The organism is Micromonospora sp. H61 (genome assembly GCF_018070325.1).
GTDB classification, from domain to species: domain Bacteria; phylum Actinomycetota; class Actinomycetes; order Mycobacteriales; family Micromonosporaceae; genus Micromonospora; species Micromonospora salmantinae.
In genome coordinates, this window is record NZ_JAGPXY010000038.1 from 1 (window position 1) to 57,654 (window position 57,654).

General features: G+C 71.8%; 51 protein-coding genes. 24 read left to right on the plus strand and 27 right to left on the minus strand.

Annotated elements, in window-relative coordinates; genetic code table 11:
- The coding region (locus KBX08_RS19410) for a DUF3499 domain-containing protein (protein WP_210784884.1) at positions 1-354 on the minus strand (354 nt) is incomplete at its 3' end.
- Positions 355-507: 153 nt separating this feature from the next.
- On the opposite strand from KBX08_RS19410, the gene KBX08_RS19415 reads away from it, so the two are divergent.
- Positions 508-957 (plus strand): metallopeptidase family protein, encoded by a 450-nt coding sequence (locus KBX08_RS19415; protein WP_074316962.1) that lies wholly within the window; start codon positions 508-510, stop codon positions 955-957.
- A 55-nt stretch (positions 958-1,012) separates the two neighbouring features.
- Here the strand turns inward: KBX08_RS19415 and KBX08_RS19420 are convergent, their stop codons facing one another.
- From KBX08_RS19420 to KBX08_RS19445, 6 genes are all read right to left on the minus strand, one after another.
- Complete coding sequence (locus tag KBX08_RS19420) at positions 1,013-1,270, minus strand: WhiB family transcriptional regulator (RefSeq protein WP_007455784.1); 258 nt, start codon at positions 1,268-1,270, stop codon at positions 1,013-1,015.
- A gap of 458 nt (positions 1,271-1,728) precedes the next feature.
- Complete coding sequence (locus KBX08_RS19425; protein WP_210784885.1) at positions 1,729-2,058, minus strand: phospholipase; 330 nt, start codon at positions 2,056-2,058, stop codon at positions 1,729-1,731.
- Between the two features lie 19 nt (positions 2,059-2,077).
- Positions 2,078-3,472, minus strand: coding sequence for a DUF4331 domain-containing protein (locus KBX08_RS19430; protein ID WP_210784886.1), 1,395 nt, complete (start codon positions 3,470-3,472; stop codon positions 2,078-2,080).
- 51 nt (positions 3,473-3,523) lie between these two features.
- The gene (locus KBX08_RS19435) at positions 3,524-3,802 is read right to left on the minus strand and encodes a hypothetical protein (RefSeq protein WP_210784887.1); all 279 of its coding nucleotides are present in this window, start codon (positions 3,800-3,802) and stop codon (positions 3,524-3,526) included.
- Between the two features lie 162 nt (positions 3,803-3,964).
- Positions 3,965-6,508 (minus strand): bifunctional FO biosynthesis protein CofGH, encoded by a 2,544-nt coding sequence (locus KBX08_RS19440; protein WP_210784888.1) that lies wholly within the window; start codon positions 6,506-6,508, stop codon positions 3,965-3,967.
- Positions 6,509-6,708: 200 nt separating this feature from the next.
- On the minus strand, positions 6,709-7,707 hold the full coding sequence (locus KBX08_RS19445) for a hypothetical protein (RefSeq protein ID WP_210784889.1): 999 nt from the start codon (positions 7,705-7,707) through the stop codon (positions 6,709-6,711).
- Positions 7,708-7,805: 98 nt separating this feature from the next.
- Here KBX08_RS19445 and cofD point away from each other — a divergent pair, with 98 nt between their 5' ends.
- Positions 7,806-8,753: a 2-phospho-L-lactate transferase gene (gene cofD / locus KBX08_RS19450; RefSeq protein ID WP_210784890.1), complete on the plus strand. Its 948-nt coding sequence runs from the start codon at positions 7,806-7,808 to the stop codon at positions 8,751-8,753.
- A complete protein-coding gene (locus tag KBX08_RS19455) occupies positions 8,750-9,835 on the plus strand; it encodes a coenzyme F420-0:L-glutamate ligase (RefSeq protein WP_210784891.1) in 1,086 nt (361 codons plus the stop codon). The genes cofD and KBX08_RS19455 overlap by 4 nt, the downstream gene beginning before the upstream one ends.
- A gap of 30 nt (positions 9,836-9,865) precedes the next feature.
- On the opposite strand, the gene KBX08_RS19460 is transcribed toward KBX08_RS19455, so the two are convergent.
- Together KBX08_RS19460 and KBX08_RS19465 are read right to left on the minus strand one after the other, a co-directional pair.
- The gene (locus tag KBX08_RS19460; RefSeq protein ID WP_210784892.1) at positions 9,866-10,858 is read right to left on the minus strand and encodes a helix-turn-helix transcriptional regulator; all 993 of its coding nucleotides are present in this window, start codon (positions 10,856-10,858) and stop codon (positions 9,866-9,868) included.
- Positions 10,859-11,136: 278 nt separating this feature from the next.
- On the minus strand, positions 11,137-12,183 hold the full coding sequence (locus KBX08_RS19465; RefSeq protein ID WP_210784893.1) for a hypothetical protein: 1,047 nt from the start codon (positions 12,181-12,183) through the stop codon (positions 11,137-11,139).
- A 39-nt stretch (positions 12,184-12,222) separates the two neighbouring features.
- On the opposite strand from KBX08_RS19465, the gene KBX08_RS19470 reads away from it, so the two are divergent.
- Positions 12,223-12,840 (plus strand): NUDIX hydrolase, encoded by a 618-nt coding sequence (locus tag KBX08_RS19470; protein ID WP_210784894.1) that lies wholly within the window; start codon positions 12,223-12,225, stop codon positions 12,838-12,840.
- Here the strand turns inward: KBX08_RS19470 and KBX08_RS19475 are convergent.
- On the minus strand, positions 12,809-13,900 hold the full coding sequence (locus KBX08_RS19475; protein ID WP_210784895.1) for a mannose-1-phosphate guanylyltransferase: 1,092 nt from the start codon (positions 13,898-13,900) through the stop codon (positions 12,809-12,811). The genes KBX08_RS19470 and KBX08_RS19475 overlap by 32 nt on opposite strands.
- Positions 13,901-13,963: 63 nt before the next feature.
- Positions 13,964-15,109: a glycosyltransferase family 1 protein gene (locus KBX08_RS19480; protein ID WP_112582435.1), complete on the minus strand. Its 1,146-nt coding sequence runs from the start codon at positions 15,107-15,109 to the stop codon at positions 13,964-13,966.
- Positions 15,110-15,263: 154 nt separating this feature from the next.
- On the opposite strand from KBX08_RS19480, the gene KBX08_RS19485 reads away from it, so the two are divergent.
- The gene (locus tag KBX08_RS19485) at positions 15,264-15,953 is read left to right on the plus strand and encodes a TIGR03089 family protein (RefSeq protein ID WP_210784896.1); all 690 of its coding nucleotides are present in this window, start codon (positions 15,264-15,266) and stop codon (positions 15,951-15,953) included.
- A 127-nt stretch (positions 15,954-16,080) separates the two neighbouring features.
- On the opposite strand, the gene KBX08_RS19490 is transcribed toward KBX08_RS19485, so the two are convergent.
- Together KBX08_RS19490 and KBX08_RS19495 are read right to left on the minus strand one after the other, a co-directional pair.
- The gene (locus KBX08_RS19490) at positions 16,081-18,078 is read right to left on the minus strand and encodes an acetoacetate--CoA ligase (protein WP_210784897.1); all 1,998 of its coding nucleotides are present in this window, start codon (positions 18,076-18,078) and stop codon (positions 16,081-16,083) included.
- 143 nt (positions 18,079-18,221) lie between these two features.
- Complete coding sequence (locus KBX08_RS19495) at positions 18,222-18,740, minus strand: acyl-CoA thioesterase (protein ID WP_091394150.1); 519 nt, start codon at positions 18,738-18,740, stop codon at positions 18,222-18,224.
- A gap of 23 nt (positions 18,741-18,763) precedes the next feature.
- On the opposite strand from KBX08_RS19495, the gene KBX08_RS19500 reads away from it, so the two are divergent.
- A complete protein-coding gene (locus KBX08_RS19500; RefSeq protein WP_210784898.1) occupies positions 18,764-19,435 on the plus strand; it encodes a hypothetical protein in 672 nt (223 codons plus the stop codon).
- Between the two features lie 48 nt (positions 19,436-19,483).
- Here KBX08_RS19500 and KBX08_RS19505 read toward each other — a convergent pair whose 3' ends face one another.
- Complete coding sequence (locus KBX08_RS19505) at positions 19,484-20,776, minus strand: multidrug effflux MFS transporter (protein WP_247669679.1); 1,293 nt, start codon at positions 20,774-20,776, stop codon at positions 19,484-19,486.
- A 307-nt stretch (positions 20,777-21,083) separates the two neighbouring features.
- Here KBX08_RS19505 and KBX08_RS19510 point away from each other — a divergent pair, with 307 nt between their 5' ends.
- The 6 genes from KBX08_RS19510 to KBX08_RS19535 all read left to right on the plus strand — a co-directional run bounded on the left by KBX08_RS19510 (position 21,084) and on the right by KBX08_RS19535 (position 27,143).
- Positions 21,084-21,635 carry an RNA polymerase sigma factor gene (locus tag KBX08_RS19510; RefSeq protein ID WP_210784899.1) on the plus strand — a complete coding sequence of 184 codons (552 nt, stop codon included), beginning with the start codon at positions 21,084-21,086 and terminating at the stop codon, positions 21,633-21,635.
- Positions 21,632-22,435, plus strand: coding sequence for a zf-HC2 domain-containing protein (locus KBX08_RS19515; RefSeq protein WP_210784900.1), 804 nt, complete (start codon positions 21,632-21,634; stop codon positions 22,433-22,435). The genes KBX08_RS19510 and KBX08_RS19515 overlap by 4 nt, the downstream gene beginning before the upstream one ends.
- A gap of 35 nt (positions 22,436-22,470) precedes the next feature.
- Positions 22,471-23,271, plus strand: coding sequence for an ABC transporter ATP-binding protein (locus tag KBX08_RS19520; RefSeq protein WP_210784928.1), 801 nt, complete (start codon positions 22,471-22,473; stop codon positions 23,269-23,271).
- Positions 23,268-24,656: a hypothetical protein gene (locus KBX08_RS19525; RefSeq protein ID WP_210784901.1), complete on the plus strand. Its 1,389-nt coding sequence runs from the start codon at positions 23,268-23,270 to the stop codon at positions 24,654-24,656. Before KBX08_RS19520 ends, KBX08_RS19525 begins: the two co-directional genes overlap by 4 nt.
- A complete protein-coding gene (locus tag KBX08_RS19530; protein WP_210784902.1) occupies positions 24,653-25,267 on the plus strand; it encodes a hypothetical protein in 615 nt (204 codons plus the stop codon). The genes KBX08_RS19525 and KBX08_RS19530 overlap by 4 nt, the downstream gene beginning before the upstream one ends.
- A 247-nt stretch (positions 25,268-25,514) precedes the next feature.
- Complete coding sequence (locus tag KBX08_RS19535) at positions 25,515-27,143, plus strand: GAF domain-containing sensor histidine kinase (protein ID WP_247669690.1); 1,629 nt, start codon at positions 25,515-25,517, stop codon at positions 27,141-27,143.
- Positions 27,144-27,146: 3 nt separating this feature from the next.
- On the opposite strand, the gene KBX08_RS19540 is transcribed toward KBX08_RS19535, so the two are convergent.
- The gene (locus KBX08_RS19540; protein ID WP_210784904.1) at positions 27,147-27,785 is read right to left on the minus strand and encodes a response regulator transcription factor; all 639 of its coding nucleotides are present in this window, start codon (positions 27,783-27,785) and stop codon (positions 27,147-27,149) included.
- A 200-nt stretch (positions 27,786-27,985) separates the two neighbouring features.
- Here KBX08_RS19540 and KBX08_RS19545 point away from each other — a divergent pair, with 200 nt between their 5' ends.
- Together KBX08_RS19545 and KBX08_RS19550 are read left to right on the plus strand one after the other, a co-directional pair.
- Positions 27,986-28,951, plus strand: coding sequence for a nitroreductase family protein (locus KBX08_RS19545; protein WP_247669681.1), 966 nt, complete (start codon positions 27,986-27,988; stop codon positions 28,949-28,951).
- Between the two features lie 192 nt (positions 28,952-29,143).
- Positions 29,144-29,719 (plus strand): hypothetical protein, encoded by a 576-nt coding sequence (locus KBX08_RS19550; protein WP_210784905.1) that lies wholly within the window; start codon positions 29,144-29,146, stop codon positions 29,717-29,719.
- A 123-nt stretch (positions 29,720-29,842) separates the two neighbouring features.
- On the opposite strand, the gene KBX08_RS19555 is transcribed toward KBX08_RS19550, so the two are convergent.
- Both KBX08_RS19555 and KBX08_RS19560 read right to left on the minus strand, forming a co-directional pair.
- On the minus strand, positions 29,843-30,841 hold the full coding sequence (locus KBX08_RS19555; RefSeq protein WP_372494922.1) for a nitroreductase: 999 nt from the start codon (positions 30,839-30,841) through the stop codon (positions 29,843-29,845).
- 290 nt (positions 30,842-31,131) lie between these two features.
- Positions 31,132-32,301 carry an acyl-CoA dehydrogenase family protein gene (locus KBX08_RS19560; RefSeq protein ID WP_210784907.1) on the minus strand — a complete coding sequence of 390 codons (1,170 nt, stop codon included), beginning with the start codon at positions 32,299-32,301 and terminating at the stop codon, positions 31,132-31,134.
- A gap of 250 nt (positions 32,302-32,551) precedes the next feature.
- Here KBX08_RS19560 and KBX08_RS19565 point away from each other — a divergent pair, with 250 nt between their 5' ends.
- Together KBX08_RS19565 and KBX08_RS19570 are read left to right on the plus strand one after the other, a co-directional pair.
- On the plus strand, positions 32,552-33,979 hold the full coding sequence (locus KBX08_RS19565; RefSeq protein ID WP_210784908.1) for a UDP-glucose/GDP-mannose dehydrogenase family protein: 1,428 nt from the start codon (positions 32,552-32,554) through the stop codon (positions 33,977-33,979).
- A 151-nt stretch (positions 33,980-34,130) separates the two neighbouring features.
- Positions 34,131-39,026 (plus strand): SCO7613 C-terminal domain-containing membrane protein, encoded by a 4,896-nt coding sequence (locus KBX08_RS19570; protein WP_210784909.1) that lies wholly within the window; start codon positions 34,131-34,133, stop codon positions 39,024-39,026.
- Between the two features lie 166 nt (positions 39,027-39,192).
- Here the strand turns inward: KBX08_RS19570 and purE are convergent, their stop codons facing one another.
- The 6 genes from purE to mca all read right to left on the minus strand — a co-directional run bounded on the left by purE (position 39,193) and on the right by mca (position 47,093).
- Complete coding sequence (gene purE / locus KBX08_RS19575; protein ID WP_210784910.1) at positions 39,193-39,684, minus strand: 5-(carboxyamino)imidazole ribonucleotide mutase; 492 nt, start codon at positions 39,682-39,684, stop codon at positions 39,193-39,195.
- 31 nt (positions 39,685-39,715) lie between these two features.
- Positions 39,716-40,891 (minus strand): 5-(carboxyamino)imidazole ribonucleotide synthase, encoded by a 1,176-nt coding sequence (locus tag KBX08_RS19580; protein ID WP_210784911.1) that lies wholly within the window; start codon positions 40,889-40,891, stop codon positions 39,716-39,718.
- 121 nt (positions 40,892-41,012) lie between these two features.
- On the minus strand, positions 41,013-43,106 hold the full coding sequence (locus KBX08_RS19585) for a thioredoxin domain-containing protein (RefSeq protein WP_210784912.1): 2,094 nt from the start codon (positions 43,104-43,106) through the stop codon (positions 41,013-41,015).
- 52 nt (positions 43,107-43,158) lie between these two features.
- The gene (locus KBX08_RS19590; RefSeq protein WP_210784913.1) at positions 43,159-45,690 is read right to left on the minus strand and encodes a bifunctional diguanylate cyclase/phosphodiesterase; all 2,532 of its coding nucleotides are present in this window, start codon (positions 45,688-45,690) and stop codon (positions 43,159-43,161) included.
- A 179-nt stretch (positions 45,691-45,869) separates the two neighbouring features.
- On the minus strand, positions 45,870-46,163 hold the full coding sequence (locus tag KBX08_RS19595) for a hypothetical protein (RefSeq protein WP_210784914.1): 294 nt from the start codon (positions 46,161-46,163) through the stop codon (positions 45,870-45,872).
- Positions 46,164-46,211: 48 nt separating this feature from the next.
- Positions 46,212-47,093, minus strand: coding sequence for a mycothiol conjugate amidase Mca (gene mca / locus KBX08_RS19600; RefSeq protein WP_210784915.1), 882 nt, complete (start codon positions 47,091-47,093; stop codon positions 46,212-46,214).
- A 203-nt stretch (positions 47,094-47,296) separates the two neighbouring features.
- Between mca and KBX08_RS19605 the strand changes: the two genes are divergently transcribed.
- Together KBX08_RS19605 and greA are read left to right on the plus strand one after the other, a co-directional pair.
- On the plus strand, positions 47,297-47,737 hold the full coding sequence (locus KBX08_RS19605; protein WP_210784916.1) for a DUF4307 domain-containing protein: 441 nt from the start codon (positions 47,297-47,299) through the stop codon (positions 47,735-47,737).
- Between the two features lie 156 nt (positions 47,738-47,893).
- Entirely contained in the window at positions 47,894-48,391 is a 498-nt protein-coding gene (greA, locus tag KBX08_RS19610) for a transcription elongation factor GreA (protein ID WP_091394193.1), read from the plus strand.
- A gap of 96 nt (positions 48,392-48,487) precedes the next feature.
- Here greA and ilvA read toward each other — a convergent pair whose 3' ends face one another.
- The 4 genes from ilvA to KBX08_RS19630 form a co-directional block, all read right to left on the minus strand.
- A complete protein-coding gene (gene ilvA / locus KBX08_RS19615; RefSeq protein ID WP_210784917.1) occupies positions 48,488-49,708 on the minus strand; it encodes a threonine ammonia-lyase in 1,221 nt (406 codons plus the stop codon).
- A gap of 77 nt (positions 49,709-49,785) precedes the next feature.
- The gene (locus tag KBX08_RS19620) at positions 49,786-51,195 is read right to left on the minus strand and encodes an amidase (RefSeq protein ID WP_210784918.1); all 1,410 of its coding nucleotides are present in this window, start codon (positions 51,193-51,195) and stop codon (positions 49,786-49,788) included.
- Between the two features lie 13 nt (positions 51,196-51,208).
- On the minus strand, positions 51,209-52,351 hold the full coding sequence (locus KBX08_RS19625) for a cystathionine gamma-synthase (RefSeq protein WP_210784919.1): 1,143 nt from the start codon (positions 52,349-52,351) through the stop codon (positions 51,209-51,211).
- Positions 52,352-52,452: 101 nt separating this feature from the next.
- On the minus strand, positions 52,453-53,499 hold the full coding sequence (locus KBX08_RS19630; protein WP_210784920.1) for a hypothetical protein: 1,047 nt from the start codon (positions 53,497-53,499) through the stop codon (positions 52,453-52,455).
- A 140-nt stretch (positions 53,500-53,639) separates the two neighbouring features.
- On the opposite strand from KBX08_RS19630, the gene KBX08_RS19635 reads away from it, so the two are divergent.
- The 6 genes from KBX08_RS19635 (at position 53,640) to KBX08_RS19660 (ending at position 57,652) form a co-directional block, all read left to right on the plus strand.
- The gene (locus tag KBX08_RS19635; RefSeq protein ID WP_210784921.1) at positions 53,640-54,062 is read left to right on the plus strand and encodes an HIT family protein; all 423 of its coding nucleotides are present in this window, start codon (positions 53,640-53,642) and stop codon (positions 54,060-54,062) included.
- Positions 54,063-54,137: 75 nt separating this feature from the next.
- On the plus strand, positions 54,138-54,800 hold the full coding sequence (msrA, locus tag KBX08_RS19640) for a peptide-methionine (S)-S-oxide reductase MsrA (protein WP_210784922.1): 663 nt from the start codon (positions 54,138-54,140) through the stop codon (positions 54,798-54,800).
- 40 nt (positions 54,801-54,840) lie between these two features.
- The gene (locus KBX08_RS19645; protein WP_210784923.1) at positions 54,841-55,182 is read left to right on the plus strand and encodes a hypothetical protein; all 342 of its coding nucleotides are present in this window, start codon (positions 54,841-54,843) and stop codon (positions 55,180-55,182) included.
- 3 nt (positions 55,183-55,185) lie between these two features.
- Entirely contained in the window at positions 55,186-55,839 is a 654-nt protein-coding gene (locus KBX08_RS19650; protein ID WP_210784924.1) for a nucleotidyl transferase AbiEii/AbiGii toxin family protein, read from the plus strand.
- 377 nt (positions 55,840-56,216) lie between these two features.
- Complete coding sequence (locus KBX08_RS19655; RefSeq protein WP_210784925.1) at positions 56,217-57,146, plus strand: ribonuclease Z; 930 nt, start codon at positions 56,217-56,219, stop codon at positions 57,144-57,146.
- Entirely contained in the window at positions 57,143-57,652 is a 510-nt protein-coding gene (locus tag KBX08_RS19660; RefSeq protein ID WP_210784926.1) for a GNAT family N-acetyltransferase, read from the plus strand. Before KBX08_RS19655 ends, KBX08_RS19660 begins: the two co-directional genes overlap by 4 nt.
- Positions 57,653-57,654 lie beyond the last annotated feature (2 nt).

Here is a 57,654-nt window from a genome sequence, read left to right on the forward strand (position 1 = left end):
GATTACTCGGAGGTGGCCTCGGCGGCCGGTTTGGTGGGGGTGCTCGGGACGGTTCTGGTCCGGCTCCGGGGGGCGGGGGGCCGGACGGGCGGCTTCGCGGACCGCTTCGGCCAGCGCGACCAGGTCGTCAGTCGTGGGCGGCGGCGGCTCGAACTCGCCCTCGTGTCGGACGACGTCCCAGCCCCGCGGCGCGGTCAGGCTACGGGCGTGCGGCTCGCACAGGTCGTACGTGTGCGGCTCGGCGAACGCCGCCAGCGGCCCCACCACCGCTGTCGACTCGTTGTAGACATAGGTCAATGTGGCGACCGCTTGCCGGGGGCAGCCGTTACGGGAGCAGCGCCGTGGTGACCTCACGTGCGGCAGGGTATCTCCATTACCGGGTCCGGCGCATCGCTTCGCGTTGCGACACGCCCGTCATGGTGATCACACTCGACCGTCCTGGGCGCGCCGCGCCACGGGATCGGCGCTGCCGCTGGCCAGCCCGACGCGGGCGCTACCCTTTGCCTCATGACGAGCCCGGAACACCGCCGCCCCGGCTCCGGCCGGCGTGCGCATCGTGACCGGCACGGGCGCGGCCTGCGCGGGCGGCTGGTTCCGGCCACCGTCCCGCTGGCGCGGACCAAGGCCGAGGTCTTCGACGACCTGGTCCTGGACACCGTCGAGACGCTGGAGCGTCGGTTCGCCAAGGAGCTGGCCGGGGTCGAGTTCGCGGTCGAGGACGTCCCGCCGGACCTGAACGTCTACGACTCGGACGTGCTGGAGGACGGCGAGGTCCCGTTGGCCCGGCTGCTGCCCGGCCGCCCGGGCCGGCAGGAGGTGCCGCCGCGGATCGTGCTGTACCGGCGGCCCCTGGAGTTCCGGGCGATGGACCGTGAGGACCTCGCCGATCTCGTCCACGACGTGATCATCGAACAGGTGGCGAACCTTCTCGGAGTAGACCCGGACGAGCTCGCCTGAGCCCAACCCCCGAGCGGAGAGTCGGGCGGCCCCCACCGCCTCGACCTCGCACCGCTCAGGCTGCCCGCCGCTTCAACTTGCGCCGCTCCCGCTCGGAGAGCCCACCCCAGATGCCGAACCGCTCGTCGTGACCCAGTGCGTATTCGAGGCACTCGGTCTTGACCTCGCAACGCGAGCAGATCCGCTTCGCCTCGCGGGTCGAGCCGCCCTTCTCGGGAAAGAACGCCTCGGGGTCGGTCTGCGAGCACAACGCCCGCTCCTGCCACTCCGGCGCGTTTCCGAGCAGGTCGGCCACCTCAAGCTGGCCGTCCATCAAATGCCTCCTTGTCGCGCACCGGCGTCATCGCCGCTGCAACCCCCCACGCGAAAGGCGTGCTTGTCCGTCCGGTCCCGTTTTGTTGCGTTCCGTGCGAACAACCCCATTCAAATTACACGCGTGTAATGCGTGCGCCGTCAAGCCAAACTTGATAATGGAGTCGCCCTCCCGACACCCCCGGCCGGCCACTCGGGCCGTCCAGCCTCGCAACCTGCCCTATCGATTCAGACCCCGGCCGAGTAACGCCCTCTCCGGCGAGTTGCCCGACTTTTCTGCCGTGGCGCTTCTCCGACGAGTCGCCGACCGGACGGCACCAGAGACCTCCACCCCTAAGCTGATCTTGGTGGGGGACAGGTTAACGCGGTGCGGCGCAGACTGCCCGTCGAGCTGCGGACAGCACTCGCGCCCCGTCCACATTGTGGACGGGGCGCGGTGGTGAAACCGATGCGTCGAGGTCAGCCCGCGGCCCCGAAACCGCTGCTGGGCCAGGCGAACTCGGCTATCTCTCCACCATGGACGGGAATCGTGCCGGCGGGCGTACAGTCGTCCCACCAGACGGTATAAATTCCGCTCGGCAGATCGGGATAGACCGCACTGTGGAACGAGCCGTCCCGCACCCGACGCTCACGCACCGCCGAGTGGACCCGCCGGTCGTCGTCGCGACTGATCTCGATCTCCCTGCCGTGCAGATCCGGACCCGTGTAGACGATCAGGGCGCCGGTGTCACCGCCCAGATCGAGGACGACTGTCCCGGTCTCCGACGGCCCGTACGCATGCTCGTGCATCCGCTCGCCCCCGGCCCGATCAGGACGCCGCCGGCGGGTTGTTGAACCCGTCGTACGGCGTACCCAGGTAGGGGAAGTTTCCGAGGAACGGCGCGGTCACGTCGGCGGCGCTCAGCCCCGGGGTGACCGCGGCGGCCGCCGCGTCCGGTTGGAACGTCTTGTCGACCAGCGGGACGGTGACCCCGGCGATGGCCCGCAACGCGATGCTGAACACGTCGTCGCCGACCCGCCGCCCGTTCGGGAACCCGGCCAGGTCGCCACCGAGCACCCCGAACCGGTCCGGCCGCCTGGTGGGCGGGATCGCCGTGTTCAGTCGCAGCATGTCGGCCTGCACGTCGCCGGTGGCGTTGGTGAAGCCGTCGATCAGCCCGGCCGGCACGCCGGTGAGCAGGATCGCCACCAGATCAGCTCGGGCCTTCTTCGCCTTGGTGAGCTTGTCCAGGTTAGGGAAGACGTCCGGGTAGAGCGCCGGCAGCAACGCGGCCAGCTCCGGTTGCTCGACGAACTGGGCGAAGCGCTTGTCCTCCGACGGCGGCAGCGAGTTCCACAGGTCCTTCTTGGACATCGGCACGATGACCTCGTTGAACAGTGGATTGCCCAACCGCGAGACCTGGGTGAACGGGCCGGTGCTGGTGTCCGCCCCGCCCCGGTCGCCGAGCACCCGCACCTGCCGACGCGACGCCGACGTCCACACCCCGATCACCGACGCCCGATCGGCGGCACCGTACCGGTTGGCGCGTCGACGCACCCGCTCCAGCGGCACCTGCACCGCGATGCTGTGCACGTTCATCCGGTCGGTGGCGTTTACCGGCTCCCCCTCCGCCTTGAAGATCTTCTTCCCGGCGACGTGCAGTTGCTGGAACGGCCGCAGCGTGCCGAGGTCGAAGATCGCCCCGAGGTCCACGAAGAACCCGTCGGCGCGCTGCCCCGCGAAGACCCGCTCCCCCGTGGAGAGCGAGTAGGTGGCCTGCCGCACCAGGTCGGCGTACTTCGGGGTGGACAGCGGGCCGACGTTGCACGGCGGGCAGGGCAGCCTGTGCGCCAGCCGGTGCTCGCGGCCGTCGGCCACCCGGGTCAGGCTGTAGAACTGCCGCCGGTTCCAGTTCTTGCTGTCCAGCGAATCGATCGGACCGGTGTTGTAGAGAAAGCTGTTCGGGTTGGTGATCTCGGTGGTGAATTCGAACCGGTAGGTGACATCCGGACGACCGTCACCGTCGTTGTCGATATGGATCTCGTAGCGCACGTCGTCGCCGAACTCGAAGAAGTTCGGGCCCCCGGAGGGGAGCTGCAACGGCACGTAGTTGGCGATCAACGTGACAGTGTCGCGTTTGTCGGGGCTGACGAACGCGTACAGGTCGGAGCTGTCGGCGACCGGATCCTTGGCTATCTCCGGGGCCTCGCGGTGGGAAGACATGACGGACCAACCTCACTGGGCGGGGACAGGATGGCGGGGCGGAGGGTCGGGTCAGCGCCGGGCGGCGCGCCGCAGCCGGTCCGCCAGGCCGCGGTCGCGTACCTCGATGCGCGTCTCACCGACGAAGACGTCCATCGTTCCCGAGTTGGCGTCACGCAGGTGCACGACGATCGGTTCGTCGGCTCGTCCGGCCGCGCCGGGGGCGTTCTGCGCGGCCGACAGGCCCGGCACGGTGAGGGCGGCGGCACCAAGGGTGGCGCTGGCCGCGGCGGTCAACGTCTGCCGGCGGGTCAGTCGCGGCCACTGCCGCTTCCGCTGATCACTGGTCATGGGCAACCTTTCCGGCGGTGGCGCGAGCGCGCCCGCGGAGACGGACGGGTCCGGTGCCGTCTCGCGACGCCGCCGGGCCCCTGAGGGGACACCGGTGGCGGTCCTCGCCGCGACCGCCACCGGCATCGCGTGGTACGGCCGGTGGCGGGGAAAGGTTCGACGTCAGGGCCGGGCGTGACCGTACGCAGTCGACCGCTTGCGCGCCGGACGACCGGCGGCCGTCGCGATGGCCCGCAACTGCTCCTCGGTACGCGCAGAACCATTGTCGGAGCCGGCCATCCGGGAGATGGTCTCCTCCATCAGGGTGCCGCCGAGGTCGTTGCAGCCGCCCTGGAGCATCGCGACAGTGCCCTCGTCACCGAGCTTCACCCAGGAGCACTGGATGTTGTCGATCCGGCCGTGCAGCAGCAGCCGGGACATGGCGTGCACCACCCGGTTCTCCCGCCAGGTCGGCCCGGGTCGGGCGATACCCGCCAGATAGATCGGAGCATTCGTGTGCACGAACGGCAGCGCCACGAACTCGGTGAACCCGCCGGTGCGGTCCTGCACCCCGGCCAACACCCGGAAGTGCGCCAGCCACTGCCCGGGGTGGTCGACGTGGCCGTACATCATTGTGGAGCTGGACCGGATGCCCAGCTCATGGGCGGTGCTGACCACCTCGACCCAGGCGGCGGCCGGGAGTTTGCCCTTCGTCAGCACCCAGCGCACGTCGTCGTCGAGGATCTCGGCGGCGGTGCCCGGGATGGTGTCCAGCCCGGCTTCGCGCAGCTGGAGCAGCCACTCACGGACCGGCACCCCGGCCTTCGCGGCGGCGGTGACGATCTCCATGGGCGAGAACGCGTGCACGTGCATCTCGGGCACCCGGGCCTTGATCGCGCGCACGATGTCGGCGTACCCGGTGACCGGCATCTTCGGATCGATGCCGCCCTGCAGGCACACCTCGCTGGCACCGAGGGCCCATGCCTGCTCGGCCCGGTCCGCGACCTGCTCGACAGAGAGCCGGTACGCGTCGGCGTCCCGCTCACGCTGCGCGAACGCACAGAACCGGCAGCCCACGTAGCAGACGTTGCTGAAGTTGATGTTGCGGTTGACCACGTAGGTGACGTCGTCGCCGACCGCCGCGCGGCGCACATCGTCGGCGAGGCGGCACAACTCGTCGAGCGCCGGCCCGTCCGCGCCGAACAGCGCCAGCGCGGCATCGGTGTGCGCGGGGTCGAGCAGCGCCGCCGGGTCGTCGGCGGCGAGCCGCAGCCCGGCTGCCAGGTCACGGTCCGCACCACTCCCGGCCGGTGCCAGGGGTACGCCCGTCCGGCGGGCCGTCGCCTCCGGGGTGACCTTGCCAGCGACCTCGGCCCAGTCGCCGTAGACGCTGTCGAAGTCGCCGCGCCGGTCGTCGGTGCGACCGGTGGTGTCGATGGTGGCGTGCAGGTCGACCCGACCGCCGAACACCTCCTCCGGCTCCTGCCACGGTCGTCCCTGCGGCATCGCCGACTCGACCGCCATGCCCGTCGACGGATCGGCCAGGGCGCCGACGTGCGGCAGCAACCGCGGGTCGAGCCACGGGTCACCCGCGCGCACGTACTCCGGGTAGATCGTCAACCGCTCCCGCAGCGTGAACCCGGCCAGCTCGGTGTGCCGGGCCAACTCGTCGATCTGCGGCCAGGGGCGTTCCGGGTTGACGTGGTCGGGGGTGAGCGGGGAGACGCCACCCCAGTCGTCGATGCCGGCGCGCAGCAGCAGGTCGTACTCGCCGGCGATGAGGTTCGGCGGGGCCTGGATCCGGGCCTTCGGGCCGAGCAGCAGCCGGGCCACCGCCACAGTGGCGGCCAGGTCGTGCAGCTCCGCGTCGGGCATGCCGCGCATCGCCGTGTCCGGCTTGGCGCGGAAGTTCTGCACGATCACCTCCTGGAGGTGGCCGTACTCCCGGTGGGCGCGGCGGATCGCGAAGAGCGCGTCCACCCGCTCCGCCGGGGTCTCCCCGATGCCGATCAAAATGCCGGTGGTGAACGGCACCCCGACCCGGCCCGCGTCCTCGAGCACCCGCAACCGGACCGCCGGCTCCTTGTCCGGTGAGCCGAAGTGCGGGCCACCCGGCTCGGACCAGAGCCGCGTCGCTGTCGTCTCCAGCATCATGCCCATGCTCGGCGCGACCGGCTTGAGCCGTTGCAGCTCCGACCAGGACAGCACCCCAGGATTGAGGTGCGGCAGCAGGCCGGTCTCCTCCAGCACCGCCACCGCACAGGCGCGCAGATAGTCCAGGGTCGAGTCGTAACCGCGTTCGTCCAACCAGGTCCGGGCCGCCGGCCAACGTTCCTCCGGCCGGTCACCCAGGGTGAACAGCGCCTCCTTGCAGCCCTGCGCGGCACCGGCCCGGGCGATCGCGAGGACCTCGTCACGGTCCAGGAACGGCGCCGGCAACCGGTGCGGCACTGTCGCGAAGGTGCAGTAGTGGCAGCGGTCCCGGCAGAGCCGGGTCAGCGGAATGAAGACCTTCTTGGAGTACGTGACCACACCCGGCCGCCCGGCGTCCCGCAGCCCGGCGTCGCGGATTCCTCCGGCGAGCCGCAGCAACTCGTCGAGCGCGTCGCCATGAGCGGACAGCAGCGCCGTCGCCTCGTCGACATCCAGCGCCCGCCCGTTCCCGGCCCGGCCCAGGGCCCGCCGCACGCTCGCATCGCTCGGGCCGGAGTGGGTGCGATCAACCATCCACTCACCTTATGCGCAGCCCGAGCCTGTCCCACCGCGCCCAGCCCGCACCGTGGGAAACGGCACCCCCGGCCGCCCTCCCGGTTGCCTCCCGGCCGCCCTCCCGGTTGATCATGAAGTTATTGCCGCGACACGCCGCGTGATCGGGCAATAACTTCATGATCGACGAGGGTCCGTCGGGGCCCGACGGGGTTGGGGACTCAGCGGGGCTGGTCGGGGTGGTCGTTGGGCTTGATGTGTTGGGTCCGGTCGGTGTCCGGATCGGCCGGGTGGGAAATGACCTCGGTCGGGTCCGCGGACTGGCGCGGGATCGCCTGAGTCGGGTCGGCCGACGGCGGCTGCCCGAACGGCGGCGGCGCGGCCGGGGACGGCGGCGCCGACTGGGGGGCGGGGTTCGCCGGCGGCGCGGACTGCGGTGCCTGGAACGGCGGCGCGGACTGCGGGTGCGGCGGGGCCGACTGCGGGTGCGGCGGGGCCGACTGCGGGAACGGCGGGGCCGACTGCGGGGACTGGAACGGCGGCGACTGCTGGCCGTACTGGCCGGCCTGCGGGTAACCGCCCGGCTGACCCGCCTGCGGGTAGCCGCCAGGCTGGCCGGGGGCGGGCCATCCGCCCTGCGGCTGGCCGCCGGGCTGACCCGGGGCCGGCCAACCGCCCTGCTGCTGCGGCCAGCCCGGCTGGGGCTGCCCGTAGACGCCCGGCTGCGGCTTGGGTCGCGGCACGTAGTAGTGGGCGCGCCAGATGGTGTAGACCACCCAGGCGGCGATCGCGAAGATCACCATCCAGGCGAACCGGGTGAGCACACCGAGCAGCGCGTCGAGCACCTCGGCCTCGGCCAGCCGGCCCACCGTCCAGATCAGCATGGTCAGCGTGCCGAACAGGGCGCTGACCGCGTACTCGACGACAGCTGCCTGCGTGATCAGTTTCGCCTTCGCCAACACCGGCGAGATGTGCGTGGCCAGCAGCACCGCCAGCAGCGGGAGGCCCACCGCCTCCACCCCGACGAACGCGTAGAAGGCGCTACCCGCGCGGTCGGTGAAGGAGCTGTAGTCGTTCGGGGCGATGAGCCGGAGCAGGCCCACGAAGAGGAACACGGCGTTGGCGCCAAGCAGCGCGAGCGCGGCGAGCTCCCGTAGCGGCTTGGTCAGCTGGCGGGCCTGCGTCGCGTCGGCGGACGCGGGCTCGGCGGGGCTGGTCACGAGTTCCCCCTCGGGGCATCAACGGACAGGGTGCACGTGAGCCTAGTCTCGCGGGCCACCCACGGATCGGAGGCGTCACGTGCGCGAGGATGGTCGACATGCGCATCGTGGTTCTGGCCGGCGGCATCGGCGGCGCCCGGTTCCTGCTCGGGGTCCGGGCGTACGCCCGTGACGTCGGCGCGGAGGTGACCGCCGTTGTCAACGTCGGCGACGACCTGTGGTTACACGGGTTGAAGATCTGCCCCGACCTGGACAGCGTCATGTACACCCTCGGCGGGGGCGCCGACCCGGAACGAGGCTGGGGTCGGGTCGGCGAGAGCTGGACCGTCAAACAGGAGTTGGCCGCGTACGGGGCGGAGCCGACCTGGTTCGGCCTCGGCGACAAGGACATCGCCACCCACCTGGTCCGCAGCACCATGCTCAACGGCGGTTACCCGTTGAGCGCGGTCACCGAGGCGCTGGCCAGCCGCTGGGAGCCGGGCGTACGCCTGTTGCCGGCGACTGACGACCGCCTGGAGACCCATGCCGTGGTGGAGGACGACCAGGGCCAGCGGGCGATCCACTTCCAGGAGTGGTGGGTACGGTACCGAGCGGACATTTCCACGCACCGTTTCGTGTTCGTCGGCGCGGAGACGGCGAAGCCGGCCCCCGGGGTGCTGGACGCGATCGCCTCGGCCGACCTGGTGCTGATCGCGCCGAGCAACCCGGTGGTGAGCGTCGCGCCGGTGCTGGCCGTACCGGGGCTGCGTGCGGCGGTGGCGGACGGCCCGGCGCCGGTGGTGGGTGTCTCCCCGATCATCGGCGGCGCGCCGGTGCGGGGGATGGCCGACCGTTGTCTGGCCGTGCTCGGTGTGGAGTGCAGCGCGGCGGGGGTGGGTCGGCTCTACGGCGGCCGGGCGAGCGGCGGCCTGCTCGACGGTTGGCTGGTGGCCGAGGAGGACGCGGGCACTGTGGTGCCTGAGGTGACGGTCCGCGCGGTGCCGCTGCGGATGACCGACGAGGCGGCGACGGCGGCCATGGTCCGCGCCGCGGTGGAGTTGACGTGAGGCTGGAGATTCTGCCGGTGCTCGGCATCGGTCACGTGACCGAGGGTGACGACCTGGCTGCGGTGATCGCTACCGCCGCGCCGTGGCTGCGCAACGGCGACGTGCTGGTGGTGACCAGCAAGATCGTTTCCAAGGCGGAGGGGCGGCTCGTCGACGTGCCGGCGGACGGGCCGGAACGGCTGGCCGCCCGGGACGAGGTCCTGGCCGGTGAGACCGCCCGGGTGGTGGCCAGCCGGGGGGCGACCCGGATCGTGCAGACCCACCACGGCTTCGTGATGGCCTCGGCGGGGATCGACGCGTCGAACGTGGACAAGACCCAACTGGTGCTGCTGCCGGTCGACCCGGACGCCTCGGCGCGAGCGCTGCGGGACGCGCTGCGGGAGCGCTACGACCTGGACCTGGCCGTGATCATCAGCGACACGATGGGCCGGCCCTGGCGCAACGGGCTCACCGACGTGGCGCTCGGGGTGGCCGGGATGCCGGCCATCCGCGACCACCGGGGCGAGGTCGACCCGTACGGCAACGAGTTGCAGTTGACCCAGATGGCAGTTGTGGACGAGTTGGCGGGTGCCGGCGAACTGATCAAGGGCAAGTGCGATCAGGTGCCCGTCGCTGTGGTGCGGGGCTACCTGCCGGCCACCAGTCCGGACGACGCCGGTGGCGCACGGGCGCTGATCCGCGACGCGGCACAGGACCTGTTCTCGCTCGGTACCGCCGAGGCACGCGCCGCCGGGCTCTCCGACGCCGCCACCCTGACCGACGGTCCCGGCCCGACACCGGCCGACCTGACCGCGGTGCGACGGGCGATCGACGCGGTCGCCGGGGTGGTCGCCCCCGGCACTGTCTTCACAGTGGTCGACGAGGCCGAGGTACGCGCCGGTCTGGTCGCCGAGATGCCCGGGTGGCCGGACGGCGCCGACCTGCTGCTCGGCTCGGCCCCGACGCCCATCGAGCCGATGGGTCTGGTCCGCTTCGGTGCCGACCTGCACCGGCTGCGCGTCGCCCTGGCCGCCCAGGGCGTCGGGTCGACACTGTTGCCGCCACCGCCCGGCAGCCCGGCGAACGCCGCGCTCGCCCTGTAGGACCGCTTCCGGCCGGCGCGAACGGCCGGGTCACGCGTCCAGCATGGCCCGGCCCAGCGGGGTCAACGTGTGCAGCACGCTGTTGCGTTCGCGGTGGCTGACCAGCAGACCAGCGTTGCGCAGCACCGTGGCGTGCTGGCTCGCCGCCGCCGGTGAGATGTTGAGCTGGCGGGCGACCTCGCCGGTGGTGCAGCCCTCGTCGCTGGCCTGCAACACCGCCGCCCTGGTGCGGCCCAGCAGCGCGGCGAGTGATTCGCGGGCGGCACCGGACGCGGCGCTGGCGTCGGCGGAGACCAGCGCGCCCAGCCGGTCCACCGGGTAGACCAGCACCGGTGGCAGCGCCGGGTCGAGCAGTGCGACAGGGGTGGTCGCGCAGAAGAACGACGGCACCAGAAGCAGCCCACGGCCGTCCAGGTGCAGCTCCCGGCTGTGCGGGTAGCTGTGGATCTCCAGCACCCCGCTCTCCCAGCGCATCGCCGGCCGGAGGCTGGTGAGCAGGCCCTCGACGCCGCCGTCGAGCAGCGCCCGCGCCCGCCGCGTGCGGTCCGCCGCGACCGCGGCCTGGATCCGGCTCCAGTACGGGCTGATCGCCACCGACCGGTACTGCTCCATCGACTCGGCCAGGTGGTGCAGCGCCGACACCTCACCGCGAGCGAGCGCTGCCGCCGAGGAGGGCAGCTGATTCTCCGCGGCCAGCACGCTCAGGTCCCGGTGCAGCAACTCGGCGGGGGTACGGCGGAGCGCGTCCAGCCCGGCCTCGAAGCCCTCGACGCTGGCGTACGGGGTGAGGAAGTCGGGGAAGTAGCCACGCGGTGGGTTCAACGCGAAGAGCAGGCGGAGCTGCTCGGAGGCCGAGTCCTGGCGCAGGTCCCGGGCCACGCTGCGCCGCCAGTTGGCAGTCAGCGGATCGCGGGTGCGGCCGCGCAGCACGTGCAGGCTGAGGACCAGCTCCCAGACCGGGTCCGCCGCCGGCGCCACCCGGGTCCGGAGGATGTCCTCCCCAGAAAAGTGGATCTTCAGCATGGAGCGCTCCTGTGTCGCCGGCAGGGGGATGCCGGATGACCGTTCGACTCTACCTGGCCGGCAGTAATCTCCATCTTTAAGCCTGGACTGAAAAACCTCGACGCCTCCGGGGCCGGTTCGGCATGCTTCCCATGCCCGAACACGGCGCCGCGCGTCCATGACGCCCGTGCTGCCGGGGCACCGGGACCGGGGAGGCCCCGGTGATCGGACGGCACCACGAGGGTCTGCGGCCCTTGCTCCGCAGAGGTGCCGTCCGGTCATCCCGGTCCCGCGCCGACTCAGCCGACCCAGAGCGCGACCCGATGGTCCTCGTCCGTGACGTAGAACGACCGTCCGTCCAGCTCCGCCACCCCCTCGACGTGGTGGAACGGGGCCAGGTCCGCCACCTGCTCCCCGACGAGCCGCCGCCCGTCGCCCGCCTCGCCACCGGTGAGCCGGAAGCGAACGTGTCGGGAGGTGACCTCACCCCCACCCGGGTGGTCGTCGAGCAGGACCGACCCCTTGCCCAACGCGTCGATCGAGCCGATCACGGCCGCGTACCCGCCGTCCACCGTCGGGGTGATCGCGCGGAAGCCGGTCAGCTGCCCCGGCGGAGTGACACCTGTCAACACGTACGCGCCCAAGGCCCGCGGCCACGCCCGCTCGGCAGTGAACATGCCCGGCACACCGGCCACCTCGACCAGGATCGGCTCACCGGCGTCGGTGACCGGAAAACGCAGCCCGAGCAGCACCGTCCCGGCCGGGGTGAACGCCGCCGCCTCCACGTTCAACGGCAGGTCGTCCGGGGCCAACCGGCTCACCCAGCTCTTCTCCCGGACGGTCCCCCGGGCCAGCGTCTCCACGATGAACCGCTCCCGCACCCGCTCCCCCGCCGGCAGGAGGGTCAGCGGCGCCGCGGCTAGAGCATCGTTCACCGCTCGGTGCAGTCGAAACGAGTTGCGTACCACGTGCACCGGTAGCGGCCCGGCCGCCGCGTCGTCCTCACGGAACCGGGCCACGAAGGCGCGCCGAGGTCGCAGCGGGCCAGCCTTCGAGCCGAAGTGGGAGCCGAACACGTACACCCAGCCGTCGTGGTGGGCGAGCGCCTCACCGTCCTCGGTCCGCCCGTTCTCCACACCGGCATCCGCGCGCACGTGCAGTGCCGTCCACTCCCCGTCGTCGCGCTCCAGCAGCAACGCGAGGCAGCGCTCCACCGGCCCCTCGTCCAGCACGGTCCAGAAACCCCGCCGGGCAGCGTACGCGCGCAGCAGCGCCGCCGACCGCACCGGCAGCAGATCGCTGGCCTCGTTGCCGGCCACCACGAATTCGACGAGTCGCACTGTCACCGTGCCAGCGTACGGAGCACACGCTCGTACAGTGGCGGGGTGCCCGACACCGTGATCACCGGCCCGACCGCCCAGACGACCGGCCCCGAGGCGTACGCCGCGTTGCATGCCGACGCCACCGCGTTGCTGGAGGGCTGGCAGCCCACCAGCCCGGGCGCTGCCAACGCGCGGGACCGGACCCTCACCTTGCTCGCCGCCGGTCCGATCGCGATGAGCCGGCAGCACCGACCGGGGCACGTCACCGCCAGCGCGTTGGTGCTGGACGCCACCGGCTCGCGGGTGCTGCTCTGCCTGCACGTCAAGTTCGGGTGGTGGGTGCAGCTCGGCGGGCACTGTGAGCCGGTCGACCAGACCCTGGTCGCCGCCGCCCTCCGCGAGGCCACCGAGGAGTCCGGAATCGCCGGCCTGCGCATCGACCCGGTGCCGATCGACGTGGACGTGCACCCGGTGCAGTGTCAGGGCGGGTCCGCGCACCACGACGTACGGTTCGCCGTGCTCGCCCCGCCGGCGGCGGTGGAGCATGTCAGCGACGAGGCCGAGGCGCTGGGCTGGTTCCCACCGGACCAGCTGCCCGAACCACTGGCCGGCGGGACCGCGCAACAGGTCGCGCCGGCACTGGCAGCCCTCAGACGTAGCCCTCTTCGCCTCGCTCCTTGAGCTCGTCGACCAGGGCCTTGACGTCCTGCGCCCGGTCGCGCGGGCAGACCAGCACCGCGTCCGGGGTGTCCACCACGATCAGGTCGCGCAGACCGAGCACGGCCACCAGCCGACCCGACTGCGGGACGACCACGAGGTTGCTGCTGTCCCGCAGCAGCACGCCCGGCTTGGCCTCCGTGCCGAGCACCACGTTGCCCGCGTCGTCGGCCGGCAGCACGTCGCCCAGGGTGTGGAAGTCACCGACGTCGTTCCAGCCGAAGTCGCCCGGCACCGTCGCGACCCGACCCGCCGTGGCCGCGCCCTCCATCACCGCGTAGTCGACGGAGATCTTCGGCAGGGTCGGCCAGATCGCGCCCAGGACGTCGTCCTGCTCCGGGGTGCCCCAGGCGGCGGCGATCGCGGCGACGCCGGCGTGCAGTGCCGGCTGCTGGCGGGCCAGCTCGGCGAGGAAGACGTCCACCCGCCACACGAACATGCTCGCGTTCCACAGGTGCCGGCCCGAACTGACGTACGCCTCGGCGACCTCGGCTGCCGGCTTCTCCTTGAACTCGGCCACCGGCCGCCACGGCACACCCTCGGTCGGATCGCCGGTCTCCAGGTAGCCGTAGCCGGTCTCCGCACGGGTCGGAGTGATCCCGACGGTCATCAGCATGCCCTGCTCTGCCCCGCGGACCGCCTCCTGGACCGTGCAGACCCAGCTGTCCGGGTCGCGGATCAGGTGGTCGGCCGCGAAGCTGCCCATCACCGCGTTCGGGTCACGCGTCGCGATCACCGCGGCGGCCAACGCGATCGCCGCGCAGGAATCCCGGGGAGAGGGCTCGACCAGGATGTTCTCCTCCGGCAGCACTGTCAGCTGCCGTGCCACCGCCGCGACGTGCGCGGCACCGGTGACCACAAGGGTCCGGTCCGGTGTGGTCAGCGGCGCGAGCCGTTCGACTGTCGCCTGGAGCAGTGAGGCGCTGGTGCCGGTCAGCGGGTGGAGGAACTTGGGATGACCGGCGCGGGACAACGGCCACAACCTCGTGCCACTGCCACCTGCCGGAATGACCGCATAGAGCATCCGCACATCATGCCCGACGTACCTGCCCAAAGTGGCACGGGTCACCCGCAGCGGCGCGGAGGATCAGGAACGGGCGCGACTCCACGCCGCGATGTGCACCTCGGCGCTGGACTCCCAGGTGAACTCCTTGGCCCGGTCGAACCCCGCCTTCGCCAGCGACAACCGCCGCTGCTCGTCGTCGAGCAGGGCAGCCAGGTCGGTGCCGATCTGCTCCGGGTCCTCCGAGGTGTACGCGACCGCGTCGCCGCCCACCTCGGGCAGCGAGAGCCGGGGCGTGGTCAGCACCGGGGCGGCGCACGCCATCGCCTCCAGGATCGGCAGCCCGAACCCCTCGCCGTAGGACGGGTACGCGGCGACCAGGGCACCGCCGAGGAAACCCGGCAGGTCGGCGTAGCGCAGGTAACCGGGGCGCAGCAGACGCAGGTGCGACGGCACCTCGGCCACCGCCCGGTCGATGTCTTCGTCGTGCCCCTGCCCACCGGCGATCACCAGGGCCGGCGGGTCGACCCGGTCAGCCACCGCCCGCGCCCACCCACGGATCAGGTTGGGCACGTTCTTCCGAGGCTCCTTGGCACCGAGGAAGGCGACGTAGCTGCTGTTGCCCAGCCCCAGACGCGCGCGTACCCGGGCCTTCTCCTCCTCGGTGGGAGCGTGGAAGGCAGCCTGGTCGACGCCGTGGTACGCCACGTCGATCCGCGTCGGGTCGGCGTCGAGCAGCCGGATCAGCTCGTCCCGGGTGGCCTTGCTGGGCACGATCACCCGGTCGGCGCGGCGCAGCGAGGTCTTGATGGCGCTGCGGAAGAACGTGCGGCGGGACTTGTCGTAATGCTCCGGCTCAGTGAAGAACGTCGCATCGTGCACGGTGACCGTGACCGGACACCCGGCCCGCAGCGGGCAGGTGTAGAAGGGCGAGTGCAGCACCTCTGCGCCCACCTGCTGGGCGAGCAGCGGCAGGCCGGTCTGCTCCCAGGCCAGCCGGGCCGGGCGGTGCGCCACGGCGGCCGGGGCCGGGATGATCTCCGCGCCCGGCAGCATGCGGGTGTACCGCTCGAGGTCGGTGCGGAGACTGACCACCGCCAGCTCCACCCCCGACCCGCACACCTTGCCGAGGGCACCGAGCAGACCGTCGACGTATCGACCGACACCACCACGGTCGGTGGGGACACTCGTGGCGTCGATGAGCACGCGGGGCGGGCGACCGGCGGTCACGGGGCGACTCCTTGAACTGGCGGGCCTGTGGGGAACAACACTCCGGGGGTAAAGCCTACGCCGGGGCGCGGGGCCGACGCTGACTGCGACCCGACGGTACGCCGACTTGCCATCGTCATCGAGTACGGCCCACAGGGGCGTATCGTTCGCGCCGATGGCCGACAACATTGCCCGGGTGTTCGCCGACGCGATCGCGACCGATCCGACCCGACCGCTGCTCACCTGGTACGACGACGCCACCGGCGACCGCACCGAACTCTCCGGCGTCACCTTGGCGAACTGGGTGGCGAAGACCGCCAACCTCCTCGTCGACGAGGTCGGCCTCGCGCCGGGCACCCCGGCCGGCGTGCTGCTGCCGCCACACTGGCAGACCGCTGCGGTGCTGCTGGCCTGCTGGTCGGCCAAGCTGAGCGTCGTCGACACGCCGGGCGACGTGGGGGTGCTCTTCGCCGCCGCCGACAGGTTCGACGAGGCGCAGTCCTGGTCCGCCGACGAGCGGTACGCCCTCGGATTGGCCCCGCTCGCCGCCCCGCTTCGGCAGGTGCCGCCCGGGTTCGCCGACTACGTCGTCGAGGTACGCGGACACGGTGACCACTTCACGCCGCAATCCGGCAGTGGCCCCACCGACGCGCACCTGCTGGGTCGTGCCGAGGCCCGCGCCACCGAGTTGGGCATCGAGCCCGGCGCGCGGGTCCTGGTTGATGCCGGCCGTCACCCCGACCCGGTCGACTGGCTGCTGGCCCCACTGACCCGGGCCGCCACAGTCGTCCTCTGCGCCAACCAGGACCCGGCCCGCCTGGCCAGCCGCCAAGCCACCGAAAAGGTCACCCACACCCTCCCGTAACCCGCCCCGCCCCGGCCCGCCCCGGCCCCGCCCGCCCGGCCCGGCGATCTTGCAGTTTCGGTTGTCGAGATGGGCGGGATGCCCCTTAGGTCGGGACAGCAAGTGCAAGATCGCGGGGGGATGGGGGTCAGGACGTCGTGCGGCGTTGGGCCAGGGCGGCGAAGGCGGTCAGGGACTCGGGGTTGACCAGGGCACCCTTGGCCGCCGCCTGGTCTACCGGGGTGCCGGTGAGGATCTTCTTGACTGGCACCTCCAGCTTCTTCGCCGAGAGGGTACGGGGCACCGAACGCACCTGGTGGATCTCGTCGGGCACGTGCCGGGGTGAGAGCGCCGTACGCAGTTCACGGCAGATCTTCGCGCGCATCGGGTCGTCCAGCTCCAGACCCTCGGCCAGCACCACGAAGAGCAGCAGCTCACCGGCGCCGCCCTCGTCGTCCTCCAGGTGCACGACGACCGAGTCGAGCACCTCGTCGAGCCCTTCCACCACCGAGTAGAACTCGGCGGTGCCGAGCCGCACCCCACCGCGGTTGAGGGTGGCGTCGGAGCGGCCGGTGATCACGCAGCCACCCCGCTCGTTGATGGTGATCCAGTCACCGTGCCGCCAGACGCCCGGGTAGACGCCGAAGTACGCCTCCGCGTAGCGGGTGCCGTCCCTGTCGTTCCAGAAACCCACCGGCATGCTCGGCATCGGTTCGGTGATCACCAGCTCGCCCAGCTCGCCGATGACCGGCGTGCCGTCGGCGGAACGGGCCTCGACCTTGGCGCCCAACGCCCGGCAGGCGATCTCACCGGCGTACACCGGCAGCAGCGGCACGCCGCCGACGAAACCGGTGCACACGTCGGTGCCACCGGAGAGCGACTGGAGCTGGACGTGGTCGCCGACGGTCTCGTACACCCAGCGGAAGCCCTCGGCGGGCAGCGGCGCACCGGTGGAACCGACGCCGCGCAGCGCTGACAGGTCGGCGGCCTCCCGGGGAACCAACCCGGCCTTACGGCAGGCCAGCAGGTACGGCGCTGAGGTGCCGAAGTACGTCGTCCCGGTCTCCGCCGCCAGCCGCCACAGCCCGCCGAGGTCAGGCTCGGCCGGCCGGCCGGGCTCAGCCCGGACCCCCGGGTTGCCGTCGAAGAGCACGATGGCCGCCCCCACCGCCGGGCCGGAGACCAGGAAGTTCCACATCATCCAGCCGGTGGTGGTGAACCAGAAGAACCGGTCGGCCGGGCCCAGATCGTGGTGCAGGGCGAGCATCTTCAGGTGCTCCAGCAGGATGCCGCCGTGACCGTGCACGATCGGCTTCGGCAGCCCGGTGGTGCCCGAGGAGTACAGCACGTAGAGCGGGTGGTCGAACGGCACCGGCGTGAACGTCAACGGCTCGTCGGTGGGCGCGGCCAGCTCGGCCCAGCCCAGCGCGCCCTCGGGGGCGGGGCCCGTCGGGTCGAGGTAGCTGATGCTGACGGTGTGGCGCAGCGACGGCAGGGCGGCCCGGATCGCGGCGACCTCGGCGCGCCGGTCCACCGGCTTGTCGCCGTACCGGTAGCCGTCCACGGCGACCAGCACCGTCGGTTCGATCTGCTGCCAACGGTCGGTGACGCTGCGGGTGCCGAACTCGGGCGCGCAGGACGAGAAGATCGCGCCAAGGCTGGCGGTGGCCAGCAGCAGGACGTACGTCTCGGCGATGTTCGGGGCGTACGCCGCCACCCGGTCACCGGCGGTGACGCCGAGCCGGCGCAGCCCGGCCGACACCCGGCGGACCTGCTCGCGCAGCTCACCGGCGGTCAATGTGACCGGCGGCCGGGTCTGCCCGTGGGAGATCACCACCGGGTCGTCGTCGGAGCGCCCCGGCATCCGCAGCACGTTCTCCGCGTAGTTCAGCGTGGCGTCGGGGAACCAACGGGCGCCGGGCATCCGCCGCTCGGCCAGGGTGGCGGTCGGCGGGGTGTGCGCGATCACCTCGAAGTGGTCCCAGATCGAGCGCCAGAACCCGTCCAGGTCGGTGGTGGACCAGCGCCACAGCGCGTCGTAGTCGGCGAAGTCCAACCCGCGGTGCTCCCGCAGCCAGCGCAGGTAGGCACCGATCCGGGACCGCTCACGTACGTCCGCCGGCGGCGTCCACAGCATGTCACCCACTGCTCCACCCTCCCCCTGGCCCGACACGACACTGTGACTGGGCCGTGGCGCCATCTTGCCCTACCTCGAAGCGCCATTCTGCGCACCGGGTAGGCCAACCGACGCGTGCCCGTCCCACACTCCAACCCGCCACCTCATGTGGGTCAGCCGGCGCGGTGGGCCTGGATGGCACGGCGGCGGGCCAGCCGGTGCGCGCGGCGGATCTCCGCCTCCTTGTACCGGCGCTCGTCCTCCGCCGTCTCCGGCAGCACCGGGCGGACCGCCCGCGGCGCCCCACCCACGTCCACGCCGACGAACACCAGGTACGCGGTGGCCACCCGGACCGGCGCGTCCTCGGCCGAGTCCCACCGTTCGGCCACCACCCGCACGCCCACCTCCATGGACGTCTGGCCGGTCCAGTTCACCTGGGCGTGCGCGTGCACCAGGTCGCCGACCCGGACCGCCTCGGAGAAGACGATCTCGTCGATCGCCGCGGTCACCGCGGTCCCGCCGCTGTGTCGGGCGGCAGCGGCCCCGGCCACGTCGTCGACGAACTTCATCAGAACTCCGCCGTGCACCGTGCCGTAGAGGTTGACGTCCACCGCGGTCATGATCTTGCTGAGAGTGACGCGCGAGTACGACGTCGGCTTGCCGGTTGGAGCGGCGGAGAGGTGCTCAGTCATGTCGAAAACGGTACGGTGCGCGGATGCGACATCTCTGGAGCTTCCTCGCCGGGCTGGTGGTGGCGCCCATCACCTGGGTGCTGGTCACACTGGGGCAGGACGGGTCGAGCCGGACGGTCGACCGCTGGGTGGAGATCGGCACGTTCAACACCGCCAACCTGATCGAGCCGGCCGTGTACCTCGGTGTCGGCGGTGTCCTGCTGGGCCTGCTCGGCACGCTGCGCTTCTCACCGCTGGGCCCGTTGGTGGCCGGTGCGCTGCTGGTCATCCCGTACATCGGGATGTTCGTGGCGCCCTTCTCGGTGCGGGACGCGATCCCGCACGAGTGGAAGGTGTTCGGCGATCCTCTGCCGCTGCGACTGCCCGTGGAGAACGGCACGCTCTTCCTGCTCGGCCTGCTGCTGCTGATGGCGACCTTCAGCCAACAGCGTTGGCGGCAGTGGCCGAGCCCGGCGACCGAACCGGCCGCGGCACCCACCCCCGCGTCGGACGGAGGCCCCCGCAACGACGACTTCACGTTGACCGACTGGCCGGCCCCCGCGCCCGCGGAGCGCGACACCGCGCCCCTCACTCTGGGTTACCCGGCGGACTCGACACCGACCGAGCCGCTGCCCCGCCGGGTGGGTGGCGAATCACCCTGGTCCGCCCCACCGCGCGGCCAACCGCGCCCCGAGGACACCACCGAGATCCGCTGATCGTCGGGGCGGGCCGGTGGACCGGCCCGCCCCTCCATCTCTTCCGGGCTAGTGCAGCGCGACCGCAAGATCCGGGTCGACGGTGCCGAGGCTGGCGCGGGGAACCACGAGGAGCATGACGATCAGCGCGGCGGCCATGCCGCCCGCGATGACGATCGCCATCGGTACGCTCCCGGTGCCGAACAGACCGGCCAGTGGCGCCGACACCGCGCCGATGCCGAACTGCACAGCGCCGAGCAGCGCCGCGGCGGTGCCAGCGGCCTCGCTGTGCCGGCTCATGGCCAGCGCCGGCGCGTTGGGCAGGGCCAGGCCGGCGGCGGCCAGGACCAGCCACAGTGACGCGAGCAGGGTGCCCAGGCCACCGACGCCGGTCGCCGCGAACATGACCAGCAGCAGGCCGGCCGCCGTTCCGGCGATCAGGGCGCTGACCAGGATCTGCTGCGGGGTGTAGCGGCGCAGCAGCCGAACGTTGAACTGGGTGGCCCCGATCAGGCCCACCGCGCCGGCCCCGAAGGCGATGCCGAACTGCTGCTCGTCGAGGCCGTACTCCTGCTGGAGCACGAACGACGAACCCGAGACGTACGCGAACAGGGCCGCCATCGCCAGCCCGGCGACCAGCACCAGGCCGACGAACGCCCGGTCGTTGACCAAGCCCCGGTAGTCGCGCAGCGTGGCGCGCACCCCGCCGTGCCGCCGACGCGCCACCGGAAGGGTCTCCGGGAGCCGGAGAGCGGCCACGACGATCAACAGCGCGCCCAGCACCGCCAGCGCCGCGAAGACGCCCCGCCAGTCGGTCCAGCTCAGCAGGCCGCTGCCCAGGGTCGGCGCGAGGATGGGCGCCAGGCCCATGACGAGCATCAGCCGGGAGAAGATCCGGGCGAAGGAGGCCCCGCTGAACAGGTCGCGGACCACTGCCGTCGCGACCACTGTGGCGGCGGCGACGCCGAGCCCCTGGAGTACGCGCAGCCCACCGAGCACCGCGATGTTGGGTGCGAAGACGCACAGCACGGAGGCCACGATGTGCGCGGCCAACCCGGCCAGCAGCGGCACCCGCCGCCCGACCACGTCGGAGAGCGGCCCGATCAGCAACTGGCCCAACGCGAGGCCGACCAGCGTGCCGGTCAGCGTCAACTGCACGGCGGTCTCGGTGGTCTGCAGGCCCGCCGTGATGGCGGGTAGCGCGGGCAGGTACATGTCGATGGTCAACGGCCCGATCGCGATCAACGCGCCCAGCACGAGGACGATTTGCGCCCGTTGACGGTTGGTCATCAGGTCGCCGGGCAGCACTTCCTGCGCGACGGCGGAATCGCGTCCGGTCTTCTCCACCAACTGCTTCATCATCTCGATCTCTCTGCGGGAGGCGTCGTCACGAGCGGCGGCGCGGGGCGTCACCGGGACCGCGTGGACGTGGCGGCACGGTGCGGGATGCCCGACGGCGGGCAGCGTGGACGTGACGAGGCAGGGTCGTGGCGGGGGCGGCCGGGTGGGGCGATGATCCGAGGGTGATCCTCTCGCTCGGCAACACCTCGGCCACGGGTGACGTTCCCGGTGTGTGGGGAGTCACCCCGCCTCGTCCGCCCGGATTCAATGTGACCGGGGTCACATCAGGATCAGAACCGGGGCCGGGGTACGCGTCGTCTTGCCTGGTGTGAAACGAAGTGTGGACGGGCTCGACGAGGGTGAACTCCTTCGCCGCGTCGCTCGGGGCGACCGGCGTGCGTTCGACGCGCTGTACCGGCGTACCGCCCCGTGGTTGACCGCGCGACTGCGCCGGCGCTGCGCCGACGAGGACGTGGTGGCCGAGGTGTTGCAGGAGACGTACCTGGCGGTCTGGCGTTCGGCCGGCAGCCAGGCGCAGTCCTCCACCTCCGGCAGCGCGGTGGGCTGGTTGTGGACGATCGCCGCGCACCGGCTGATCGACGCGTTCCGCCACCGGGCCCGACGGGAGCGGGTTCCGTCGGTGCAGACCTTCGAGACCGTGGCCCCGGCGGCCGAGGACGAGGCGCTGGCCGGCGGGATGGACGCCAACCTGGAGCGTGCCCTGCACGAGCTACCTGCGGAACTCCGTCAGGTGCTGCGTTCGATGGTCCTCGACGGGCTGACCGCGCGGGAGACCGCACTGCTGCTCGGCATGCCGGAGGGGACCGTGAAGACCCGGGCCCGACGAGCCCGAATCGCCCTTCGGGAGGCGCTGTCATGACCACTCACCCGACTCCCACCCTCATCTCCCAGTACGCCTCCGGTGCTGCCGGCGTCGACGACACGACCATCTGGGCGGTCGAGGCGCACCTGGAGACCTGCGCCGCCTGCCGAGCGGTGCTCACGGACGCCGTCGACCCGGGCACCCGGGACCTGCTGGACCGGGTGGCCGACGGAATCGCCACCGGAATCGCCACCGGCCCGGGCCCGGTACGCCGTCGCCGGCTGCTGCGCACGGGTGTCGCCGCCCGGGTGCTGCCCTGGCTGGTCACCGCCACCGGATTGATGCTGGCCGCGGCCCTGTTCGAGTGGACGTTCAACAGCCTGCCGTCGCTGGTGCTGCTCATCGCGCCGGTGGCGCCGCTGCTGCCGGTGGCCGCGGTCTGGAGCCGGCGCCTCGACCCGGCCTGGGAACTGACGGCCACCATGCCCCGCACCGGCCTGCCGCTGCTGATGCGCCGCACGTTGGGGGTGCTGTCGGCGGTCATACCGGTGCTGGCGGTGGCGGGCTGGGTCACCGGTCACTCCCCCGGCCTCTGGTTGCTGCCCGCCCTGGGGTTCACCGCCGGCGCGTTGGCGCTGGGCACTGTGGTGGGGGTCGACCGCGCCGCACTCGCGTTGACCGTCGCCTGGTCCGCCGGTGTGGTCGGGCCGAGCCTCGCCGACGGGCAACTTCCGACGGTCCTCACCGGCGGCAGCCTGCCGGGATGGGCGCTCGCCACAGTGGCGTTGACGGCCGTCGTACTCGTTCGGGCGTGGCGACGGCCGCACGAACCGCACCAGAACCTTCTGCACCGATGACGACATCGAGCCACTGCCGAATGGGAGAGATCATGATGCGTACGGTCAGCGTGGCCGAGACCGCCCCGTCCACCTACGCGTGGGCGGTGCACGCCGAGAAGTTGCAGGTCCGGGCCGGCCGACACCTCGCGGTCAACGAACTCGACCTGAGGCTGGGCACCGGTGTGCACGGGCTGCTCGGCCCCAACGGCGCCGGAAAGACGACGTTGATGCGAGCCCTGGCCACTGTGCTGAAGCCGGCCGGTGGGCGGCTGACCCTGCTCGGCGGCGAGGTCACCGGCAACGCCGACCTCCGCCAGGTACGCCGCGGCCTCGGCTACCTGCCGCAGCACTTCGGCTTCTACCCGCGCTTCACCGTCCGGGAGTTCGTCGAGTACATCGCCTGGCTCAAGGAGATGCCGAAGGCCGTCATCCCTGGTGCGGTGCAGCGGGCCGTCGAACGGGTGGGTCTGGCGGACCGCGCCGACTCCCGGATGAAGACGCTGTCCGGCGGGATGCTGCGCCGCGCCGGCATCGCCCAGGCGATCGTCAACGACCCGGCGGTGCTGCTGCTCGACGAGCCGACGGTCGGCCTGGACCCGGAGCAGCGCCTCGACTTCCGCGAACTGCTGCGAGAGATCGGCCTGGACAGCTGCGTACTCGTCTCCACCCACCTGGTTGAGGACGTCGCGGTGGCCTGCTCCGACGTGGTGCTGATCAGTGAGGGCAGGTTGGTGTGGCAGGGCACCACCGGGCAACTGACCGAACAGGGTGGGGCCGGCGACGCCGGTGACAGCGCCACCGAACGCGGCTACTCGTCGGTGCTACGCGCCTACCGTGGGCGGGTGTCGGCATGACGGGACGCATCCTCCGCATCGAACTGCGCCGCTCGGCGGCGCTGGGCACCGCCCTGTTGATACTGGTGAGCGGTGCGGCGTTGCTGCTGTCGTCCACCCAGTTCTTCGCGGGACGGTGGATGCAGCTGGCGGTGACGGCCCGGTCGCTGCTGATGGTGCTGCTGCCGCTCGCGCTGGCCGGTGGGGCGTGGATGGGCCGGCGCGACGCGCGCCACCGGGTCAACGAGTTGTTCGCCAGCACCGTCCGGCCGCGGTGGCAGCGCGTCGTCCCGACCGCCGGCGCTCTCGCGGTCTCGGTGGTGACCGCGTACCTCCTGGTGTTTCTCATCGCGGCCGGATGGGTGGTGCCGACGTCGAACTACTTCCCGAGCGCGACGATCGTCGTCCTCGCGGTCGGCGTTCCGGCGCTGATCGCCGCGGGTTGGCTGGGCATGGCCGCCGGCCGGGCCGTGCCCCGGGTGATCACCGCGCCGGTACTCGCCGTGGTCGGCTTCGTCCTGGTGGGGTTGGTGCCGGAGTTGGCCATGTCGCCCGCCATGGGCACGGATCTCGCGCAGTTCCGCCCGGAACCGGCGGCGGTGCTGCTCGTGCCGGCGATCACCGGCCTGGACGACTTCCAGACGATCGCGACGCGGGTCAGCCTGCTCCAGGCGCTGTGGCTGGTGTCCCTCGCCGCGACCGGCCTGCTGCTGCTCGGCGCGGTCCGTCGCCGCGCGATCGCGTTCGCCGTGCTCCCGGCGCTGCTCGGGGTCGCGGTCGCCGTACCGCTCCTGCCCGTCGGCGGAGCCCGCGGGGCGGCGGTCGTCGACCCGGTCGCCATCGAGCTGGTCTGCGACAACGACGGCCCACAGGTCTGCGTGACGCGGGCACACGCCGGGCTGCTGCCCGCCGTCGTCGGCCCCGCCCGCCAGGCGCTCGACATGATGGCGGCGAAGCTGCCCAACGCACCGGTCCGCGCGGTGGAGACCCAACAGGTCACCTACTGGGCGCGGCTGGACCCGGACATCGCACCGGCCCGGCACTCCGCCGACACGATCGTCTTCGACACCCCCACCATCGACCGCGTCGGCCGCGCCGACCTGTCCGGCGACTACTTCCTGCCGTCCCTGCTGGAGGCCGCCTGGCAGCAGGAGTGCGGCGAACAGTCGATCCGGGGCGACGTGTACCGGGCCCGGATGGTCGCCGCCGCCTGGCTGACCGGTCGACCACCGGTCCCGCAGACCGGATGGGCACCCGAGGAGATGGCGCTGCTGAGGAGCGCGTACCAGGCGCTGGTGAGCCTGCCGGAGGCCGAGCAACGACGGCGGATGGCAGCGGTACGCGAGGGCGTACTGGCCTGCCGGGACGACGAGCTGGTGGCGATCCTGCCGGGGGATCAGCCGTGAGGTGGCTTGGGCTGCACCTGCGCTCCCGCCGGGTGCCTCTCGCCCTGACCACCGCGACCTCGTTGATCGCGCTGACCTGGGCGCTGTCGCTGGCCTACACCGACTCGACGACCATCAGCGCCCGGACGGCCAGCCTCGCCATCATGCTGGCGGTGGTCGCCGTCGGCACCACCCTCAACGGCGCCGACGACGCCCTCGACCACACCATGGCGGTCAACTGGCCGGTACGCCGTGCCGGGCACCTGCTGCTCGCCGCCGGCGCGATCACCGCGCTGCTGTCGCTCAGCATGCTCACCGAGACGCGCTATGAGCCGTTCGCCCTCATGCTGCGCAACACCGCGGGGCTGCTCGGGCTCACCGCGCTCGGCGCCACAGTGCTGGGTGCCGCCCTGGCCTGGATCGCCCCGCTGACCTGGACCCTCATCGCGGTGCTGCCGATGATGGGGCCCAGCCGGGATCTGAAGATGCAGGTCGCCGGCTGGCTGATCCAACCCGCCGGGACCACCGCCGCCACCGCCTGCGCCGCCACCCTGGCGGTGGCGGGTCTGCTGGCGTACGCCCTGCGGGGTTGCCCCCTGCGGCCGGCGAGCGAGACGGCCCCCGACCGGTGACGAATCCGTCGGTGGTCCGGCCCGCCGGTGTCGGAGCACGGACCATCGACCGCTTGGTCCGGCGAGGAGACGGGAACCCCGAACGGCACGGCACGTCAATTCCGTTGGCTGCTCGTAGCATCAGGGAATGGATACGTCGCACTTTGCTGACGACGGGCACCGCGGGTCCGACGACGACCAGCGGGACGTCCCTCTGTTGGGGCTGAGCCCGCTGTCCCGGGTGCGTCTGGACGAGCTGCTGCAGGAGATGCTCGATCGGGTCGGTGAGGTGGTCACCAGTCGTGAGCGGCTACGCGCTCTGCTCAACGCGGTGGTGGCGATCGGCTCCGATCTCGATCTACGCAGCACGTTGCGACGCATCGTCGAAGCCGCATGTGAGCTGCTCGGTGCCCGCTACGGCGCGCTGGGTGTGATCGGCCCGGACCGGCTCCTGACGGAGTTCATCACGCACGGTATCGACGCCGAGTCACATGCCCGGATCGGCGACCTACCGCATGGCCGGGGTGTGCTCGGCCTGCTGATCGCCGACCCCCGTCCGGTACGAATGCCGGACATCACGGAGCATCCACAGTCCTACGGATTTCCGGCGAACCATCCCCCGATGCACAGCTTCCTCGGCGTTCCGATCCGCATCCGGGATCAGGTCTTCGGCAACCTCTACCTGGCGGAGAAGCGAGGCGCGGTCGAGTTCACCGAGGATGACGAAGAGATCGCCGTCGCGTTGGCTGCCGCTGCCGGCGTCGCGATCGAGAACGCCCGGCTGTACGCCGTCGCCCACCGTCGCGAGCGTTGGCTGGCGGCCACCGCCGAGATCACGACCGTGTTGCTGGGTGAGGTCCGCCGCACGGAGGCGCTGGGTCTCGTCGCCCGCCACGCTCGCGAGGTCGCAGACGCCGAACTGGTTCTGGTCCTGCTCTACGACGAGGAGGCTGGACGGTTCACCATCGAGGTCGTCGACTCGACCAGTGGAACCACTCCTCCGCTGGTTGGTGCGGTCCTGCCGGCCGCCGAGACCACCTTCGCCGCCTCGGTGACGGGCCGACGACACACAGCCATCGAGAGCCTGGCCAAGGCTGCGCCCTGGCCCGCTCCGGTCACCGAGGGGCCGGCAGTGGTGTCCCCGCTGTCGGCGGGCGAGACCCTGTACGGCGTGTTGGTCGTGGCATACCCGGCCGGTCAGGTGCGGCAGAGTGACGACGACGTGCCACTGCTGGCCAGCTTTGCCGCGCAGGCGGCGCTGGCGATGGAGCGCGCCCGCGCGCAGGAGGAGCGGGAACTCCTCGTCGTCCTCGAGGACCGTGAGCGGATCGCCCGCGACCTGCACGATGTGGTGATCCAGCGACTGTTCGCCACCGGGTTGCAGTTGCAGAGCACCGCACCGCTGATCGCCCGGCCCGAGGTCGGTCAACGGGTCAACGCGGCAGTCGACGAACTCGACTCCACGATCCGGGACATTCGGCGGGCCATCTTCGAACTACGGGCTCCCATGAGTGCCGTCCTGCGCACCGAGATCCGCGATGCGGTTGACGACGCCGCCAGGTCGCTCGGTTTCCGGCCGGCGCTGGAGATATCCGGACCGATCGACAGCGCGGTGCCGGACGCCGTACGTCCCGACCTGCTCGCGGTGCTCCGGGAAGCGCTGTCGAACACGATCCGGCATGCACGCGCCAGCCAGGTCAAGGTGCTGGTCCAGGTCGACGGGCCACGGCTCATCCTCACCGTCGACGACGACGGGGTGGGCACGAGCCCCGATGCTGCCCGCAGCGGCCTGGTCAACCTGCGCGAGCGCGCCCTCGGCCTGGGTGGTGATTTCGCGGTGCAACCAGCCCAACCGCGCGGCACGCGCCTGCGTTGGAGCGTTCCGCTGGGCGAGTGAGGTTCACGGGTGCCGGCCGAACAGCCGGGTGGCCAACACCGCCGCCTGGGTACGCCGTTCCAGCCCCAGCTTCGCCAGCAGGCTCGACACGTAGTTCTTGACGGTCTTCTCGGCGAGGAACATCTTTCCGGCAATCTCGCGGTTGGTCAGCCCTTCGGCTACGTACCCCAGGATCCGGCGCTCCTGTTCGGTCAACATCTCCAGCTCGCGCGGCTGCTCGACGCCGTTGCGGATGCGCTCCAACACCCGCTGTGTCACCGCAGGGTCGAGCAACGACTGGCCCGCGGCCACCCGGCGGACCCCGTCGACGAGGTCGGTGCCGCGGATCTGCTTGAGCACATATCCGTCAGCACCCGCCATGATCGCCGCGAACAGCGCCTCGTCGTCTTCGTAGGAGGTGAGAATCAGACCTCGGATCGACGAGTCCACAGTCCGAACGTCGCGGCACACATCGATGCCACTGCCGTCGGGCAACCGGGCGTCGAGAATAGCCACGTCCGGCTTCAAGGCGGGGATGCGCGCGGTGGCTTCCCGTGCCGACCCCGACTCACCCACCACTTCGATGTCGCCGGCGGCGTGGAGCAGGTCGGCCAGACCACGGCGTACGACCTCGTGGTCGTCGAGGAGGAAGACACGGATCATCTCCCTTTTCTACCGGTGCGGCTCCGGCGGACACAGGGCCGAAGGTCCCGTTGCTCACCGACAGACAGGGGACTGGGGCCCGGCTCCTTGGGACGTCCGGCCCTGCCGGTCCGGCCTGGTCGAGGCGATCGTGGGGGCAGGGCTCAAACCAGAACCTGACCTGGCTGACCTGCGACTCTGCGACTCCGAGGTATGTCACCATGATCCGCACCGCGTTCACTCCTGCCGAGCTGCGTCCCGCGGTGTCCGCGGCGATTCGCGCACCGTCACTGCACAACAGCCAGCCCTGGCGTTTCCGGCTCTCCGCCGGTGGGATCGAGGTGCGGATGGATCCGGACCGGCTACTGCCGGCCAGCGACCCCACCCGCTGGGCGGCGCGGCTCAGTTGCGGTGCCGCCGTGTTCAACCTACGCCTAGCGCTTGCGGTCACCGGCACACCGCCGGACGTCCACCTCCGCCCGTGCCCACATGACCTGGATGCCGTGGCCCGGCTGGTCCCCGGCCGCCCACGGCCCGCCACGCCCGCCGAGCGGGACCTGTACGCCGCCATCTTCCGACGGCACAGCAACCGCAGGCCGTTCTGGCCCAACCCGGTCCCGGCAGATGCCCGGTGGCGTCTGATCGAGGCCGCCCGCGCCGAGGGCGCGTGGCTGGAGATGGTCATCGGAGTTGGCGCGGTCCAGACGGTCGCCGAGATCGCTCACAGCGCCAACCGGTTTCTGGAACGCGACTCCGACTACCAGGCTGAGCTGACGCGGTGGGTCCGGACATCACCCGCCGGTGACGGTGTCCCGATCGAGTCGGGCGGCCCGGTCCCGGAACCACAGGACCTGCTTCCCCAACGGGCCTTCGGGGTACGCGCCCGCGCACCCGGCCGGGACTTCGAACCCGAACCACTCGTCGCTGTGCTCGGTTCGTACGGCGACAGCGCCACCGACCAGATCACCGCTGGCCAGGCGCTGCAACGCGTACTCCTCACCGCCACCGACAACCGCCTCGCCGTCTCGATGCTGTCCCAACCCATCGAGGTCACCCGGGCCCGCGAGCAACTACGACTGGCGCTCGGCAAGTACGGCACGCCTCAGATGGTCATGCGAATCGGCTACGGACAGTCAGGTAGGCCGTCCCCACGCCGGGACGTGGACGACATGATCGAGTTCGCCTGACCGCAGGGCCCGTAGCCGCCCGGACGAACGTCCCAGTCCCGCCCCATCCTCGGAGCGGGACGGAGGTCCCGGCGAGCAGGGGATTTGGTCCTGCGGCATCGATGCCCACTGGTCCTACTGGCATCACCCGGGATGCCGTGAACTGTAGTTGAGCGCCGGACGACCGAGCTGGCGGCGAACTTGGAGGATGCAATGACCACCATCGTCCCCCCGCGTCACGACAGGATCCCCCACCTCGCATCGGGGACGGAGGCGGCACGGACCACCGGCGGCGGCGCTACCGCCCGGGCAGTGGCGAGGTACGCCTGGTTCGCCGCCCGGATCGGAATGGGGTTCATCTTCCTGTGGGCGTTCGTGGACAAGCTGTTCGGCCTGGGCTACGCAACCCCGGCCGGTAAGGGCTGGATCGACGGCGGCCACCCCACGAAGGGGTTCCTCGCTGGAGCGGAAGGGCCTTTCGCTGGCGCATACCACAACCTGGCCGGTACCGCGTTCGCCGACACTGCGTTCATGGTTGGTCTGGCCGCCATCGGCGTCGCCCTGCTGCTGGGAATCGGGATGCGGATCGCCGCTGGCGCCGGGGCGCTGATGCTCACCATGATGTACACCGTCGCACTGCCCCCCACAACGAATCCCGTCATCGACGACCATCTCATCCTGGCCGTGCTGCTCATCGGGATCGCCGCCGCTGGAGCTGGCACCACCCTCGGTCTCGGCGGCTGGTGGGCCACCACTCCCCTGGTCAAGAAGCTGCCCTGGCTCACGTAGGTCGCATTGCACGAAGGCCGGCCCCGCCTTGGCGGGGCCGGCCTTCGTCAGGTCACACATCCACGACTGCACCCCTACGGCGCCGAGCGGGGCGTCTACTCCCAACCCCGGCCTGCGCGGGACTCACGCGCCGGACGTGTCAACGATCTGCGCGACCGGCAACCGTGGGGTGCGTGGCGGGCCGGCGTGTTCCGAGTCGGCGATCCCGAGCCGAAGCACCAGGTGCGGGTGGCCGAGACCGGCCAACAGAGCCCGCAGAGTCTGTCGCGTGCTCGCCACCTCGATGACACCGCTGAGGGGTACGACGGACACGCCGAGTTCGGTGGCCCGTAGCCAGCCAGCCGACAGTGCCTCGCCGGCGCGTAGCCAGTCGCACGGATCGTCCTCGTCGCCGTACAGCACTGCGTAGACAGCCACTCGATCATGTCCTGGGCCGATCGGCAGCGTTCCCGCTCGACCGAAGTCGCGTCCGGGGACGGTCGTTTGCTGCTCCCGCTCGGGAAGCACTTCGGCCGGCAAGCCGGCACCCGCAGGTCGGGCCCGTCCGGTCCAGTACTCGAGTTCTTCCCGGATCTCGGGTTCGGCGGCCTCAACAGCGGCGGCCCTGGACGCCGCAGCGGCCAGTTCGAGGATCTGGTCCGACGACAGGATCTGGATTCGCGCTTCGGGCGACACCGCCTCCTTGATGGCTCGCAGCGCGTCCGCCGACAGTGGCTCATCGCTGACGGGTCGACGGTCGGTGTGCCGGAACTGCATTGTCTGCGCCAGGCGAACCGCCTCGGCCGTTACCGGCGTCCTGCCGGTCAGCCTCAGCCGGGCCAGAAGATCAGGCTGCGTGCCGTCGGGTAGCCGCTCGACCTCGGCGGTCCAGCCCTCCGCAGCGAGGGCGACCCGGGCATGGTCCAACGCGGCTCCGCAGCTGAGCAGTAGGAGCTGCCCCGGGGCATCGGTCGCGTTCAGTTGTCTGCTGCGTTCAGCGAACAGTTCGAGCCCGTCGGCGGCGATCCGCCACCGCCACGGCTGGGTGTTGTGCACCGAGGGTGCGTACCCGGCGGCCGCTGCGGCACTCGCGAGGGCGGTCGTACTCTGTCGCGTACTGGTGTCCCGATTCATCGTTCTCATCCTCTGGGTCAACCTGCGTGCGGTGCGGGCACGGCGTCTTCAGCCAGTCAGACGACGGCCCACGAACCCGGGACCTTCAGTGCCCACCGCAGAGCGTCGCGAGCACCCCGGAACCGTCGTAGCCGACGATGATCGGTCTGGTCATCATCGTGACTCCTTCCATCCCGCCAACCCAACGCCATCCGACCATGCCGGGGACAGGGACCGCAGGCCCACGTAGCGGTGCCATAGGTCCCTTTACCGCACACCGACCGGTCGTCGCGGCGGCCGGTCGGCCGGATCGAAGAACTCTAGACGACGCCGGCCAGCAGTTGCCGCGCCATCACGATCCGCTGGACCTGGTTGGTGCCCTCGTAGATCTGGGTGATCTTGGCGTCCCGCATCATCCGCTCGACCGGGTAGTCCCGCGTGTAGCCGTAGCCACCGAGCAACTGCACCGCGTCGGTGGTGATCTCCATGGCGGCGTCGGAGGCGAAGCACTTCGCCGCCGCGCCGAAGTAGGTGAGATCCGCGTCGCCACGCTCCGACTTGCCGGCGGCCGCGTACGTGAGCTGCCGGGCCGCCTCGAGCTTCATGCCCATGTCGGCCAGCATGAACTGGATCCCCTGGAACTCGGCGACCGCCTTGCCGAACTGGCGACGCTCGGCCACGTACCCCTTCGCGTAGTCGAGCGCGCCCTGCGCGATCCCGACGGCCTGCGCCGCGATGGTGACCCGGGTGTGGTCCAGGGTCTTCATCGCGGTCGCGAAGCCGGTGCCCTCCGCGCCGATCATCCGGTCGGCCGGGATCCGCACGTTGTCGAGGTAGACCTCGCGGGTGGGCGAGCCCTTGATGCCGAGCTTCTTCTCCGGCGCGCCGAAGCTCACCCCGGCATCGGACTTCTCGACCACGAAGGCCGAGATGCCCCGGGACCGGGCGGACGGGTCGGTGACCGCGAAGACGGTGTAGAACTCGGACACCCCGGCGTTGGTGATCCAGCGCTTCACACCGTTGAGCACCCAGTGATCCCCGTCACGTACCGCCCTGGTGGTCATGGACGCCGCGTCGCTGCCCGCCTCCGGCTCGGAGAGGCAGTACGAGAACATCGCCTCACCGGCCGCGACCGGCGTCAGGTAACGAGTCTTGAGATCGGCGGAACCGGACAGCAACAGCGGCATGGTGCCAAGTTTGTTCACCGCCGGGATCAGCGAGGAGGACGCGCAGGCGCGGGCCACCTCCTCGATCACGATGGCGGTGGCCAGCGCGTCCGCGCCCGCGCCGCCGTACTCCTCGGGAACGTGCGGGGCGTGGAAGTCGGCCGCTCGCAGCGCGTCGTAGGACGCCTTGGGGAACTCCCCGGTCTCGTCGGCCTCCGCGGCGTGCGGAGCCACCTTCGCGGCGCAGACCTCTCGCACTGCTTCCCGGATCGCCTCGTGCTCCTCGGGCAACCGGTAGACGTCGAACGACTCCCCTGCGGCCATCTCGGCCCTCCCCTTCACCACTATCATGCGCAGTCTGTGACGACTCCTGACCGCCGACCGCGCAGACTGAAGACTAGCGACTGCAGTTCAGGTGATGTTACCGGCGCGTAGGGATGGGCAGGACGGTGCACCTAACGCGCTCAGCGATGATGGAGATTGAGACAGTGAGCCACCCTCCGGTGCCCCGCCCAGGCGCCGCAGCAGAATGCGACGCGACGACGCGACGCCAGCGCGAGCGGAGAAGACAGGCGTGACGATCCCCTACCCCACCATCCAGCCGACCCCCGCCATCGCCGCGGTGACCCCGCCCTCGGGCGCGCCCCGGCCGCGGGTGACGTTCCTAGGGACTGGTTACCTCGGTGCGACGTACGCCATCTGCTACGCCGAACTGGGCTACGAGGTTCTCGGGTTCGACGTCGACGCCGACAAGATCGCGATGCTGAACGCCGGTCAGGTGCCGATCCACGAGCCCGGCCTGGACGAGCTGCTCCGGCGCAACCTCGCCGCCGGCCGCCTCCGGTTCAGCACCGACATCGCCGAGACCGCCGAGTTCGGTGACGTGCACTTCATCTGCGTCGGCACCCCGCAGCGGGCCGACGGCATGGGCGCCGACCTGTCGTACGTCGAGGCGTCGGTCACCAGCCTCGCGCAGCACCTGACCCGCAAGGCGTTGATCGTCGGCAAGTCCACCGTGCCGGTCGGCACCGCCGAGTGGGTCGAGCAGCTCGTCGGCAAGCACACCCCGAACGACCTGGACGTCGAGGTGGCGTGGAGCCCCGAGTTCCTCCAGGAGGGCTTCGCCGTCGACGACGTCCTGCGGCCCAACCGGATCGTGGTCGGCGTCAAGAGCGAGTGGGCCAACGGCATGCTCTACGCCGCGCACAAGGGCGTGTTCGACCTGGCCGCCACGGAGGACCGCGAGGTGCCCCTGGTGGTCACCGACTTCTCCACCGCCGAGCTGGTCAAGGTCGCCGCGAACGCCTTCCTGGCCACCAAGATCTCCTTCATCAACGCGATGGCCGAGGTCTGCGAGGCCTCCGGTGGCGACGTCACCCAGCTGGCCCGCGCCATCGGCTACGACCCGCGGATCGGCAACCGGTTCCTCCAGGCCGGCCTCGGCTTCGGAGGCGCCTGCCTGCCCAAGGACATCCGGGCCTTCCAGGCCCGCGCCCAGGAGCTGGGCGCCGGCGAGGCGCTGCGCTTCCTGCACGAGGTCGACCTGATCAACCTGCGTCGGCGTACCCGGGTGCTCCAGCTCGCCGCGGACCTGCTCGGCCGCCGCTCCGGCCCGGCCGGCCCGGACTTCTCCGGCACCCGGATCGCGGTGCTCGGCGCCACCTTCAAGCCCAACACCGACGACGTCCGCGACGCCCCGGCGCTCGCCGTCGCCGCGCTGCTGCACAAGGCCGGCGCCGACGTGCACGTGTACGACCCGCAGGGCACCGAGAACGCCCGCCGTGCGGTCCCCGAGTTGACCTACGAGAGCAGCATCAACGAGGCGGTCAACGGGGCCGACCTGGTCTGCGTCCTCACCGAGTGGGCCGACTTCCGCAACGCTGATCCGGTCGCCCTCGGCGACCTGGTCAAGGGTCGCAAGGTCGTCGACGGCCGCAACTGCCTCGACCCGGCACTGTGGGCCCAGGCGGGCTGGGAGTACCGGGGCATGGGTCGCCCCTGACCCAACCGACGCACCACCGGCCGGCCATCGAGCATCTCGGTGACCGGCCGGTGTCGTTGTTTGCCCCGGACCCGCCGACAAGAGTCGAAATCCGCGCCAGCATTGGGCATGCTGCGACAGTGGGAGTCCACAGTGCGGGTGGAGGGGTGTCGTGGCGACCTTTCAATGCTCCTCGTGCGGCCGGGAGATCAAGCCGGCCGTCCGATGCCCGCACTGTGGGGCAGATCAACCACAGTGGGTCGAACACCTGGCCGACATTGAGCGTTCGATCGCGGAGATGAAGGCGCGCGACGCCGCCATCGCCCGCGAGCAGCGGCAGATCGCCGCCAAGATGCAGGCCGCGCTCTTCCAGCGGGACATCCTCGCCCACGCCGGCGAGGAACGGATCAAGCAGGCCACCCGGCCACGCCGGGTGCTGCGCCGCCGCCCCGGCCGGCGGCCACCGACGGCCACCATGGGACCGCCACCCCGGGTGCCCCGCCAGGGCACTCCGCCCGCCCCGGAGGATCCGCCGCCGCCCCCGCCCCGGGCCGCCTGGCTGGACGTCGACGACCCGGAGCACCCGCCGGAGGCGTCCTCGCGCGAGGTGCAGAACATCCCACTCGGGCTGGGCGCGCTGCTGCTCGGCGTGGCCGCTGTGGTCTTCGCCGCGGTGGCCACCAGCTCGATGGACGCGCTGGCCCGGCTCGGCATCCTGCTCCTGGCCACCGTGCTGATGCTGCTCGCCCCACCGGCACTGGCCCGGCGCGGGCTCACCTCGACCGCCGAGACCATCGCCGCGGTCGGCCTGCTGCTGGTGCCGCTCGCCGGCAACGCCCTCTGGGCGGTGGACCGGATCGGCGCCGGCGGCGGCTCCGGCACCGTCTTCGCCGGGGTGATCTTCGCGGTCACCGCCGCCGTCGCATTCGGGTACGCCGGTTGGACCGGTCTGCGCGCGCCCCGCTTCGCCACAGTGCTCGCCGCCCAGCCGGTGCTGCCTCTGCTGGCGTACGACCAGATCACCGGCCCGGGCGGCTGGGCCCTGGTGCTGGCCCTGGTCGCCCTCGTCAACCTCGGCCTGGCCCGCTCCGGCGTGACCGTCGAACGCCCCGTCCGGCAGGACCTGCCGTCGCCGGGCACGCCGTCCGCGCCCCGCCAACGCGACGCCGAGAGCCGGCCCGAGGGCGACCCGGAGGAGGCCGCCGAGCTGATCGACGCCAGCGGCGGCGCCACCGACCCGCGGCCGACCCGGCCGGTGCCCGGCCTGCGTGAGCTGACCTGGTTCCTGCACGCCGTGGCGGTCGCCGTCTCGCTGGCGTACGCGGTCACCGCCCTGCTGCGGGCACAGACCGTGCCGACCGCGACCGGCGCCGGGGTGGTGCTGCTGCTGGCCGCCGTGATCGGGCTGGCCGGCGCGTTGGTGCTGCGTCGCCCGCCGCTGCCGGACGTCGCGGCCGGCATCGTCACCCTGGCGGTGATCGGCTCGCTCAGCCGCATCGCCTCGGTGGCACTCCCCGGCCGGGCGCTGCTGCTGATCGCGGCGGTCATCACGGTGACCGGCTTGGCGGTGCGCGCGGTCCCGGAGGCGGCCCGACGTGGCCCACAGTTCGCCTCCGCGGTGGCCCTGACCGTCAGTGGTCTGGTGGTCGCCGGCGGCGCGCTACGCGCCGGGGTGGCACCGGTCCGTGCGGCACTGCCCGCCTGGAACCCCGACCTCAGCCGGTACCAGGGCGAGTTGGCCGCCGCCGTCGGGCCGACCACCTGGCAGCTCGCGGGTGCCGCGTTCCTGCTCACCATCGCGGCGGTGCTGGCCCTGCCCACCGAGATCCGCCGGGAGTTCGCTGTCGCCGGCGCGGCGCTGACCGCGCTCGCCGTTCCGGCCTCGTTCGGTCTCGGCTGGGCGACGGCACCCTGGCCAATGGTGATCACCGCGATCGGCATCGGAGTCATCGGGCTGTCCGCCCGCACCGACCGAGCCGCGGTGGCACACGCCATCGGGGCGGCCGTGGTCGGCCTGTTCGGCGCGGGTGCCAGCCTGACCAGCCCCACCCTCACCGCCGCAGTCCTGATCACCCTGTTCGTGGCGGGCACGCTGGTCACGCTGGCGCCCCGGATCCGGATCGCCTCGGCCGCCTCCGACACGGTCACCGCCTGGGCCGCCGGTGGCGCCGCGTTCGCGCTGCCCGGGGCGGTGGCGGCGTTCGTGGCCGCCACCATGCCGAGCGACCCGACCCCCACCCCGGCGAGCCTGCGCGAGGTGACCGTCCCGATCCTGGCGGCCAGCTTCCTGGCGGTCTGCGTGACCCTGGGCTACGCCGCCGTCGTGCAGGTCTCCCAACGTCACATCCCCGCGCCGCTGTCGGTCGGCACCGGGCTGGGCGCGCTGATGGTCACCGCCGCCGCGTTCGGGGCGCCCGGCGCGACCGTCGCCGACGCCTGGGTGGGCGCGCTGCTGCTGGTCGCGGCGGTGCTGCTCTTCCTGGCCCCCTCCATCGACGCCGGCCGTCGAGCCGACCTCACCCTCGACGGCTCCGACCTGGCCGCCGCGGCGGTCACCACCGCCCTGGTCGCCACGCTGGTACGGATCGGGGCGGTGCTCGCCCCGGGCGGGCAACTGGCGGTGGCCGCCGCCCTGCTCCTGGTGGTCGCCGTGGGCGCCCGCAGCATGCCGGAGGAGTGGCGACGCGGTCCGATCCTCGGCCTCACCGTCGGCGGTGCCCTCATCGGCGTCCTCGCCGGCTGGTCGGCGGTGCGCGGTGGGGTCGGCGTGCTGGCCACCCCCGGCCCGATCTGGAGGGGCGACCTGAGCAACTGGCCGGCCGCCCCCGTCGGCGGTGCCACCTGGCAGGCGCCGGTCGCGCTGGCGCTGCTGGCCCTCGCCGCCGGCATCCTGCTCCCGCCACCGTGGCGCTGGGACGTGTCCGGCGTGGCGGTGGTGCTCGCCACGATCGGCGCACCGGCCGCATTCGATCTGGCCTGGTGGTCGCCGGTCCTGGTCGGCGGAATGGTCGCCACCGTGTTCGGCATGGCCGCGGTGGCCACGGAGGAGGCGCGCGCCGGGCTGTCCCGGGCCACAGTGGCCGGGGTCGTCGCGCTGCACGCCGCCGGAGCCGGACTGGTCCGCCCGTGGACCACGGCCCTGGCGCTGGCCAGCATCGCGCTGATCGGCGTGGTGGTGGCCACGCTGGCCCGCGTCCTCGCCGGTCCACAGGTCGCCGACATCGAAACCGAGGGGATGCCGCCGCACCTGGCGCAGATCGGCGGCGCGGCGATCGGTGCCGCCCTGCTGGCCCTCCCCGGTGCGGTGGCGGCGCTGTCCGCCGAGTTCGAACACTCGGCGCAGGTGGTGCTGACCGCCGCGCTGGCCGCTACCAGCCTCGGCCTGGCCGCCGTGGCCGCCGTCCGGCGGTTGGTGCCGCAATATCTGCCCTGGGTCAGCGTGGCGGTGGTCGGCGGGGCCACCATCAGCGCCCTCGCCGCCATCCCCACCGGCCTCGCCGCCGGCGTCTACGCGGCCGCCGCCGCCCTGCTCGGCGTACTGGCCGAGCTGATCCGCGCGGCCACCGTGCCGCCCACCGGCGCGGCCCAGCCGGTCCGGCGCTGGGCGGTACGACTCGACGGCGCCCTCCGGCGGCTGCCGGACGACCCGGAGCGACGACGGTGGCGGGTCAACCCGGCAGCGGGTGCGTTGGCCGCAGCGGCGCTGCCGACCGCCCTGGCGCTCGCCTCGATCGCACCCGCGCTGGTCACCGCCCTGGTCGAGCCGCACCGCACACTGACCCGGATCTGGCAGGGTCCGCCCCCGGAGTTGCTCACCCCACCGTCGGACGTGGTCAACCCGACCCACGTGCTGACGGCGTTGCTGCTGACCGCGACCGCCGCGCTGGCCGCCACGGGGTTCAGCGGTGGGCGGCGGTCCCGGGCCGTGCCGGTGGTGCTGCCCGGGGCGGCCGTCACGCTGCTGATCGCACCCATCGCGCTGGGCCAGGGCTGGCCCGCCAGCACCGTCGCCGCGCTCTCCGTCTTCACCATCGCGATGCTCGGTCTCGCACTGACCCCACCGCCGGCGCTGGTCGAGCGGGCCCGCTCGCTGCGGCTGGCCCGGGTGCTGGTGTTCGCCATCGGTCTGGCCGGTGGCAGCGCCGGGCTCGCCGGCAGCCTGGCCGACCGGCAGATGACCCTGTTCACTCTCGGCAGCGCGGTCGGGGTGGGTGCGGTGGCGGCGCTGTTCGGCACCACCCAGCGGGCGCGCATCCTCGGCTGGCTCTTCGCCTCACTCATGGCGCAGCTCTTCGTGCTCACCGCTGGCCTGGTCGCCGGGCTGGCGGCGGTCTGGTCCGCGTTCGGGGTGCTCGCCGTCGGCGCGGTCCTGCAGGTGCTCGCCGCGACCCTGCCCCGGCTGCGCCGCCCCGAGGCGCAGCGGGAGGCCTCCACCGTCGAGTGGACCGGGTACGCTGCCGCGCTGATCGCGCTGGCCCTCGCCTTCGACTCGCCCCGCCACATCGCCGCCCTGCTGGCCGCCTGGGGCGCTGTCCTCGGGGTGGCCGCGACCCGACCCGGTCGCCGGCCGGTGGAACGCCGGATCCTGTTCTGGGCGGTGGTGGTCTGTGAGATCACCGCGTGGTGGATCCTGATGCGGGTCGCCGACGTGGCGTTGCCCGAGGCGTACACGCTGCCGTTCGCCGTGCTGGCCCTCCTCGTCGGAGTCCTGGAGCTGCGCCACCGGCCCGACATGAGCAGTTGGGTGGCGTACGGGCCGGCGCTGGTCGCGGCCTTCGTGCCGACGCTGGCGATCGTGCTGGCCACCGAGTCCAGCACTGTGCGGCAGATGCTGCTGCTGCTCGGCGCGGTCGCAGTGCTGATCTTCGGGTCGTCCAGTCGACAGCAGGCCCCGGTGATCGTCGGCGCGTCGGTCACCGCGATCACGGCGATCCACGCCCTGTTCAGCCTGGGCCCGTGGCTGGCGCTGATCCCGGTGGGCATCCTGCTGCTGGTGCTCGGCGCGAGCAACGAGCGCCGCCGCCGCGCCCAGGAACGCCTACAGACCGCCCTGCGCGGCATGAGGTGAATCGGAGGGTCCCTGCGGCGTGCGTGAGCGGGGACGGTGAGTGGGCCGGGTTCGCGCCACCCGCGTCCGTCCCGCGCGATCTTGCACTTTCTGTCGCGACATAAGGGACAAAAGCCGCGAAACAGCTACAGGAAGTGCAAGATCGCGGGGGTAGGGCGGGGCGGGGTTACTGCAGGGTGGCTTGGAGGGCGGCTTCCTTTGTTGCTACCAGCTTTTCCAAATCCTGCTGGTAGGTCGTCATCTTGGCGCGCAGGCCCTCGTCGGCGGCACCGAGGATCCGTACGGCGAGCAGGCCGGCGTTGCGGGCGTTGCCGATCGACACTGTGGCGACCGGGATCCCGGCCGGCATCTGCACGATGGACAGCAGCGAGTCCATGCCGTCGAGGTGCTTCAGCGGCACCGGCACACCGATCACCGGCAGCGGCGTCACCGAGGCCACCATGCCGGGCAGCGCGGCAGCGCCCCCAGCCCCCGCGATGATCACCTTGAGGCCCCGGTCGGCGGCGTCGCGCCCGTACTCGATCATCGCGACCGGAGTCCGGTGCGCCGAGATCACCCGGACCTCGTACGCCACGCCGAACTCGTCCAACACCTCGGCGGCAGCCCGCATGGTCGGCCAGTCCGAGTCGCTGCCCATGATCAAGCCAACCGTGCTCACTGCGGCCCTCTTCTCGTTCCCGAAACCGTACTCACTCGTGGCCCTCGCGCAGCCAGCGCGCGGCCCGCGCGGCCCGCGCCCGCAGGTCGTCCAGGTCGTCACCGAGCACCGTGACGTGCCCGATCTTGCGGCCAGGTCGCACCTGCTTGCCGTACAGGTGCACCTTGGCACCCGGCTCGGCGGCGAAGAGGTGGTGCAACCGCTCGTCGATCGACATCCCGCCCGGCTCACCGCCGAGCACGTTCGCCGACACCACCACCGGGGCGGTCAGCGCGGTGTCACCCATCGGGTAGTCCAGCACGGCCCGCAGGTGCTGCTCGAACTGCGAGGTCCGGGCACCCTCGATGGTCCAGTGCCCGGAGTTGTGCGGACGCATCGCCAGCTCGTTGACCACGATCGCGGGTCGGCCGGCGGCGTCGCGCACCTCGAACAACTCCACGGCCAGCAGGCCGATCACACCGAGCGCGGTGGCCAGGTCGATGGCGAGCTGCTGAGCGGAGACCGCCAACTCCTCGTCCAGGCCGGGCGCCGGGGCCAGCACCTCCACGTTGATGCCGTCGCGCTGCACGGTCTCGACCACCGGGTACGCGGCCACCTGACCGAACGGCGAACGGGCCACCTGCACTGCCAACTCCCGCCGCAGCGGCACCCGCTCCTCGACGATCAGCCGGGTGCCGCCGGCGAGCAGCGTGCTCGCCAACTCGGTGGCCTGGGCGGCGTCGTCGACCATCCAGACGCCTCGGCCGTCGTACCCACCCCGGGCCGCCTTGAGCACCACCGGCCAGCCGACCTGCTCGCCGAAGCCGACGAGGTCGGCGGGCTCCCCGACCGGCCGCCAAGCCGGGTTGGGAGCACCCAGCTCGGTCAGGCGTTCCCGCATGATCTGCTTGTCCTGGGCGTGCAGCAGCGCGTCCGCCGGCGGGTAGAGGGGCACCCCTTCCGCCGCCAGCGTGCGGATGTGCTCGGAAGGTACGTGCTCGTGGTCGAAGGTGACGACGTCGCAGCCCTTGGCGAAGGTGCGCAGCGCGGCCAGGTCGGTGTGGTCGCCGTACTGGACGTCGGCGGCGACAAGCGCCGCGCCGTCGTCGGGGGCGGTCGCGAGCACACGCAGTGACTGGCCGAGGGCGATCGCGGCCTGGTGGGTCATCCGGGCCAACTGGCCGCCACCCACCACGCCGACAACTGGCAGACCGGTACGGGAATCCATAGCGCGGCCAGCCTATCCGGGCCGCCGACGGGCCCACCGGGAGGGCTGGCGACCCGCCTCGGAAGCTCTGGCGGGACCACCCGGCGGGCAGCGCGGGCGACTACCGGGCGTGGCCGTGCGCTCAGCCCAGCTCGGCTACCAGCTCCTCGACCGAGGTGACCGGCCGCTGGCAGACGAAACCCCGGCAGACGTACGCGGCGGACCGCCCCTCGACCAGCGGACGGTCGGCGAGCAGCGGCACACCCGGCTGGTCCGGGCGCCCGGCGACGACCACCGCTCCGGGCGGGGCGTGCCGGTGGGCGGCTGCCACCAGGGGGTCGCCGGCCGGGTCGCCGGTGACAACGGCGATCTCGTACGGCCCGGAGAGCAACGCCTCCCCGACCATGGCCGCGTACCCGGTGAACCGGGGGTGCTTACCGACGATCGGTGCGACAGTGCCGAGGGCCGCTTCGGCGGCCTCCCGGTAGCGCGTCTCCCCGGTCAGCGCCGAGTACGCCACCAGCCCGGCGATCAACGCCGACCGGCCGGACGGGGTGGCGTTGTCGGTCGGGTCGGCCGGCCGGGCGACGAGCCGCTCCGCGTCGTCGGCGGTGTCGTAGAAGGCGCCGCCGGGCGCGGCGAAGTGCGCGAGGGCGGTGTCCAGCAGCTCGCCGGCCACTGTCAGCCAGCGGCCCTCGCCGGTGAGCTGGTGCAGCGCGCAGAATGCCTCGGCAACGCAGCCGTAGTCCTCCAGGACGCCGGCCGGCTCGCCGACCTTGCCGTCCCGGGAGACCCGGCGCAGTCGGCCGTCCACCAGGTGCACGGTTGCCAGGTGCTCGGCGGCCTGGCGCATCGCCCCGTCGGCGACGATGGTGACGCCGTCCATCAGGTTGGCGTCCTCGTCCTGCGGGGACACGTACACGGCGGCGACCTGCTGGAACTCGGCGATGGCGGTGATCGCCAGACCGTTCCAGGCGGCCACCACCTTGTCGTCGAGGGCCGGCTGGGGGCGGGTGTCCCGGGCGGCGAGCAGCCGCCCGACCACCTGCCGCCAGCGGGCACGCACCTCGGGCGCGGCATCGTCCACGTCCCGGGCGAGCTTGAGCACGCTCATGCCGTGTTCGACGCCCTTCTTTCCGTCCGGAGTGCCGCCTTGCGGCGCGGAGGCGGAATGAGGGGCGAAGGTGCCCTCTTCCGTGACGGTGAACAGGTCGGCGGCGAACCGGCCGTCCTCCTCGCCCAACGCCTCCACGAGTTGGGTGGGCGTCCAGGCGTAGGTGAGCCCCTCGACGCCCTCGGTGTCGGCGTCCAACGCGGACGCGAACCCCTGCCCCGGCCGGTGCAGCTCGTCGGCGAGGAACCGGGCGGTGTCCCGGGCCACCCGACGGGCCAGCGGGTCACCGGTGAGTCGCCACAGCTGGGTGTAGACCCGCAGCAGCAGCGCGTTGTCGTAGAGCATCTTCTCGAAGTGCGGCACCGTCCAGTGCGCGTCCACCGAATAGCGGGCGAAGCCGCCCGCGAGCTGGTCATAGATGCCGCCCCGGGCCATCGCCTCGGCGGTGTGCCGGGTGATCTCCAGGCTGCCCGGGTCGCCGGTGCGCTGGTGGTGACGCAGCAGGAAGAGCAGGTTCATGTGCGGCGGAAACTTCGGGGCGCCACCGAACCCGCCGTTCGTGGCGTCGTACTCGCTGGCCAGCTTCGCGGCCGCCGCGTCGAGCAGCGGGGCGTCCAGCGGCGCGGTGGGGCCGCCCACGGCCTGCGCGCCGCCGATCGCCTCGACCACTGCGGCGCCCTGGCCCAGCACCGCCTCGCGCTGCTCCCGCCAGGCGGTGGCGACCGACTGGAGCAACTGGACGAAGTTGGGTCGCGGGAAGTAGGTGCCGCAGAAGAACGGGGTGCCGTCCGGGGTGGCGAAGACGGTCATCGGCCAACCACCCTGGCCGGTCATCGCCTGGGTCGCGGTCATGTAGACCGCGTCCACGTCCGGGCGCTCCTCACGATCCACCTTGATCGACACGAAGTTGTCGTTCATCAGGGCGCCGACCTGCTCGTTCTCGAACGACTCGTGCGCCATCACGTGGCACCAGTGGCAGGCCGCATAGCCCACCGAGATGAGCACCGGAACATCCCGCCGCTTCGCCTCGGCGAACGCCTCGTCCGACCACGGCCACCAGTTGACCGGGTTGTCGGCGTGCTGGAGCAGGTACGGACTGGTGGCGTCGGCGAGTCGGTTCACCTGACGACCATAGCCAGCCCCGGCGCGGACCGCGCGGGCTCCACCCGGACGGTCAGGAGGCGCCGTCGGCGCGGAGCCGGAACACGTTCGACTCCGCCGAGTCGCGCAGCGACCCCAGCACCGCGCCGATCTTGTCCGCCGGCATCGGTTTGAAGAAGTGGTAGCCCTGCGCGGAGGTGCAACCCAACTCGGCCAGGGCCATTCGCTGCTCGGCGGTCTCCACCCCTTCGGCGACCACCCGCAGCCCCAACTCGTGAGCGAGGCCGACCGTCGTCCGGACGATCGCGGCGGCCTCCGGCGAGTCGGCCATCCGGATGACGAAGGAACGGTCCACCTTCAACTCGTCCACAGCGATCCGGGTGAGGAAGGTCAGCGACGAGAAGCCGGTGCCGAAGTCGTCGACAGCGAGCTGCACGCCCATCGACCGGAGCGTGGCCAGCACCTCGTCGATGACCTCCAGCTCGCTCATCACCACCGTCTCGGTGATCTCCAGAACGAGCCGGTGCGGCGGCACCTGGTGGCGGCGCAGCGCCTCGGCGATCTCCGCCGGCAACCGGGGGTCGAGCAGGCTGCGCGCCGAGAGGTTGACCGAGATCGGGACGTCCAACCCCTCGCGGGCCCAACTGGCGGCCACGCTGAGCGCCTTGTTCAGCACGTAGCGGGTGAAGGCGCCGAGCTGCTCGCTGTTTTCCACCGGTCGGATGAAGTCGGCCGGGTTCAGCCACCCACGCCGGGGGTGCTGCCAACGGATCAGCGCCTCCACCCCGGTGGGCGCACCCGTGGCCAGGTCGACCGCCGGCTGCAACGCCAGCACCAGCTGGTCGTCGACCTTCAACGCCTCACGCAGCTCGGCCAGCAGGGCGAGCTGGTCGGTGCTGGCCGCGTCGCGCGCGCCGTCGTACGCGGCGACGTTGCCGCCGCCCTCCTTGGCCTGGTACATCGCGATGTCGGCCCGACGCAGCAGCTCGGTCAGGTCCGCGGTGCCCGCGGCGGCGACCACCACCCCGACCGAGACCTCGATGGACATCCGTACGCCGGCCACCTCGGTCGGTGCGGCCAGCCGTTCGGCGATCTCGCGGGCCTGACGCAGCGCGTGGGCCATCGGGGCGGCCCGGTCGCCGAGCACCGGCACCGCCGTGAGCAGGAGGGCGAACTCGTCGCCACCGAGTCGACCGAGCAGGTCACCGGCGCGGACCAGCGCGTTGAGTCGGTTCGCGGTCAGTCGCAGCAACTGGTCACCCGCCGCGTGGCCGAGGGTGTCGTTGACTTCCTTGAACTGGTTGATGTCCAGCAGCAGCAGCGCCACCGGGTGGTCGTGGCTGAGCTGTCGCAGCGACTGGTCGCCCTTGCTCAGCATCGCCGCCCGGTTGGCGAGCCCGGTGAGCGGGTCGTGCACCGCCTCGTACGACGAACGGGCGGTCACCAGCCGCAGCTCGTGGTGGGTCGCGGCGTCGTGCAACGCGGCGGCGAGGGCGTCGCCGAACGCGGCCACCGCGTCACGTTCCCGGGCCGTGGGCGGGGCCGAGCGGGGGAACCGCACCCGCAGCCGACCGACCGGCGTGGCGCCGACCGACAGCGCCCGGCTCAGCTCGTGCTCGTCCGGCTCCGACTGGTCCGGTGGGCCGGTCTCCCGGTCGACAAGCTGACCGCTGGCGTCGCCCCGGTAGCGGTGCCACCGGCCGTCGACCCGGGCCACGTCGACGTCCACCAGCTCGGCGTTGAACAGCGTCAGCGCCCCGGTGACCGCCGCGCTGGCCACGCCGCGCTCGTCGAGCTGGTTGAGGGCCGCGGTGGCCTCGGCGAAGGCACGCCAGGTGCGACGCTCCTGATCGGAGCGCAGCCGGTAACGGTAGGTCTGCTGCAACAGCCACAGCAGCGGCGGCAGCAACAGCAACCAGCGGGGGTCGAGTTCCAGCAGGGCGACCACCACGAGGCCGACCGCCACGTTGCCGACGAACATCAGCAGCTTGCCGCGCAGCGCGGCGAACAGCGCCGGCCCGATCGGCAGCCCGTGCCGCAGGCCCAGCGTCACGCCGCCGAGCCAGGCGGTCACCAGGAGGTACGTCACCGAACCGGCGATCACTGCCAGCGCCAGGATCGGGGTTGGTGGCGAGAGCAGCGGCCGCCCGAGCGCGGTGGTCACGGAGACGGCAAGCGCCGACGCGGCGGCCAGCGACGCGGCGATCCGGACGATCTCCAGGGCCGGACGGCGGTCGTTGTGCAGTGACAGCAACGTCCAGGCCAGCCCGGTGCCGAGCAGCGTGGCGGACGGGAGCCAGCCGGCTGGAGTCAGGTAGAGGCAGACGATCAGGGCCGCCTCGCCCCAGGTGATGCTGACCATGCCCGCGGCCGAGCGGAATCGCAGCCGGGCGAGCTGGGCGAGGGCCAGGACGGCGACGGCGATGCCGAAGCGGGCCGGACCGCCGAGGGGGTCGTCGGCCGGCAGCCGGACCGGGAGGGTCAACCCGACCGCGGCGGCGGCCAGGGCGGTCAGCGTGACGGCGGCGGTGAGCACGAGCAGCCGGCCCGGTGTGCCACGCACCCCGAGCCGATCGAACGGGTCGTCGGCCGGACCGGAGGTCATCGACCTCCCCCGTCAGCCGACCGACCGACGTCGCGGTGGGCGGCCGGTGCTGTGCTGGTCATCGGCGCCCCCTCCCGCACACGGCTCGGAGACTTTTGGTCCCCCCGGCGGAAGGCTAAGCCAAACCGGGTGGCCGCAACAGGGGGCGACCACCCGGTTCGGCGTGATTCACGCGCGGACTACCCGTTCAGGTGCTGCTGGTGCCCGTTGGGAGCGGGCGTGGATGAATCACGAGCCCCGGTCCCGTCTGTCGGATCGACGACTGTCGCATCGGCCCTGGTCGGGTCGGTCGGCCCGGACTGCTGGGGGAAACGGTCCGGCAGACGGCGCAGCCGAGCGTTCATGTTGCGGATCAGCAGGATGGTCGCGGTGGCCAGCAGCAGGATGAGGAAGAGGCCCATCGGCCCGGCCAGACCACCCGTGCGGGTGTCCCCGAAGTTGTTCTCCGCGAGCACCTGGGCAGCGGTCAGCATGGCGTTCCTCCGATGTGCGGTTGGTAACCAGGGTAGCCCCGCCGGGAATCAGCGCGCGTGCGCCGTCTCCCGCACCCCGGCGAAGAGATCGGACTCGGGCAGTGGGCTGTCGACCATCGAGCGGGCCAGCTCGTAATCCTCGGTCGGCCAGGCGCGCTGCTGGAGCTCCATCGGCACGTGGAACCAGAAGCCGTCCGGGTCGACCTGGGTGGCGTGGGCGCGCAGCGCGTCATCACGGACCGTGAAGTATTCGGCGCACTCGACCCGGGTGGTGATCCGCGGGCCCTTGTCGGGGCGGTCCTCCCACCGCTTGAGCCACTCCTCGTAGGGCGACTCAAGACCGGCGGCCAGCATGCCCTCGTGCAGGGCCATGATCTTGCCCTTGGAGAAGCCGATGTCGTAGTAGAGCTTCAGCGGCTGCCAGGGCGCGCCCAGCTCCGGGTAGCGCTCCGGGTCACCGGCGGCCTCGAACGCGGCCACGCTCACCTTGTGGCACATGATGTGGTCCGGGTGCGGGTAGCCACCCTCCTCGTCGTACGTGGTCACCACGTGCGGACGGAACTCGCGCATCAGCCGCACCAGCGGGCCCGCGGCGACCTCGACGTCCTGGAGGGCGAAACAGCCCTCGGGCAGCGGCGGCAGCGGATCACCCTCGGGCAGCCCCGAGTCGACGAAGCCCAGCCAGGCCTGGTCGACGCCGAGGATCGCCCGCGCGGCGTCCATCTCGGCACGCCGGATCTCGCCGATGTTGGCCCACACGTCGGGTCGGTCGAGCTTGGGGTTGAGCACGCTCCCGCGCTCGCCACCGGTGCACGTCACGACCAGGACGTCCACCCCCTGAGCGACATATTTCGCCGTGGTCGCCGCGCCCTTGCTCGACTCGTCGTCCGGGTGCGCGTGCACGGCCATGAGACGCAGTTGCTCTGCCAACTTCGGCGCTCCTCGTCTGTGCCGGACGGTGGACCCGACCGGGCTCGACCGGCTGACCTGCCGGGATCTTTCCTCACCGCACCCTGTCACCGGCCACCAGCGCCGGGCATGACCTGCCATTCCTGCCGCTGGACCGGGTGGGAGGATGGGGCTCTGTCATTCTTGCCGATGCCGCCGACAACAACGCCAGGAGATACCCGCCGGTGACCGAGACGCACGCCACAATTTCACCAGGCGCGCCGGTATTCCCGGCCGGGCGCTACGGCCGCCGTCGGGCACCGGGCGGAAAGCGCCGCCGTACGCTGCTGGCCGCGCTGGCACTGTTTGCCCTCGTCGCGACGCTGACCGTGATCTCGGTGCGGCTCTACCGCCAGTACGGCGACCCGGTCTACGACGCCCAGGTGATCACGTACACCGACATCACGGACAAGCAGGTGCTTGTCGACTTTCGGGTGACAGTTCCGCCCGGCGGATCGGCGGTCTGCGTGCTGCGCGCCCGGGACCGTGCCGGCGCCGAGGTCGGCCGGGAACAGGTCACAGTGACCGCCGATCCCGGGGATCGGCACGTCACGACCCAGCACCGCCTGGCCACCACCGCGCGGCCGTTCATCGGTGAGGTCCTGCGCTGCCGAGCACCGTCCTGAGCTGCTCGAACAGCACCAGAAGCCGGGTTGGCGGGGCGCCTACCGCCGGTGTCGGATCCGGACACCGGCGGTGATGGCCGACACGCTGTGTCGTACCGCACTGGTAACTTGGTAGTTCACCTGTCAGCCAGCCACGCACAACTGAGGAGAACGCCTGTGTCCACTGGCAACGAGGCGCCCGCCACCTGGCTGTCGCAGGACGCGTACGACCGCCTCCAGGCCGAGCTCGACGAGCACATCGCCAACCGCCCGGCGATCGCAGCTGAGATCAACGCTCGGCGCGAGGAGGGCGACCTGCGGGAGAACGGCGGCTACCACGCCGCCCGCGAGGAGCAGGGCAAGGCCGAGGGTCGCATCCGCTACCTGCAGGAGCTGCTGCGCACCGCGAAGGTCGGCGAGGCCCCGACCGCCGACGCGGTGTCGCCGGGCATGGTGGTGACGATCTACTTCGACGACGACACCAACGACACCGAGACCTTCCTGCTCGGTTCCCGGGAGATCGCGGCCACCACCGACCTGACCGTCTACAGCCCCGAGTCCGCGCTGGGCAAGGCGATCCTGGGCGGTCGAGCCGGGCAGACCTGCACCTACACGGCCCCCAGCGGCGCCGACATCAAGGTGACAGTGGTCAGCTTCGAGCCGTTCTCCGGCTGACCGTCGCCGGTCGCGCTACCCGCTTCCGGCTGGCTCGACCGACGCCGGCACCCGCTGTCGAAACACCGCGCATCCGAGGCGTGGCACCCACCGGTGTCACGCCTCGGCCGCGAATACCACCTGGTAGCCGCTGGCCCGCAGGGCGCTGATCAGGGTGTCCGAGTGCTCGACACCCCGGGTCTCCACCGACAGCGCCACCTCCACCTCGCCGAGGCCGAGGTGCGGGTTGGCCCGCTGGTGCTCCACGTCCACCACGTTGGCCCGGTGCTCGGCGATCTGAGTGAGCAGCGACGCGAGCTGCCCCGGCCGGTCCGAACAGCGGACGGTCACCCGCAGGTAGCGACCCGCCGCGGCCAACCCGTGTTCGATCACCCGCAGCATCAGCAACGGGTCGATGTTGCCGCCGGAGAGCACCGCGACCACCGGCGTCTCCACCTCGACCACGCCGGCCAGCAGCGCGGCCACTCCGACCGCCCCGGCCGGCTCGACCACCTGCTTGCCGCGCTCCAGCAGCATCAGCAGGGCCCGGGAGATGTCCTCCTCGGAGACCGTGACGATCTCGTCGACCAGCTTGCGCACATGGTTGAAGGTGATCTCGCCCGGCCGACCGACCGCGATGCCGTCGGCGATTGTGGAGAAGATGGGCAGCCGGACCGGTTCCCCGGCCACCAGTGAGGGCGGGAACGCCGCCGCCCCGGCCGCCTGCACGCCGATGATCCGGACGTCCGGGCGCAACGCCTTCGCGGCCACCGCCATGCCCGAGATCAGACCGCCGCCACCCACCCCGGTGATGATCGTCTTCACGTCCGGGCACTGTTCGAGGATCTCCAGCGCCACAGTGCCCTGCCCGGCGATCACATCGGGGTGGTCGAACGGGTGGATCAGCACCGCGCCGGTGCGCTCGGCGTACGTGTGCGCCGCGACCAGCGACTCGTCGACGGTGTTCCCGGCCAACTCGACCTGCGCGCCGTACCCCTTGGTGGCGGCCACCTTCGGCAGCGGCGCGTTGACCGGCATGAAGACTGTGGCGTGCGTGCCGACCAGGCCGGCGGCGAGAGCGACGCCCTGCGCGTGATTGCCCGCGCTCGCCGCGACCACGCCGCGCTTCCGCTCCGCCGCCGACAACCGGGAGATCCGCACGTACGCGCCCCGCACCTTGTACGAGCCGGCGCGCTGCACGTTCTCGCACTTGAGCCACGTCGGCCCGCCCAGCGCCGCGCTGAGTGGCCGGGAGGGCTCCAGTGGGGTGGTGCGGGTGACGCCAGCGAGCAACTCCCGTGCGGCCCGCACGTCGTCGAGACCGACCAGTTCCGTCATGCCCCGATCGTGCCACCCGCCTGCGGAGCCCTCGGCGGCGACACCGGAGTGCCCGACAGCGCGCACACCGTCGACGGTCAGGCGGTGGCCGGCGACTCCGTGCCGACCCGGGGGTAGCCGGGGGCGTGGCGCGTCCACGGGGCGGCCATCTCGAACTGACCGGCCACACCGAGCAGCAGCAGCTCCGAGCCGGGCGGACCGACCAGCTGCACGGCGACCGGCAGGCCGTCCGGGCGGCGGCCGACCGGCACGACGACCGCCGGCAGGCCGGCGATGTTCCAGGGTGCGGCGTACGGGGCGTACCGGATGTTGGCTGTCATGTTCGCCCGCCAGGACCGCTCCGACCAGCGGGCCGCCTCCGGTGGCGCGCTGGCCAGCGCCGGGGTGAGCAGCAGGTCCACCGAGTGGTCGGTGAAGAAGTCGACCGACCGTTGCCGCCAGGCTGCCCGGTCCGCCTCCCGCACGTAGCCGCGACGCTGCGCCCACTCGCCCAGCGCGACGTGCCGGCGGGTACGCCGTTGCAGCCCACGCCGGTCCAGACCGGAGGCCCGGACGTCGGTGGCGGCTGCGGCGAACCAGGTGGCGATGCCCTGCAGGCCGAGCGCGGTCGGGTAGACCGGATCGGCCGGCACCGTGTCGTGCCCGGCGGCGGCGAGGAGCCGACCGGCGGCGGCGACAGCGTCCCGGTTGGGTGCGTCCGGTGCGACACCGCGCACCGGGGAGCGCAGCGAGACACCCACCCGCAGCCGCTGCGGAGGGACCAGCTTCTCGGGACGCCGGCCGGCGAGCACCGAGAAGCCGACCGCCGCGTCGGCAACCGTGCTGGTCAACATGCCGTGCTCGGTGAGGCCGAACCAGTCGTCCGCCCCGAGCTGGCAGGGGACCACGCCCCGACCGGGCTTGAGGCCGACGAGTCCGCAGCAGGCCGCGGGAATCCGGATCGAGCCGAGACCGTCGTTGGCGTGCGCGATCGGCACCAGCCCGGCGGCGACCGCGGCGGCGGCACCACCGGAGGACCCACCGGGGGTACGCGTGCTGTCCCACGGGTTACGGGTCACCGCGCTGTCGTCGTCGGTCAGTGCCCACAGCCCCAGCTCCGGCATCCGAGTCACGCCGAGGATCACCGCCCCGGCGCCGCGCAGCCGACGCACCACCTCGTGGTCGGCCTCCGCCACGTCGGTGCGAGCGGCGGCCGACCCGTTCCAGGTGGGCAGGCCGGCGACCGGGGTGTTCTCCTTGACCGCCACCGGAACCCCGGCCAGCGGCAGGTTGGCCAGGTCCTCCTGCTCGTCGACCTTCTCCGCCTCGGTGATCGCCTCACCGCCGCGAACGGCGCGGAACGCGGCCAGCTCACTGTCGGCTCGGGAGATGTACTCGAGGTGGTCGGCGACGACCTGGGTCGCCGAGACGTCACCTCGGCGTACCCCTCGGGCGATCTGCTTGGCGGTCGCTCCGACCCAGGTCGCCATGATGTCCTGCACGGCCATCCTCCCCCAGCGGTCAGCCCAGCGCCTGCTCCAGATCGGCGAGTAGGTCGTCGACCGTCTCGATGCCGACAGACAGTCGCACGAGATCGCCGGGAACTTCAAGCGGCGAGCCGGCAGCACTTGCGTGTGTCATCCGACCCGGGTGCTCGATCAGGGATTCCACACCACCCAGCGACTCGGCGAGCACGAAGAGCTTGGCCCGGTTGCAGATGTCCACGGCGTGGTCCTCACCACCGGCGGCGCGGAACGAGATCATGCCGCCGAACCGGCGCATCTGCTTGGCGGCGACCTCGTGACCGGGGTGCGAGGGCAGCCCCGGATAGAGCACCTGGGCGACCTTGGCGTGACCGTCGAGGTACGCGGCGAGTCGCTCGGCGTTGTCGCAGTGCCGGTCCATGCGTACCCCGAGGGTCTTGATGCCCCGCAGGGTGAGCCAGGCGTCGAACGGGCCGTTGATCGCGCCCATCGCGTTCTGGTGGTAGCGCAACTCCTCGCCGAGCCCGGCGTCGGCGACGACGAGGGCGCCACCGACCACGTCGGAGTGCCCGCCGACGTACTTGGTGGTGGAGTGCACCACCACGTCCGCACCGAAGGCGATCGGCTGCTGCAGGTACGGCGAGGCGAAGGTGTTGTCCACCACCAGCAGAGCGCCCGCGTCGTGTGCCACGGCGGCCAGGGCGGCGATGTCGGCGATGCCGAGCAGCGGGTTGGTCGGCGTCTCCACCCAGACGATCTTCGTTCGGCCGGGCCGCACGGCCGCCCGGACCGCGTCCGGGTCGGAAACCTTGGCCGGGCTGAACTCCAGGCCCCAGCGCTGGGCGACCCGGGCGAAGAGCCGGTACGTGCCGCCGTACGCGTCGTCCGGGATCACCACGTGGTCGCCGGGCTGGCACACGGCCCGCAGCAGGGTGTCCTCCGCCGCCAGGCCGCTGGCGAAGGCGAGCCCCACCGGCCCGCCCTCCAGCGCCGCCAGGCACTCCTGGAGCGCGTCACGGGTCGGGTTGCCGGAGCGGCTGTACTCGTAGCCGAGGCGAGGCGCGCCGACGGCGTCCTGGGCGTACGTGCTGGTCTGGTAGATCGGTGGGATCACCGCGCCGGTGCGGGCCTCGGGGTCCTGACCGGCGTGGATGGCGAGCGTCTCGAAGCCGTGACTCATTCTGGTGAGGCTAGTGCCCCGTCCCGAGGGCTGGAACGGAACCCGCGCTCCCGGGCGAGGGTCGGACCGACCGGCCCGACCCTCGCGCTCCTGGTGCCCGGTCAGCCGGCCGGAACGGGCAGGACGTGCAGGGTCGCCGGACGGGCTCCGGTCCAGTCTGAGGTGACCGCGTAGACCCGGGCTTCGTTCGGCGCCCAGGCCAGCCCGCCGGCACTGAGTTCATCGCCCAACTCGTAGCGGGCCTGTTCGGTGCCGTCCGCCGCGAACACGAAGACGTCCGGGGCGTAGGCGGCGTCGGCGCCGGCGACGATCCGGGTGCCGAGACGCGACAGCTCGACTGCTCGCGGGTACGGACCGGTGGCGTACGTCGCGGTGGGGGTGGCGATGTCGGCGAACGGGAACGCCTGCACCAGCGGTGGGGAGCCGGCGGCCGTGTAGAGGGTGGTGCCGGTCGGGTCGAGGGCGATGTCGCGCAGGTTGCTGCCGACGGCCGAGAACTGGTTGGTCCGCAGCATGGTCAGCGCTCCTGCGGCGCCGATCTCGTATGCGTACACCGACGCCGGGCTCAACCCCGGCTGACCGGCGAGCAGCACCGCCCGGTTCTGAGCGGCGGCGGCCAGCAGCGGAGCGTAGTAGAAGTCCTCGCTGACCACGCCGGTGCTGAGGCGGGCCGGCTGACGGCCCAGGTCGATCCGGCCGATGTTGCCGCCCCACTGGTCACAGCCGTAGCCGAACCACAGGTACCGGCCGGTCAACGCCAGCGACGACGGGCACTCGCCCGCGCCGGTGTCGTACCGGGCCGACTCGATCAGCGAGCCGGTGTCGAAGGCGGCGATGGCGTTGGCGGTGGGCAGCGCCACGTAGAGGGTCCGCCGGTCGGCGCTGAGCAGCAGGTCGGTGGGGCCGGGCAGGCCCGACAGGGTGCCGACCACGGTGCCGGTCGCGCTGGTCACCACGACATCGGTGGCGGAGCTGCCACCGCTGACGAAGACCCGGTCACCGGCCGACACCACGTCGGCCACGGTGCTCAGCGGCAGTGGGGTGGCGGTCGGCGCGGCGGCCGCCTGGGCGTGGCCCGGGGCCGCGCCGGTGAGCAGCCCGGCGGTCAGCGCCGCCAGTGCCAGGGTGAGGGCTCTTCTGATCTGCAAGCTTGGTCCTTTCGGAGCATCGACGCGCACGCCGACGGCCGGGATCACCCAGTGTTCATCCATTCACGTAGATGATTACCACAGCCGATTCACGCGTGGGGGGCGCCGGGACGCGCGAGGCCGCCGCATAGCCTGGCCCGATGAGCGGTTGCGTGTTCTGCGGGATCGTGACGGGCGAGGTGCCGGCGTTCCGGGTGGCCGACACCCCGGACGGGGTGGCGTTCCTGGACACCCGGCCGGTGTTCAAGGGGCATGTCCTGGTGGTGCCCCGGGTGCACCTGGTGACCCTGCAGGAGTTGCCGGCCGACCTGCTGCCCGACTACTTCGCCATGGTTCAGCGACTGGCGGTGGCGGTGGAGACCGCCCTGGGCGCCGGTGGGACCTTCGTGGCGATGAACAACAAGGTGTCCCAATCGGTGCCCCACCTGCACACCCACGTGGTCCCGCGCACCAAGGGCGACGGGTTGCGGGGCTTCTTCTGGCCACGTACGCGGTACGACGACGACACCGAGGCCCAGACGTACGCGGACCGGATCGCGGCGGCGCTCCCCGGCGGGGCCTGACTCACTGTCACCCGGGTAAGGAAGGTGGACCCTCCGGTGTTACACGCTGGGAGTGGTACGAGAGGAGATCCCACCGTGTTTTTGCGCCGTATGAACGCCGATATGGTCTCGCCCGACCAGGCCCTGCCGGGCCGTCCGATCGCCATGCCGGTCGCCGACCGCCACGAGGTGCTGGGCACCCCGTTGAAGGGCCCGTTCCCTGAGGGCCTACAGGTCGCGGTCTTCGGCATGGGCTGTTTCTGGGGTGCCGAGCGGCTGTTCTGGACGCTGCCCGGCGTCTACACCACGTCCGCCGGTTACGCGGGTGGCATCACCAAGAACCCGACGTACGAGGAGACGTGTTCCGGCCGGACCGGGCACGCCGAGGTCGTCCAGGTGGTGTACGACCCCAGCAAGATCAACTATGAGGATCTGCTGAAGGTCTTCTGGGAGAACCACGACCCGACCCAGGGCATGCGCCAGGGCAACGACGTCGGTACCCAGTACCGCTCGGCGATCTACACGACCACCGACGAGCAGCGGACCATCGCGGAGTCGTCCCGGGACGCGTTCCAGCCGATCGTGACGCGGGCCGGCAAGGGTGAGATCACCACTGAGATCGCCCCGCTCGGCAGCTACTACTTCGCCGAGGACTACCACCAGCAGTACCTGGCGCCGACCAAGAACCCGAACGGGTACTGCAACCACGGCCCGAACGGCCTGAGCTGCCCGGTCGGCGTGGCCCGTGTCGCCGGCTGAGTCGAGGCGTTAGCCTGATTCGGACACATGGGAGGGCACGATGAGCGGCGACAGCGTTAGCCGTCCGCACGGTTACGCAAAGCCGGTCGTCGTGCCCGAAACCCTTGATCAGCTTTGCGGACCCACGTCCGGGGTGATAGACCTGCCACGCCACTTGAAGTGGTCCGGCAACTCTCGTTACGACCTTGCGCAGCCCGGACGTATTGGCGACCTGTACCGGACGGTCCTCAACGAGGCTGCCAGTCCGGCCGACCTCTACACCTACGTCAGCCGCGACTCGCTGATCCAACTCTGGCCGTCGATGTGGTTACCTCAAGCCGTGCGCCAAGCCTGGGAAGAGTGCTTTCCCGAACTCCGCAGCGCCCCTCGACGCGCCGCCTGAACGATGCTGCCGAGCCACATCAAGATCACCCGAGTCGCACTCGCGACTGCCGGCCGATTTGGCTTCGCCTTGGCCGGTGGCTACGCGGTGAGCGCGCACGGCATGGGCAGTCGACTCAGCGGCGATGTGGATCTCTTCACGGCCTGGCACCTACGCGCCTCGTTCCCGGAAGCGGTCGACAACGTCATCATCGCTCTGGAAGAGCACCAATACGCGGTCACCGCCCTGATTCGGAACGACACGTTCGCCCGTCTGCTCGTCGCGGACCAGAATGATCCAGACGGAGAGCCGGACAAGCTGGAGATGTCGGCGGACTGGCGAGCGCACGACCCCGTGATGTCCGCCGTCGGCCCTGTCCTCCATCCCGACGACGCCGTCGCCAACAAGATGTGTGCGCTCTTCGGCCGCGCCGAAGCTCGGGACTACCTCGACGTGGACGCCGCCCTCCTCAGCGGCCGGTACACGAGGCAACGTCTGCTCGAGCTGGCGGCAGCTGCGGATCCCGGCTTCGAGCCGCGTGCCTTCGCAGACGCCCTGGGCGCGTTGACCCAGATCACGGACGCGGACTTCGACTGCTACGGGATACCGCCCGCCGAGCTACCCGCTCTCCGCGAGCGTTTCGCGCACTGGCGACGCGAGCTCACCGACGCTCCGTAGGCACAACGGCTGATACCGCGTCCACCCGCAATGCCTGCTGCCCGGCCACCGAGTAGTTGGGGCATTCCCGTTCGGCCCTGTGATCGAAATCCGTTGCCGAGCCCGACGAGAACTCGATAACGTGGCCGTACACGTGAAAGGAGGTGGTCCAGACTTGTATAGCAATCGGACTCGTGAGGTGGCTGTCAGCTAGCCGCTGTCCTCGACAGTGAACGGCTCGCCGTAAGGCGGGCAGCAGCAACATCGTCGAGACCGTGTGGCAGCGGTGCGGCGAATCCACGACAGCCACCCGACCCCCGGGGTGCCGGCCAAGTCCAGCCGGCCCGCGCACATGCGCGGAGCGCCCCGGGGGTCGCTCCATATCCGCGGGAGTGGCGATGTCCATGCGCGAGCTGGTGGTGCTGGGGACGGCCAGCCAGGCGCCGACCCGTCAGCGCAACCACAACGGGTACGTGTTGCGCTGGGACGACGAGGTGATCCTCTTCGACCCGGGTGAGGGCAGCCAGCGTCAGCTCCTGCACACCACTGTCACCGCCACCGACCTGACCCGGATCTGCGTCACCCACTTCCACGGCGACCACTGCCTGGGCCTGCCCGGCACTATCCAGCGGCTCTCCCTGGACCGGGTGGCCCACCCGGTCGCCGTGCACTTTCCCGCCGGCGGCGCCGAATACTTCGCCCGGCTGCGGTACGCCACCTCCTTCTACGAGACCGCCGAGCTGCGGGTCGAGCCCATCGAGGCGGACGGGCAGCGGATCGCCCTGCGCTGCGGCACGCTGGAGGCACGCCGGCTCCGGCACCCCATCGAGACGTACGGCTACCGGCTGGTCGAGCCGGACGGGCACCGGATGCTGCCGGAGAAGCTGGCCGCGTACGGCATCGTCGGGCCGGCCGTCGGCGAGCTGATCCGAGTCGGGCACCTCGACCTCGACGGACGCCGCGTCACCCGGGCCGAGGTGAGCGTTCCCCGGCCGGGGCAGCGGTTCGCGTTCGTGATGGACACCGGCCTCTGCGACGGGGTGTACGCCCTCGCCGAGCACGCCGACCTGCTGGTCATCGAGTCGACGTTCCTGGAGTCGGAGGCCGCGCTCGCCGCCGAGGTCGGCCACCTGACCGCGGCGCAGGCCGCCCGGGTGGCGACCGAGTCCGGGGTACGCCGACTCGTGCTCACTCACTTCTCCCAGCGCTACCCCGACCCGCGCCGGTTCCACGACGAGGCGCGCGCGCACTTCGACGGCGAACTGGTCATCGCCGAGGATCTGACCACGGTGCAGCTTCCGCCGCGCCGGGTAGCCTCGGCCGGGTGACCGTCACGCTCCGCCCCGCGACCGAAGGCGACCTGATGGCGGTGGGTGCCCTGCACCAGCGCTCCCGGGCCGCCGCGTACTCCGCCTTCCTGCCGGCCGTGGCGCTGGCCGACCCGACACCGGAGGCGATGGGGCGATACTGGGTCGAGCGGTGGATCTGGGAGCGGGACACCCACCGGATGACAGTGGCCGAGCGGGCCGGGGCGATGGTCGGGTTCAGCCACCTGGGCCCGGACGACGAGGACGACCCCGCCACCGGGCTGCTCAACGCGATCCACCTCGACCCTGCCGAGCAGGGCCGGGGCGTCGGCCGCACCCTGATGGTAGACGCCCTGGACGCCATGCGGGCGCAGGGTTGGCGGCGTGCCGTGCTCTGGGTGCTGCGGGACAACGCCCACGCCCGCTCGTTCTACGAGCGCGGTGGCTGGACCCCCACCGGCGACGAACGGGACGAGACAATCGGGTCGTCCCCGGCCCGACAGCTCCGCTACACCCGCCCCCTCTGAGC

Coding starts and splice junctions, on each gene's coding strand:
- KBX08_RS19625 (WP_210784919.1), bottom strand. CDS start 52,351: ATGAGTCACGGCTTCGAGACGCTCGCCATCCACGCCGGTCAGGACCCC.
- KBX08_RS19555 (WP_372494922.1), bottom strand. CDS start 30,841: ATGAGAACGATGAATCGGGACACCAGTACGCGACAGAGTACGACCGCC.
- KBX08_RS19420 (WP_007455784.1), bottom strand. CDS start 1,270: ATGGACGGCCAGCTTGAGGTGGCCGACCTGCTCGGAAACGCGCCGGAG.
- KBX08_RS19415 (WP_074316962.1), top strand. CDS start 508: ATGACGAGCCCGGAACACCGCCGCCCCGGCTCCGGCCGGCGTGCGCAT.
- KBX08_RS19425 (WP_210784885.1), bottom strand. CDS start 2,058: ATGCACGAGCATGCGTACGGGCCGTCGGAGACCGGGACAGTCGTCCTC.
- KBX08_RS19595 (WP_210784914.1), bottom strand. CDS start 46,163: ATGCTGACCGCTGCCCAGGTGCTCGCGGAGAACAACTTCGGGGACACC.
- KBX08_RS19545 (WP_247669681.1), top strand. CDS start 27,986: ATGATCCGCACCGCGTTCACTCCTGCCGAGCTGCGTCCCGCGGTGTCC.
- KBX08_RS19645 (WP_210784923.1), top strand. CDS start 54,841: ATGAGCGGCGACAGCGTTAGCCGTCCGCACGGTTACGCAAAGCCGGTC.
- KBX08_RS19525 (WP_210784901.1), top strand. CDS start 23,268: ATGACGGGACGCATCCTCCGCATCGAACTGCGCCGCTCGGCGGCGCTG.
- KBX08_RS19495 (WP_091394150.1), bottom strand. CDS start 18,740: ATGACTGAGCACCTCTCCGCCGCTCCAACCGGCAAGCCGACGTCGTAC.
- KBX08_RS19580 (WP_210784911.1), bottom strand. CDS start 40,891: ATGGATTCCCGTACCGGTCTGCCAGTTGTCGGCGTGGTGGGTGGCGGC.
- KBX08_RS19505 (WP_247669679.1), bottom strand. CDS start 20,776: ATGATGAAGCAGTTGGTGGAGAAGACCGGACGCGATTCCGCCGTCGCG.
- KBX08_RS19535 (WP_247669690.1), top strand. CDS start 25,515: ATGCTCGATCGGGTCGGTGAGGTGGTCACCAGTCGTGAGCGGCTACGC.
- KBX08_RS19590 (WP_210784913.1), bottom strand. CDS start 45,690: ATGACCTCCGGTCCGGCCGACGACCCGTTCGATCGGCTCGGGGTGCGT.
- ilvA (WP_210784917.1), bottom strand. CDS start 49,708: ATGACGGAACTGGTCGGTCTCGACGACGTGCGGGCCGCACGGGAGTTG.
- KBX08_RS19650 (WP_210784924.1), top strand. CDS start 55,186: ATGCTGCCGAGCCACATCAAGATCACCCGAGTCGCACTCGCGACTGCC.
- KBX08_RS19435 (WP_210784887.1), bottom strand. CDS start 3,802: ATGACCAGTGATCAGCGGAAGCGGCAGTGGCCGCGACTGACCCGCCGG.
- KBX08_RS19560 (WP_210784907.1), bottom strand. CDS start 32,301: ATGGCCGCAGGGGAGTCGTTCGACGTCTACCGGTTGCCCGAGGAGCAC.
- KBX08_RS19430 (WP_210784886.1), bottom strand. CDS start 3,472: ATGTCTTCCCACCGCGAGGCCCCGGAGATAGCCAAGGATCCGGTCGCC.
- KBX08_RS19515 (WP_210784900.1), top strand. CDS start 21,632: ATGACCACTCACCCGACTCCCACCCTCATCTCCCAGTACGCCTCCGGT.
- KBX08_RS19550 (WP_210784905.1), top strand. CDS start 29,144: ATGACCACCATCGTCCCCCCGCGTCACGACAGGATCCCCCACCTCGCA.
- KBX08_RS19460 (WP_210784892.1), bottom strand. CDS start 10,858: ATGCTGAAGATCCACTTTTCTGGGGAGGACATCCTCCGGACCCGGGTG.
- KBX08_RS19500 (WP_210784898.1), top strand. CDS start 18,764: ATGCGACATCTCTGGAGCTTCCTCGCCGGGCTGGTGGTGGCGCCCATC.
- KBX08_RS19655 (WP_210784925.1), top strand. CDS start 56,217: ATGTCCATGCGCGAGCTGGTGGTGCTGGGGACGGCCAGCCAGGCGCCG.
- KBX08_RS19485 (WP_210784896.1), top strand. CDS start 15,264: ATGGCCGACAACATTGCCCGGGTGTTCGCCGACGCGATCGCGACCGAT.
- KBX08_RS19440 (WP_210784888.1), bottom strand. CDS start 6,508: ATGGTTGATCGCACCCACTCCGGCCCGAGCGATGCGAGCGTGCGGCGG.
- KBX08_RS19540 (WP_210784904.1), bottom strand. CDS start 27,785: ATGATCCGTGTCTTCCTCCTCGACGACCACGAGGTCGTACGCCGTGGT.
- KBX08_RS19620 (WP_210784918.1), bottom strand. CDS start 51,195: ATGGCCGTGCAGGACATCATGGCGACCTGGGTCGGAGCGACCGCCAAG.
- KBX08_RS19520 (WP_210784928.1), top strand. CDS start 22,471: ATGCGTACGGTCAGCGTGGCCGAGACCGCCCCGTCCACCTACGCGTGG.
- KBX08_RS19635 (WP_210784921.1), top strand. CDS start 53,640: ATGAGCGGTTGCGTGTTCTGCGGGATCGTGACGGGCGAGGTGCCGGCG.
- KBX08_RS19475 (WP_210784895.1), bottom strand. CDS start 13,900: ATGCTCTATGCGGTCATTCCGGCAGGTGGCAGTGGCACGAGGTTGTGG.
- cofD (WP_210784890.1), top strand. CDS start 7,806: ATGCGCATCGTGGTTCTGGCCGGCGGCATCGGCGGCGCCCGGTTCCTG.